This window comes from Mesorhizobium sp. GW821-FHT04C10 (assembly GCF_059420305.1).
Map to the genome: position 1 here is coordinate 4565164 of NZ_JBWKTL010000001.1, position 55289 is coordinate 4620452.

Consider the following 55289-nt stretch of genomic DNA (forward strand, 5'->3'; position numbering starts at 1 on the left):
CTTTCCCGACGCCACCGCCGAGCGGCTATGCGGCCTGGAGATGCTGGTCATCGACGCGCTGCAGTACAAGACCCACCCCAGCCATCTGTCACTCGGCCAGGCGCTCGGCTGGATCGAGAAGCTGGCGCCGAAGAATGCAGTGCTAACCCACATGCACGTGCCGCTCGACTATGCCACTGTGATGGCCGAGACGCCGGCCAACGTGGCACCTGCCTATGACGGGATGATGATAGAAATCCCTTATGAGTCAGAGTGATAGATCGATTTTCTCGCGAGCTGCGAGCCATGAAATCGTTCAAGCTGGGTAGAAACCTCGGAAACCTGCTCTATCGTGACTATCTGGCCCACGGTCACGAGGGATCTGGTGAGCAAATCCCAGGTCGGATGGCGGTGGGCATCTGGGCTGCCTTCATTGTCGATAAGCGCACCGTATGCCGTGCGCCGTGGGGCAACATCGCTGATTGCCGGCGGCAAACCGACCTGGCGTGAGTTGCTGCTTAGGATGACAATGCCAAGGACTGTGATCTTCGGCGAAAAATTATTGCCGGACGAAGATACGCAACGCTTGCCTCAGCAACGCATCGCCATCAGCGTCGTACCGCAGGCCGGGCATTCGATGGCATGCATGGGAGAATCCGGCCGGACTGGCGGGCGCGATGCGGAAAGCGCTGTCCTGATTGCTGCGCCACCTTCATTCGTAAGTTCCATAATCTATCTTATGCGACTTTTTCATGCGCACGCTTCGGGCCCCTGAGCGGCCCGGATAGCGGGTAAGTTTCAGCCGAATGGAGTCTGCGGCGGCGGAGACGAAGCGAGGACATAACGGCCGCCCTACGGCGCGGGCTTCCTTAGTCGCCCCCGAGCCTGTCGTGCACCGACGACGAAGCCTTTTTGCGCGCACAGGCGAACAGCGCTCGCAAGCGCCGCATCCGCTTCTTCCGGGAGGCCGGCGATGTGGAGAACCTCTCCAAGACCGTCGAGGACGAACGACCGGAGGAACAGAAAGTCCGTCGGCTCGGCGATCGCGACAGCCTCCCGGGCCATACGGAGAGCTCCCTCCACATCGCCCACACGGACCGAGATCTTTGACCGGACGCATCGCAGCAGGCCTTGCGAGTATGTGTCGTCACTGCCGGCGATCCCCTCGCCCAACCGAACGAACGTTTCGGCCTCCTCGTACCGGCCTTGGACATAGATGGCTTGGGCGAGGATGCCGGCAATCGTAGGCAACCATGCGAACTCGCCGGTGCGTTGAAGGGTCCTTACACCCCAGCGAAGCTCCCGCTCGGCGGCTGCCGCGTTGCCCGCCCAGAGCTCGGCCAGGGCGCTCATCTCCGTAAGAGGTCCCGCGCTCCACACGGTCAGTGCGACTTCCTCGACCGCTGACCTGGCCTGCGCTATCAACTGCCGCGCCTCGCCAAATCTGCCGCGCATCGCCTCGAGATTCCCCCAGCTGAAGAGCGCTGCCGACATCGCCTTGCGATCACCCTGCGCCCTGGCGAGCACGTCCTTGCACCGGCCGATCGCCGCCTTGACCGGCATACGGCCGGCCCACACGACAAGCGGCACCCATGAGAGCGACTCGAGCCATTCTCTGTCGTTGCCCGCTGCAAACGCATGCGCCGCCGCGCTCTCCCACGCCTCTTCAGAGGCGCCGAAATTGCACTTTGTCAGGTGAAACAGGCCAAGCAAGGACCAACCCTTGGCCAAGCCGTGCTCGTCGTTCTCCTGCTCGAACATCGATATGGCCTGCCGTGCCTCTCGGTACGCCTCGTCCGCCCACCCCTCCGGCTCTGACAGGAAGCGCACCCACAGATCGAGAATGAGCGCATGCGCTTGCAGTCGACGATCGGCGGAGGCGGTCGCGGCCTCACGCATCTGGGCGATCGCGCCACGCGTGCGCTCGAGGTCGCCAGTCTCCAGCAGTGCAAATGCGAGCTCCGGCAACAGTGCCAGCCGCCCAGGATCGTCGCGAGGTCCGAGCGAGATGGCGCGCGACAGCATGTTGACCGCGGCTGGCATGTCGCCCCGCGCGAAGGCGCGCTGCCCGGCAGAAGCCAGCGGCACGCTCGCACGTCGTGCCAGCGACTCGACGCGCTCGTTCGATAGACCGAGCTCCGCGAGAGACCTGTAGGCTCGCTCAAGGTGGTAGCCGACGATCTCTTCGTACTCTCGGGCCCGCTCGCGCATCCTTGCCTCCAGCCATGAGGCGAAGCGCTCATGCATGTGGGCTCGCACGCCCTTTGGAATGCCATTGTAGGCCGCGTCCCCGACGAGACTGTGAGTGAAGCGAAAGGCATCCTCCTCCTCCAGATCCGAGCGATCCGGGCGGATCAGCTGCTTTCTCGCCAGCGACTGAAGCTGGCCGCCGACGCGGGGCCGCTGCTCTTCCGGCGACATCTCCTCGACGGCGCCCCACCAGAAGATGCGTCCGATCACGGATGCCCGCTCGATCACAGAGCGCTCCTCGCCACCGAGCCGGTCCAGGCGCGCGTTGATAAGGGCGTTGATCGTGGGTGGAATCGTCAGCCTCGACAGGTGGTCAGCCGCCGTCCACGTGCCGTCGACGGCAATAAGCAAACCGTCGTCGATCAGCATCCGCAGCGTCTCCTCCACGAAGAGAGGGTTTCCCTCGGCGGCATCGGCGATCCGCGCGCGGGCCTCGTTCGCGAGCTCCGCGCCTCCGAGCAAGTTCCGGATCAAGCCATCCGTATGGGCGTCGCTCAGCGAGCGCAGGGTGATGAGGGACGCGTTCGCCTTCGACGTCATCCAGCCGGCGCGAACCTCGAGCAGCTCAGGGCGAGCGAGGCAGAGGAAGAACGCCGGCACACCGTCAAGCGAATCGGCGAGATATTCGAGGAGATCGAGGAACGTCGGCTCGGCCCAGTGAATGTCGTCGAACACGACGACCAATGGCCGATGCGTTGCCAGCTTGCCGAACAGCTTGCGCACGGCCCAGAACGTCTCTTGAACACCAGGCGTCGCACGGGTGAGGCCCATGAGTGCGGACAGGCGTTCGACGACCAGCGCGGCATCGGGACCTTCCAGCAACTTGCCAATCTTTGCGCGAGCATCGTCGGGCGAGTGACTATCTGTGATGCCCGCCGCGGCCTTGAGCACCTCGATAATGGGCCAAAAGGTAATCCCCTCGCCGTATGGCAGGCACCGCCCCCCCACGACCGTCGTTGTCCTTTCGAGTCGGGGAAGAAATTCACGCGTCAGCCGCGACTTGCCGATTCCCGCCGGGCCCATCACCGTTACGATCTCGCATACTCGAGACTTGACCGTCCTTTCGAACATCTCTCCGATTGCGGCGACTTCCTTGTCGCGACCGATCAGAGGGGATTCGAGACCACGGGCAGCGGGGGCCGCGGGGGCGACATCCATGAGGTTCCACGCGGCGACGGGCTCTGACTTCCCCTTCACGCGAAGCGGCTCGATCGGCGACGTCATCGCGACATCGCGGACAAGCCGATACGTCGCGTCTCCGATCAGAACCTGCCCTGGCTCGGCAGCTTGTTCGAGCCGGGCAGCAATGTTGACCGCGTCTCCGACCGCGAAAGTTTCGCCCTGGCCCGGATCCCCGGCGAGCACCTCACCCGTGGTCATACCTATCCGGATCACGATCCTGGTGCCCCAACGCGCCTCGAACTCATCGTTCAGCCGATGAAGCGCATGAAGCATTGCAACCGCGGCTCGAACCGCACGCACCGCGTCGTCCTCATGGAGGAGCGGGATGCCGAACACCGCCATGATCGCATCCCCGATGAACTTCTCGGTTGTCCCCCCGTGGCCACGAATTACCGCGGCCATCTCCCGAAAGTACTGGGTCATGAGATTGCGAAGCGACTCGGGATCGAGCTCATCTCCCAACGCCGTCGAGCCGACAATATCAGCAAAGAGGACCGTCACCACCTTGCGCGTATCGGCGGCACCGGAAGCTCGTTGGGTCAGCGGCGATTCACAGGACGCACAGAACTGCAATTCGGCTGCATTGGCAGATCCGCATGTCGAACAGATCGAGCTCCCGAGAGCATATCTCATTGTGCTCATGGACTGTACGGCCAGGCCTTGCGGAGGGCAAGTCCGTCCCCCGCAAGGCCGCCCTCTTGACAGGCCCATCTTAGTCTACGATAGTTTAGGATGGTCTAAGATAACTGGAGGATGGGCGATGGCAGTAGAATTGCCAGCACACGTCAAAAAGTATCTCGACGACATGGAGGTCTCGGCGGATGCCCTCCCAGAGGACGCGTGGGAGACATTTGCCAGTCTCTCGGGGGGCGAGATAGCCCTTCTAAGGAAGCTGGGGAAGGACCTGGAGGAAGCAGATGACGGCATCGTCATCAAGGTTCACTAGCCGAGCTTCGTAACCCACGGGATGCTTCTTAACCAGCGGAATGCTTCTTAACCACCGGGATGCCGGCATGGGCGGGATCGAGGTTGGGGCCGCTACTACGCCGAGCGTTCGTCTCCGGCGGAAGATCGATCTTGTGGTCCAACCATACGCAAAGTCATGTCGCACCCTTGTGACGCATCCGAGGCTTGCTGACTTTTGGCCGCAGTTCCTGCTCACTCAGCACCAAATCATTCGTGCGACAGTGCCCTTGACGGAAGTAGCAGCGGAGCGAGCCGAGAAAATGGCGGCTACTGACCCTATCGCGTCCGGTCTGGTCCGATACCTGGAGGAGCACGTCAAGGAGGAGTTGGGGCATGATGACTTGCTGCTCGACGACCTCGAACTGCTGGGTGTGAAGCGGGCGACGGCGCTGAGCCGCATACCATCTCCCTCGGTCGCGAGCCTGGTGGGAGCGCAGTACTACTGGATCCATCACCATCACCCTGTTGCGTTCCTTGGTTTCGTCGCGTTGATGGAGGGACACCCGCCGACACCGACGCTGATCCAGACGCTGATTTCCGCGACGGGGTTTCCGCATGCGGCTTTCCAGACGCTCATCGACCACGGTGAGCTCGATCCCGGACACCGCGACCGGCTCTACCGCACGATCGACGCCCTGCCCCTGACAGCCGAGCACGAAACCGTCATGGGCATCTCCGCCATGCATGGCGCCACGCTTCTTCCATCGACGATCGAGGAGATCCTCGAACAGGGGTAGCGAGGCGGCAATTGGGAAATCAACATGGCCTCCGGCAGCGCGAACGATGGAAATGATCTGCCGCGCCTTGCACGGATTGACCCACGCCTGTTCGATCTTCTCTTCAGCGGCTGCAAGGTCGAACGCTACGCGGCTGGTCAGCATCTCTTCGTTCAGGAAGATCCATCCGATCGTATTTACGGGGTGATGAGCGGGACGGTGGAGATCTCGATCTATTCGCAGGGAGGCCAGAGGCTGGTGGCCAATATCGAGCTTGCGCACAGCCTGGTCGGAGAGGTTGGCGCGCTCGACGGGCGCCCGCGCACCGCAACCGCCATCTGCCTCACCGCTTGCGATCTGGCCTCGCTCGGCCGGACGCAACTCTTCGATCGCATTGAAAGAAACCCATCGCTGGCACGTGCCATGATTGAGCTGTTGTGCGCACGGCTGCGTTGGATCAGCAGCGAACTTGGGGATCATGCCTTCTTCGGCATTGAAGCGAGGCTGGCGAAGCGACTGGTCTTCCTGGCTGGCGTAATGGCGGATGGGTCAGGCTGGATACCGATTTCCCAGTCTGAACTGGCGGAATTCCTGGGCGCCACGCGCGAGTCCGTCAACAAGACGCTCAACAATTGGCGCAACCGCTCGATCATCGCAATCAAGCGTGGTGGCCTGCGAATAACCAATTTCGGCGCCCTTCGTCATCTGGCCGAGACACAGAACGACAACTGAAGTCGCCAATTCACAAGGGTGGAATGAGGGCCACCACATCGGATCCTGACAGTCCGTGGAAATGTCCGCCTGAGGCGGGAGAGCGGTGGCGCTGACCACCGCTCCCCACTTGTATCTCAGTTGCGGCAATTGGGACTGACAGGGTCATACTGGTGCGGGCTGACCCCCATGCAACTGGAGTTCGAAACGCCACCAGCCAACCCGATCGATCCTGTCTGGAACCCATACACCGCTTCTTCCGAAGCCAATGGATGTTGGCCCTTGACCTCTCCCGGGGCCTCGAAGTCGCCATTGTCGGCACGAAGGCTGTGGACGAAGGTCGAGTCGATCGCGAACGAAGGCGCCGTGAGCATAAGCAACGCTGACGCAGCTGTGATGATCTTGTACATTTTGATCTCCTTTGTTTGGTTTCACCACAATTATTGTGAATAGAACGAAAATTCATCCTATCTGCAAAAGACCATCTCTCTCGTTTGATCTGATGTTTTTTTGCTCTAAGATCTATTTGCAAAGGGCAGATAAATTTCTGTTCTGGCATATCTTGTACGCCACACACGAATTTGTATGTGAAGGAGTTCACAAGAGGCCACTAATATGAGGTAGGTCGCCTTTTCGAGAGGTGCCTGGAACAGATCCGTCGCGAGATCGACGACAGGACAATCGACTACAATCGCAAAAGCTCAGGGGGCGATCGAAGGCGTCGAGCTTCCCGATCCACAAAGTCGGCCTACTTTGCGGCAACCGCTGTTACGCGATAACCTCCCAGTCCGTTTCATCAGGACCATCAAGAAAATGTCGCCATCATTCCTCGGCCTTCCCGACCGCCTCGCCGACGGCCGCACGCCCCGTGCGGTGATCTTCGGAGCCGGCCATGGCAGCACCTATCCCGGCCAGGACAGCAGCGGCCATGCCTTGGCCGCCGACGCCATACGCGCGGCCAGCCAGGGTGATGCTCCGCTCGTTGAGCACTGGGATTTCGATCTCGGCGGTCCGTTGTTCGACGGCAAGCCAGTCTGCTGCGTCGACGCCGGCGACATCTCGACCATCCTGCACGACAATACCGAAAACAGGGTCCGGATCGAAGCCAGGACGCGTGAGGTCCTGGCCTTGCCGGCCGTGCCAATCCTGCTTGGCGGTGACGATTCCGTCGTCACGCCGTTCCTTGCCGGCTTTGCCGATCACGGACCGATCTGGATCCTGCAGATCGATGCCCATATCGACTGGCGCGACGAGGTGCATGGCGAACGCTACGGCTATTCGAGCCCGATGCGGCGGGCGAGCGAGATGGCGCATGTCGCGGGCATGGTGCAGGTCGGTCTGCGCAGCGTCGGCAGCGCACGCCTCGCTGAAATCGAAGCGGCGCGGCGCTATGGCAGCCATTTCGTGACCGCCCGCGAAATTCATGCTCAAGGCGTGGAAGCGGCGCTCAGGCATATTCCGGAAGGCGCTCGGGTCGTCGTCACCTTCGACTGCGACAGTCTTGATCCCGGCATCATGCCAGGCGTGGCGGCGCGTACGCCGGGCGGCCTCACCTACACGCAGGCGATCGACCTGATCGCGGGTCTCGGCAAGCGGGCCAGGATCGCGGGATTCGACCTTGTCGAACTCTATCCGCCCGCCGATATCGACGGAATGTCGGCCCTGACCGCAGCGCGTGTTCTCGTGAATGTGATCGGCACAATCGTCCGAACTGCTCATTTCAGAGACAGTGGGGCGCAATAATCACAGCTCATTTATTGTATTCGTGTATTTTCCTCTTCACTGATGAACAGGACGGGAGGTATTCAGTGAAACGACTTCTTGCAATCATTGCGCTGGCCGGACTCAGTGCCACCACGGCATCGGCAACGGATATGGCCGCGCCGGTCGCGGGATCTGCCTATGACTGGAGCGGCTTCTACGTCGGCGCGCATATTGGCGTCGCCAATGGCGACATCACGGCGACAGACTTTTCGCTACCCAACGGTGGTTTCTTTACCGACGACATTGATCCTGGAGCAGAGGGTTTCGACTTTCACAATGCAAATGTCGCGGGCGGCGTGCATGTAGGCGCTCAGTATCAGTGGGAGCAATTCGTCTTTGGTGGCGAGGCCACATGGGATGCCACGGGCGTCGAAAAGACGATCACAAGCCCCTATTTCCCAGACAGTGATACCGAGACCGGCAAGATCAAGCACTATGCGACGGTTGTTGGTCGCGTTGGCTATGCCTTTGACCGTTTCATGATCTATGCCAAGGGCGGCTACGCTGGCGGCGAAGTCGGTTTCAGAGCGCATGATTGTTGCAGCTTGGCCCAGGGCGTCACCTATGAGCAGAGTGACTGGCATAATGGCTACGCCGTGGGTGCTGGCATCGACTATGCCCTCACCCACTCGCTGACTCTGGGCGTGGATTACACACACATAGATCTTGGATCCAAGACGAGCACCGGGAACAACGTGTTTGATGACGGCACGCTGGGAAGCAATCCTGAGACTTACAAGATATCGGCCAAGGCGGATGCCGTAGTGGCCAGGCTGAGCTACAAATTCGGCGGCTAGAGCATTTGACCGTTTCATGGAAACGGCGAGCCGCTCTAACTCTTTGTTTTGACGCAATTCCGGAAGGAAAACCGCTTCGCAAGTTTCCTGGAATGGCCCTAGCAGAGATCGGATCGTGTTTGCCCGGCCTCGCGCCGGACATGGTCGTTGCCCCCGAGAAGAGCTCGGCCGAGTCCCCTGCTCCGGCCGAAATCGGTTAGAGTCGGGAACGCTTCTCGTCTGGCCCGTCAAGTGGCGCCGGCCGCCGAAATGCGCCGATGGACACCGTCCAGGCTTTCCGCCAACGCCTCAAAGACGTTGTGGGCCGTGAGCTCGTTCAGAACCTGCTCATTGATGCCGCCACGGGTCGCATAGTCCTGCGCCAGATGGGCGAAATCCGCATCAGGCGCCGTCTCCGGCGCGTACCCAAGCCCCTTGAACAGCGCCGCGATATAATCGCGCCCCTTCGCGTCTGGAACGCCATGCGCTTTCAACCAGTGATGGATCGTATCGAGGTATTTGAAATAGGCGGCATAGGTCGCGGTCGCCACGCTCAACGCATCGAACTCTTGCGAGTTCTCGACCTCGATCACCTTCCCCAACCCGCCGAGCAACGCCGTCACATCCGGATCAGGCGGGTAAATAATTGTCGCCCCCAACCGGTGAGCGACCATCGGCATGGGAAGCGCTTTTGTCACGCGGGTCGCTGGGGCTGTCAGGCCGATGATTTCCTCGCGTGACAACGTGGCGATCAGGCTGATCAGGTGATGGTCGCGCCGGAACCGCAATTCAGGCAGCACCTGATGGGCAATCTGCGGCCGGACCGCCAGCATGACGGTGTCGCACGCGTCTAGGACCGCCTGATTATCGGCGGCGACATGCACATTCGGATAGCGGGAAGCGAGATTCGAGGCGATCTCTTCGTTGCGCGGCGACAACACGACCGAAACCGGATCGTCGGCTACGGATTTGAGCCCGGTAACGATGGCAGCCGTGAGCGTGCCTGTGCCGATGAAGCCAAGTTTCATTTGATGCCCCACGGCGTTGGTTATGCGGTTGGCCGTCCGGTGATCACCGCCGCCCCAGCTCCAGGCTGATCCGGTAGCCCAGAGAACGCTTCGCTCCCGGCTCGATCAGCATCACGCCAGGTTTCTCGCTGAATTCGCCGTCGAAATCGGCTGGGCTTGCAATGCCGTGCCACGGTTCGATGCACAGGAACGGCGCGCCGCCCGGCTTGGACCAGATGCCGAGTTCCTCTGTTCCCTGCCATGACATTTCGATCGCTGGACCGTGGTCGGCGGCGTAGCGCACGCTCGTGCTGGCGGGCCGATCGAGAATGACGGCGTCGTCATCGAACAGGCGTTCGGATAGTGGAAGCGTCTTGCCTTCGATGGGTGTCGGCCACGCCACCGGGAGTAAAAGGCCATCCTTCAGCCGGCGGATCGGCGCCGGCTCGGCCTCCGCAAAGGTCAGCCGATAGGCCTCCTTGGGCAATTCCGGCAGCAATGGCCAGTTGAATGCCGGATGCGCGCCGACCGAAGCCGGCAATGGCTCGTCGCCGGTGTTGGTGATCGCGAAGGTCACGCCAAGCTGCTGACGGTCGAGCGTGTAGGTCACGGCGAGGCGGAAGGCGAAGGGATAGTGCGCGCGCGTGTCGGCGTCGTCGGTGAGGACCAGCGTGCAGGAGTGGGGTCCCCTCTCCTCCCAGGTGAACGGCTTGTCGCGGGCGAAGCCGTGCTGTGTCATCGGATAGGTGCGGCCACGATGGCGCAGTTGGTCGCCCTTCAGCCGGCCGACGATCGGGAACAGGACCGGCGAATGGCGTCGCCACTCTGGACCGGCCTGCCACAGGAACTCAAACCCTTGCGCATCCTGCAGCGAAACCAGTTCGGCGCCCTGCCCGACTATGACGGCCGAGATGCCGTCGCCACGGAGCGTTTGGCTGTCCTGTGCCATATGTCCTCGCGGGCCGGCGTTGAAGCTGGCGGCAGACTAGCAAAAGCCCCCGGGGACTCAAGCCGGGTCGTGTCGGAACGGATTGGGCCGGAACGAATTGTGGCCGGAGGATCTCTCCTCCGGCCACCTCTCCGCATCAAGGGCGAGAACCCCACCCTTGCCCACAGCGGACAGTCGTTACTCCCGTTCGCCGGTGAAATTCAGCAGCAGCTGGAAGATGTTGATGAAGTTCAGGTAGAGCGAGAAGGCGCCGAAGACGGCGAGCTTCTGGCGCGATTCCGCGTCGAAATTTTCGGCATACTGTTCCTTGATCGTCTGCGTGTCCCAGGCGGTCAGGCCGATGAAGACGGCGATGCCGATCACCGAGATGGCAAACTGCAGCGCGGTCGAGCCAAGGAAGATGTTGACGATGCTGGCGATCACCACGCCGATCAGGCCCATGATCAGGAACGACGAGAACTGCGTCAGGTCGCGCTTGGTCGTGTAGCCATAGAGGCTGGTGGCGCCGAACATGGTTGCGGCGATGAAGAAGGTGCGGGCGATGCTGGTTCCGGTGAAGACCAGGAACACGGAGGCGAGCGACAGGCCCATCACCGCGCAGAAGGCCCAGAACATCATCTGGGCGCTGGCCGCCGACATGGTCTGCATCTTGAACGAAAACAGCATGACGAAGGCGAGCGGCGCCAGCATCACCACCCACTTCAGCGGGCTGGAGAAGATCGGCACGTAGAGCGCCGGCGTCGACGACACCAGGAAGGCGACAAGGCCGGTGACCACGAGGCCAAGGCCCATATAGTTGTAGACGCGCAGCATGTGCTGGCGCAGGCCCTCGTCAAAGACGGCTCCGGTTTGGGCGCCGGTGCCAACGCGATATCCCAGATTGGGCGTATTCATCTGCAGTCTCCTTTGGATCGGTCAGTAAAGTGTTCTGGCGAGCGTCTCGGCGGCGCGGTCCAGGTCATGAACTCCGCTCTTCGCGACCACCGCGTAGGCAACTTCGCCGATCTGGAAATAGGCCGAGGAAATATCGCCCGAGGGCGCGACCGTCGGCTTGACCACGTCGAAGGTTCCCGGCCGGATCGCAAACAGCGACACCAGACCCATATCCTTGGTGTCGACAGCCATCTCGACGCTCGGGCCGAAGCGCGACGGATAGATCTGCACGTCGCGCACCTTCCAGTCCTTGGGCAGCGACGGCATGACGATCGCGGTGGCGGCGCGGATCTCTCCGGCATTGTAATTGGGCGCTTCCGGCTGCGAGGGCATGGCTTCGCGCACCAGCGTCGTCCTGTGTGCCCGCACCGCCTCGTCGACATAAGCGGGCGGCTGCGGCGAAGCGACGACCTTGGTCACGGACATCGGGCCGATGATGCCGTTCGCCAGCCAGCCGGCGGCAACGAAGGCGGCAACGGCGGCGGCACGCTGCAACACGCCGAAGATGCGGCCGCGGGCAAGCCCCCTCTCCAGACGCCGCGCCGCGTCAGCGGTCGCCGGCCGCGCCATGCCCTTGGAGCCGGCGAGCGCCACGCGCAGTTCGTCGCGGGTCCGCAGATCCGACATCACGCGGGCGGCAGCCTCCGGACGCGTGGACAGGAATGCTTCCACCTCGATGCGGCGGGTGACATCCAGTTGCTCATCGACATAGGCGTCGAGGTCGGTGTCCGTAACGGGGTCGACAAGAGCGGTCATTGCTCACCTCCCACGATCCTGAGATGATTCTTGCCGCGCCCCGGGGCGGCGTCTTCCATCTGGCGCAAGGCGGCGCGCGCCCTGCCGATGCGCGACATCAGCGTGCCCAGCGGCACACCCGTGGCATTGGCCGCCTGCTGATAGGAAAGCCCTTCGATGGCGACCAGATGCAGCGCCGAACGCTGCTCTTGCGGCAGGTTGAAAAAGGCTTCCCGCACCTGCGCCAGGCGCACCGAATGCTCCTGCGGCGCCGGCGTGGCGGTGTCGGCGAGATATCCGGCCTGTTCGATGCGCGCCGCTTCCGAGCGGCGCGAGCGCATGCGGTCGACAAAGGCGTTGTGGACGATCGAGAGCAGCCACGCGCGAAGGTTTCCGCCGGAGCGGAAAGTGCCGCGCCGCTCATAGGCGCGCACCAGCGCGTCATGCACGAGATCCTCGGCATCCGCGCTGTCGCGCGTCAGCGACTGCGCGTAGCGCCTTAGCGATCCGAGCTGTCCTATGATGTCAAAGCGTGGCATCGACCGTTTCATGCCCTGTTTACGGAGCATGTGGGGATTTTAATCCCGACCTCGCCATTTTTCTTCGACGGGCTCCGCCGGAGGATCGCATTTGCGCCCGTCGCCCGCCCGGCTCTCAGGGGCGAAGCGGCTTTGCCGGTTTGGGCGTAGTCACGCCGCAGGCGCGCAACACCCATCTGCGGCCGTCGCTGCGAAAATCGGTGATGCTCAGCGGCTCGATGTCGATCTTCCAGCTGGCGGCAAGCGGCGCGCCGAGAACATGCAGGATTGCGGTGCGAATGACGCTGGCATGGGTCAGCGCGATCGTGTGACCGCGCTCGGCGATTAGCCGGTTCATCAAGTTGGAGGCCCGATGGGCAACGTCGGCCAGCGACTCGCCGCCGTCGGGCGCTGCATTGGGGTCTGCGAGCCAGGCGGCGATATCCTCCGGCTGTTTCGCCTGAACCTCCTCAAAGCTCCTGCCGGCCCAGCTTCCATAATCCTGGTCCGCCAGGAGCGGTTCGACAGATGCCTCCAGCCCCTGGGCCTCGGCGGTCTGCCGAGCACGAAGCGAGGGCGCTGTCCATACCCGATCGGCACGGCGCAGCGTGCCGCGCATCGCCTTCGCCAGCGTCAGCGATCGCGGCTCCAACGGCTCGTCACCCTGGAATGCACCCTTCCGGGTCGCGGCCGTGGCGCCGTTGCAGATCATCGTCAGCCGTACGAGCATGAAGCAGTCATCCCTAAGCCGCTTTCGAAGCGGCGCATACGCAGCGATTAGAATAGCGGCTATCGTTTCGATCGAAAGACCACACCCTTGGGTGCCGCCTTCTGTTTCGCACAACTAAAACCGCTGGCGAAGCGCCTTCTATTTGCGTATCACTCCGCCGCGCCAACGGAACCATAGTGATGTTTGAAGACCTGCAGCCAGCTCCCGCCGACAAGATCCTGGCCCTGATCGGCCTTTATCGCGCCGATCCGCGCCCCAACAAGGTCGACCTCGGCGTTGGGGTCTACAAGGATCGCGACGGCAAGACGCCGGTGATGCGCGCCGTGCGTGAGGCCGAAAAGCGGCTGCTGAACAGCCAGGACACCAAGACCTATCTTGGGCTCGCCGGCGATGTCGGCTTCAACGCGGTGATGGCCAAGCTCGCCTTCGGCCCGGGCGCGGACATGACGCGCATCCGGGCGGCACAGGCGCCCGGCGGCTCCGGTGCCTTGCGCCTTGTGGCGGAGTTGCTCAAGCGGACGCGTTCGGACGCAACCGTCTGGCTGTCGGACCCGACCTGGCCGAACCATATGCCGGTGATGCGTGCCGCCGGCCTGCAAATCCGCGAATATCCTTATTTCGACGCGGCCTCGGGTGCGGTTCGTTTCGACGACATGCTGGCGGCGTTGCGGACGGCACAGAGCGGCGACGTGGTGCTGCTGCATGGCTGCTGCCACAACCCGACCGGCGCCAACCTGAATGCGGCGCAGTGGGAGGCCGTCACCGATCTGGTCGTAGAGCGGGGTCTGCTGCCGTTCGTCGACATTGCCTATCAGGGCTTTGGCGACGGCCTCGAGGCCGACGCCCTCGGCCTGCGCCTGCTGGCGGCGAAAGTGCAGGAAATGGTCGTCGCCTCCAGCTGCTCGAAGAATTTCGCCGTCTACCGCGACCGTGTCGGTGCGGCGATGGTCCTAGCCAGGGATGGCGCGCAGGCCGATGTGGCGATGAGCCAGATGCTGTCGGCGGCGCGCGCCATGTATTCGATGCCGCCGGACCATGGTGCGGCGGCCGTGCGCATCGTCCTGGAAGACGCCACCTTGCGTGCCGACTGGGAAGCCGAGCTGGAAGAGATGCGCCTGCGCATGCTTCGGCTTCGCGTCCAGTTCGCCGAGGCACTGCGCCGGCAATCCAACTCCGATCGCTTCGACTTCGTTGCCAGCCATCGCGGCATGTTCTCGCGGCTTGGCCTCACGGAAGCACAGGTTGAGCGGCTGCGCACCGAACATGGCGTCTACATGGTCGGCGACAGCCGCATCAACGTCGCCGGGCTGCCTGAAGACGGCATGGATGACCTCGCCAAGGCCATCGTCTCCGTACTCGACTGAAGCGGCTCACCTGTGGACAAGGCCCCCTCGCCGGCTGACAACATTGGCCGCGCGTCGGGCCGCAGGGTAGCATCCGCCGCATGACGCCATCGAAAGACATTTCGCGCCTGATCGAGATCATGGCGGCGCTGCGCGCGCCGAAGACAGGCTGTCCATGGGACATCGAGCAGGATTTCTCGACCATCGCCCCCTACACGATCGAGGAAGCCTATGAGGTGGCGGATGCCATCGCCCGTGGTGATCTCGATGACCTGCGCGACGAACTCGGCGATCTCCTGCTGCAGGTCGTCTATCATGCGCAAATGGCTGAGGAAGCGGGTGAATTCGCCTTCCCGGACGTGGTCCAGGCCATCACCACCAAGATGATCCGTCGCCATCCGCATGTCTTCGGCGACGAGAAGGCGCGCAGCGCCGGCATGGCCAAGGGCATGTGGGAAAAGATCAAGGCCGAGGAGAAGGCGGAGAAGCGACAAGCCCGCCTCGCGCGCGGCCTCGACCCGGAGGACAATGGCAAGGGGTTCCTGGACAGCGTTCCGGTCGCCCTGCCCGCTTTGACGCGGGCGTTGAAACTTCAGGAGAAGGCTGCCCGTGTCGGCTTCGACTGGAGCGAGGCGGCACCCATCCTCGACAAGATCGAGGAAGAGATCGGTGAGTTGCGCGAGGCGCTGGCCAAGGGCGAGATGGCCGCGATCAAGGACGAATTCGGCGACATGCTGTTCGCCGTCGTCAATCTCGGGCGGCATCTCAAGCTCGATTCGGAAGCGGCGCTGAGCGGTACGAATGAAAAATTCCGCTCACGCTTCCACTATGTCGAGCAGGCCCTGGAAAAGTCAGGCAATACGCTGGAAAAGGCCACCCTGGCCGAGATGGAAGCGCTCTGGCAGGAAGCGAAGGGCGCGAAGTAGGCCTGTCAACCGGCAATTCCGGACGGAAAGCGCTGCACGCTTTCCTGGAATTGCTCCGGGCTACCCGTTGTTTTTACGACGCAATCGGCTCTCGATCTCTTCGCGGGCGCTTTGCGTGGCCTTGAGCGAGATGGTGGCGCTGCCGTCATCATTGTCGGTGCGCGAAACGACATCGCCATTGCGGTAAAGCCAGTCGACAAGACCGAACTGCGCCGGCTCGATCGTCACCGTCAGGTCTTCGAGCTCGCCCGCCATGCGTGTCTCGATGAGCGCTTTCAGCGCGTCGATGCCCTCGCCGGTCACCGCCGACACGGCGATCGGCGGGCCCTTGCTGCCGTCGGCGGCATCGGCGAGCAGCCGGCTCCTGTTGCCTTCGTCCAAAAGATCGATCTTGTTCCAGACCTCGATCACACGCTTGGTATCACTGGCGTCTACGCCGAGGTCGGCCAGGATGCGCTCGACATCCTCTGCCTGTGCGGCCGTGTCGGGATCGGAGATGTCGCGCAGATGGATGACGAGATCGGCCTCGACCACCTCTTCCAGCGTCGCGCGAAAAGCCGCGATCAGATGCGTCGGCAGATCCGAGATGAAACCGACCGTGTCCGACAGGATGATCGGCGTGCCATGCGGCAGGCGCACGCGGCGCAGCGTCGGGTCGAGCGTGGCGAACAGCATGTCCTGCGCCAGCACGTCCGCTCCGGTCAGCCTGTTGAACAGCGTCGACTTGCCGGCATTGGTGTAGCCGACGATAGCCACCACCGGGAACGGCACCTTCTTGCGCTTGGCGCGGTGCAGGTCGCGGGTACGACGAACCGTTTCCAGCTCGTGCTTCAGCTTGATGATCTTTTCCTGCAACTGCCGCCGATCGGATTCGATCTGGGTTTCGCCGGGGCCGCCGAGGAAGCCGGCACCGCCGCGCTGACGTTCAAGGTGGGTCCAGCTGCGGACAAGGCGGCCCTTCTGGTAGTTGAGATGGGCAAGTTCGACCTGCAGCGTGCCTTCCTTGGTACGGGCGCGCTCGCCAAAGATCTCGAGGATCAATCCGGTGCGGTCCAACACCTTGGCATGCAGTTCCTTCTCGAGATTGCGCTGCTGCACCGGGGTCAGAGGATGGTCGACGATGACCAGCTCCGCGTCCTTCTCCTTGACGATCTCGGCAAACTCTTCGACCTTGCCGCTGCCGAGCAACGTCGCCGGGCGTGGGTCGTTGACGGTCACTACAGCCGTATGGACGGGGTCGAGATTGATGGCCCGGGCAAGGCCGACCGCCTCGTCGTGGCGGGCTTCAGCGGACCGCGTCAAGCGAGGACGGTTGGTATCGTCGTCGCCGCGCGGCTGGCGGGTAAGCACAGGTACAATGACGACAGCCCGGGTCGGCCCCTTGGCTTCCGTCCCGGGATGATGTGCTGGTTTTCCGCGAACCGTAGCGTCCGCGTCTTTCTCACGTGCCAATCAGGCGCCCTGGCTTTCCTCGCCATCGAACATCTGAACCGGCTGGCTCGGCATGATCGTGGAAATGGCGTGCTTGTAGACGAGCTGGGAGTGGCCGTCGCGGCGCAGCAGGACACAGAAATTGTCGAACGAAGTGACCACGCCGGTCAGCTTCACGCCGTTGATGAGGAAGATGGTGAGCGGGTTCTTGCTCTTGCGAACTGAATTCAGGAACAGGTCCTGAAGGTTTTGCGATCGTTCCGCCATTGTTCTTGTCTTTCGCCGATCCCCTTCGGTTTGCTAGCCAATGCGCCAAATTGTCGGGCACATGTCAAGCGCGCAAACACCGTCTTGTCGTCAGTAACGACAAGCAGAACGAGATATATTGATGTTCATTCCACCTGTGCGGTTATCAGGCTGGACTTTTTTCCGCAACGTCAAAAAAGGCTTGCCGCAACGAAAGTGTTATTGAGCCGGGGTGACCATTGGCGACCGGATCGCCGTCGATCGATACGACCGGCATGGCAATCGTGGTCGCGGAACTGATGAAAGCCTCGCGCGCCACCTTGGCCTCGGCAACGGAAAAACCGCGCTCCTCGATCTTCAGGCCGAGCTTTGCCGCCACCTCAAACATGGTCGTGCGGGTGATGCCGCGCAGGATGCCATGATCGGCCGGCCTGGTGACCAGGACGCCGTCCTTGGTAACGATCCAGGCGTTCGACGACCCGCCTTCCTTGACGTCGCCGTCGGTGTCGACGAACCATGCCTCCTGGGCGCCCGCTTCCTTGGCTTTCTGCTTGGCCAATACATTGGGCAGCAGTCCGACGCTCTTGATGTCCACCCGGTCCCAGCGGTTCTCGGGCACGGTGATGACCGCGATGCCTGTTTCGGCTCGCTTTGTACCGGCGGCGGGATCGGCCTTCTTGGCTGTCACCACCAGGGATGGCTTGGTGTCAGCCGACGGGAAGACAAAGTCGCGGCTTGCGACACCGCGCGTCACCTGGACATAGACCAGACCGTTGACGACATGGTTGCGGTTGACCACTTCGCGCAGGATGAGCGGCAGCACATTGCGCGCGACCGGCCAGGCGATCGACAGTTCGGTCAGCGAGCGGTTCAGCCGCGCAAGGTGGCGCGGCATGTCGACGATAAAGCCGCGCGCCACTTCGCAGACCTCATAGACACCGTCGGCGAATTGATAGCCGCGATCCTCGATATGCACGGAAGCATCCGCGTGAGCGACGTAGCGCCCGTTGACATAGGCAATGCGCGGCATTGGCGACCCCTGGAAAACTCTCGGGCTTTCTTATGCGATTCCGCCTTGGCCGTAACCGGCAAATGCTTGGCCCAGGCGTGGCTGAACAGACATCGCGCCTGTCAGACGCCCAGCGACTTCAGCTTGCGGTGCAGGGCCGAGCGTTCCATGCCAATGAACTCGGCCGTCTTCGAGATATTGCCGCCGAAGCGGTTGATCTGGGCGATCAGATAGTCCTTCTCGAACTGTTCACGCGCCTCGCGCAGCGGCAGCGCCATGATGTGCTGGTCGGACTGATTCGGCGTGCGCGGCATGACATCGCCGATCTCGGACGGCAGCAGGTCCGCGGTGATCGGCGCATCGACGTCGTCGCCCCGCGCCAGGATCATCAGGCGCTCGACATTGTTGCGCAGCTGGCGGACGTTCCCCGGCCAGTTGTGCGCCTGCAGCACAGCCAGCGCGTCGTCGCCGATGCGACGCGGCTTGATACCGGCCTGGCGGGCGATCTGCTTCATGAAGTTGTCGACGAGATAGGGAATGTCCTCGCGCCGCTCGGCCAGTCCCGGCACCATCACGGGAACCACTGCCAGGCGATGATAGAGATCCTCGCGGAAACGGCCATCGGCGATCATGGCTTCCAGGTTTTGCGAGGTCGAGGAGATGATGCGGACATCGACCTTGACCCGCTTTGTGCCCCCTACCCGCTCGAACTGCTGCTCGACCAGCACGCGCAGGATCTTGTTCTGCGTCTCGCGCGGCATGTCTGCCACTTCATCGATATAGAGGATGCCGCGATGAGCCTCTTCCAGCGCGCCGACCTTGCGCTCGACACCGTTCGATTCGGTGCCGAACAGTTCTATCTCCATGCGCTCCGGCGTGATGTTGGCGGCGCTCAGCGTCACGAACGGCGCGCCCTTGCGCGCCGACAGCGTGTGAATGGCGCGCGCCGCCAGTTCCTTGCCCGAGCCGGACGGACCGATAATCATGACACGGCTGTTGGTCGGCGCGACGCGCTCGATGGTCTGACGCAGCTGGCTCATCGCCGACGACATGCCGATCAGGTCGAAGGTCTCGCCGCTGCGCTGCTTGAGGTCGGACACCTCGCGCCGCAGTTTCGAGGTTTCAAGCGCGCGCTCGGCAATGAGGATCAGCCTGTCGGCCTTGAACGGCTTCTCGATGAAATCATAGGCGCCACGACGGATGGCGGAGACCGCCGTTTCGATGTTTCCGTGGCCGGAGATCATCACCACCGGCAAGGTGGGATGCATGGTCTTGATCTCGTCCAGCAGTGCCAAGCCGTCCAGACGCGAACCCTGCAGCCAGATGTCGAGGAAAATCAACCTCGGCGCACGATCAGCTATGGCAGCCAGCGCGCTGTCGGCGTCGAATGCCGTGCGGGTTTCGTGACCTTCGTCGCTCAGGATGCCTGCGACGAGCTCGCGGATGTCTTCCTCGTCATCGACGATGAGAATATCAGACGCCATTACCGACCTTTTCAGTTTCTCTTTCGTGTTCCGTCTTGGCCTCGCCGCGCGGCGGCGTGGCAGCCGCGGGCGGCAGAATGATGCTGATCATCGCGCCGCGCCCGCCATGGAAATCCGCAGGTGCATCATGAAGTTCCAGCCTGCCGCCATGGTCCTCCACGATCTTCTTGACGATAGCCAGACCAAGCCCGGTGCCCTTCTCTCGTGTGGTCATATAGGGCTCGAGCAGCCGTTGGCGATTCTCCCGCGGCAGGCCTTTGCCATTGTCGATGACGTCGATTCGAATCGCGCCATTCTGACGGCCGGCTTGAATCCGGATTATGCCGTGCGAACCATCCTTCTGTTCCAGTCCATCGATCGCCTCTGCGGCATTCTTGATCACATTGCCGAAAGCCTGCGCCAGAAGGCGGCTGTCGAACGTGCCCTTGAGCGGTTCGTTGCCGAATATCCGCTCGAAGGTGATGTCGGCGCGGCTGACCTCGACGAGGAACGAAGCCTCGCGCAGCGATTCGCGCAGATCGATGGCCTTCATCTCCGGCTTAGGCATGCGCGCGAAAGCGGAGAATTCGTCGACCATGCGGCCGATATCCTCGACCTGCCGGATGATGGTGTCGGTGCATTGGTCGAAAACCTCGCGGTCCTCGGTGATGACCTTGCCGTAACGGCGCTTGATGCGCTCGGCCGAAAGCTGAATCGGCGTCAGCGGGTTCTTGATCTCGTGGGCGATGCGGCGCGCCACGTCGGCCCAGGCGGAAGAACGCTGTGCCTGGACCAGATCGGTAATATCGTCGACGGTCACGACGTAGGATTTCTCCTCCGAGCCGTCGTCACCGGCCTCGATGGTGATCTGCACGTTGAACGTGCGCTCGGTGCCGGCGCGGAAGAACGTCACCTGCTCACGGTAGACAGGCTTGCCTGACTGGCGGCCGATCTCGAAGACGCGGCCGACATGCGGCAGGATGGCGGAAAGGTTCTGCCCGAGCGCAGCACTGGCGGAGATGGCCAGCATCGATTCGGCCGAACGGTTGACGATGGTGATGATGCCGTAGGGATCGACGCCGATGACGCCGGCGGTGACACCGGCAAGCACGGCTTCGGAAAAGCGCCGCCGCTCGTCGATCAGGTCCTTTGCCGACAGGATCTCGTTGCGTTGCGATTTGAGCTCGAGCAGCATCTTGTTGAAAGTGTCGCCAAGCGAGGCGACATCGCCATCGGAAGGCCTGACGGGGACAGCGACGTCGAGATTGCCTGTGGCCACCTCGTCGGCGGCACCGATGAGCTGGCGAATGGGCCGCACAAGACGGTCGGCGACGGCAATGCCGGTCCAGATCGCCGACAGGATGATGATCAGGGTCAGCGACAGATACGGCAGCGCGAAGGCCACTTGCGAGGTGCGCCTGTTGTCTTCGAGATTGCGGTACTCGTCCGTATTGGACCTGACGATCTGCCGCGCCTTGATCACCTCGGGATCGACCAATCGGATGGTGTAGAGGTAGAGGCCCTCGATCTCACGCAGCTTGACGATGGCGCCCATGATGTTGCGGGTGCGCGGCTCTATCAGCACCGGTCTGCCGTCGGTGGCGCTGCTGACTGAGCCTTCCGGCGGCTCCGGCATGGCGAAATCGGCATCGGTCTGGGCGCTCATGACGAACGAGCCGTCGGGCTTGATCAGCGCCGCGTGGGCCAGCGACCGGCCTACCGCCTCCTTGTTGAGGAGGTCGAGAAAGCCCGTCCGGTCAAGGCCGTAGAGCGTGCGCGACGCATCGAGGTCATAGGCCATCGACAGCGTGGTGCCTTGCAGATTGCGGGCGTTTTCCTGGACATAGGCATCGGCGATCGACAGCGAGGAATTGACGATCGTCTTGGTGCGAATCTCGAACCAGCGGTCGAGGCCGATATCGAGCGTGATCGAGGCAATGATCGCCACCATGATCGCGGGAATGGCGGCAACCAGCGCGAACATCGCAACGATGCGCACATGCAGCCGCGAGGCCGCCTTGCCGTGCCGGCGCGCCATCACGATGCGATGCACCTCGCGTCCAACCAGGGCACTGAGGAAGAGCACGAAAGCGGCGTTGAGCGCGATCAGCGCCCAGGTCGTCCTGGCATCAGGCGCGATCGGCGTCGCGCCGACCAGGATGGTGAAGGAGATGGCCGCCATGACCAGCGCGCCGACGACCGCCACCACGCCGGGCAGCGCCAGCAAGCGGCGCCCGTCGCGCGCGCCGGGTTCGCTGAAGAGCGGTTGGTTGATTACAGGTGCCTGCGGAGCCATGTCGCCGTCTTGGAGCCAATGATTGCGTCCGATCTATGCAACGCATTGTGGCGATTATGCAACAAGTGTGACAATGGCGGAAATCTTTCGCCGCTCAGTCCCCTGAAAAGAGCCGGATCGGATCAGCGCTCAGCCTGGCCGCGACGATTTATAGACATTGACGCCGAGTTCGCGAATCTTCTTGCGCAGCGTGTTGCGGTTCAGGCCCAGCAGCTCCGCCGCCTTGATCTGGTTGCCGCGAGTCGCCGTCATCGAGGCCAGTACCAGCGGATATTCGACTTCGGACAGGATGCGCTGATAGAGCCCGGCCGGCGGCAATTCGCCGGCAAACGAGGCGAAATAGCGCTGCAGGAAATGCTCGACAGCCTGGCCGATGGAGAGGTCGTCGGGGATGAGGTTACCGCCGCCGGGGACCACGGGCCGTTCCCCGGTCTTGAGCTCCGCCTCGATGATCTCGGCGGAAATCTCGTCCTGCGAATAGAGGGCGGCCAGCCGGCGAACGAGGTTTTCCAGTTCGCGTACATTGCCCGGCCATGGGTAACGCTTCATCAGCTCAATGCCGCCGGACGAGATGCGCTTGGTCTGCAGCCCCTCCATCTCGCCAAGCTTGAAGAAGTGGCGCACGAGGTCTGGCACGTCCTCGGACCGCTCGCGCAATGCCGGCAGCCTGAGCGGCACGACGTTGAGGCGATAAAACAGATCCTCGCGGAACAGTCCCTGGTTGATCAGGGTGCGCAGATCCTTGTTGGTGGCGGCGACAATGCGCACGTCGGTCTTGATCGGTGTACGGCCGCCGACCGTCGTGTATTCGCCCTGCTGCAGGACGCGCAGCAGGCGCGTCTGCGCCTCCATCGGCATGTCGCCGATCTCGTCGAGAAAAAGGGTGCCGCCCTCGGCTTGTTCGAAACGACCGGTGGAGCGGTTCTGGGCGCCGGTGAAAGCGCCCTTCTCGTGCCCGAACAGCTCTGATTCGATCAGGTCGCGCGGGATCGCCGCCATGTTGATGGCAACGAACGGGCCGCCGCGACGGCGGCCATATTCATGCAGCGCACGCGCCACCAGTTCCTTGCCGGTGCCGGATTCACCCGAGATCATCACCGTCAGGTCGGTCTGCATCATGCGCGCCAGCATGCGGTAGATGTCCTGCATGGCCGCCGAGCGGCCGACCAGCGGCATCGTTTCAGGCTGCTCATCCGGCCGCGCATCGATCTTCGGGCGTCGCGGCTCCGACAGCGCCCGGTTGACTATGTTGAGGAGTTCGGTCAGGTCGAACGGTTTTGGCAGATATTCATAGGCGCCGGTTTCGGATGCGCGAATCGCCGTCATGAACGTGTTCTGGGCGCTCATGACGATAACCGGCAGCTCCGGCCGCGCCTTCTTGATGCGCGGCAGCATGTCGAAGGCGTTTTCGTCCGGCATCACCACGTCGGTAATGACGAGGTCGCCCTCACCCGCCGCCACCCAACGCCACAAGGTCGAGGCATTGGAGGTTACGCGCACCTCATGGCCGACGCGAGAGAGGGCCTGATTGAGCACGGTGCGGATCGCCGCATCGTCATCGGCGACGAGAATATTGCCGCGGGCGGTCATTTGCGGTCTCCTTCGCCGTCTTCATCGGCACCGAATGGCGTTTCCTTCCAGGCCGGCATCAGGATGCGGAAGGTGGTTCCGCGCGGGGTCGAGTCGCATTCGATGATGCCGCCATGCTCGCCGACGATCTTGGCGACGAGTGCCAGCCCCAGCCCCGAGCCGTTCGGCTTGGTGGTGATGAAGGGATCGAACAGGATCGGCAGGATGTCCTCCGAGACGCCGGAGCCATTGTCGCGTACGCAAAACTCCAGCGGCAGCGATACGCGGTCCTGCGTGCCCGGAACCGAAACGCGGATGCCCGGCCGGAAGGCGGTCGACAGCACGATCTCCCCCTGCGGGTCGCTGCCAATCGCCTCAGCGGCGTTCTTGACCAGGTTCAGGAACACCTGGATCAGTTGGTCGCGGTTGGCGAATACCGGAGGCAATGATGGATCATAGTCTTCCAATATCCTGATTTTCTTTGCAAAACCGTTCTTTGCAATCGCCTTGACATGGTCGAGCACGACATGGATGTTGACGGGGTAACGGTCGATCGGCCGCTCGTCGGAAAACACCTCCATGCGATCGACCAGCGACACGATACGGTCCGTCTCGTCGGTGATCAGCCGGGTCAGCGCGCGATCCTCGTCGGAGGCCGACAGTTCGAGCAACTGGGCGGCACCGCGAATGCCCGAGAGCGGGTTCTTGATCTCATGGGCAAGCATCGCCGCCAGGCCGGTCACCGAGCGCGCCGCACCACGATGCGTCATCTGCCGGTCGATCTTGTCGGCCATCGAGCGCTCCTGGAACATGACCACGACGGAGCCCGGGAATTCCGGCACCGGCGCGACATAGAGATCGACGACCTTCTCGATGCCGAGGCGCGGCGACGACACATCGACGCGATACTCGTTGACCGGAGCCCGGCGCTCGCGCACCTGATCGACAAGGGTCAGCAGCGGACTGCCGAAGGGGATCAGCTTGGACAGGGTGTTGCGCGCCAGCATGGTCGCGCTGGAGCGAAAGAAGTCCTCGGCATCGGCGTTGGCAAAGGTGATGAACCCCTCCTCGCTGATCATGATCACCGGACGCCGGATGGTGTTGAGAACGATCTGGGCGGCATCCGCCATTTCAGCGACCTGGCCTGCGGTGGCGTTCATGCGGCGCTCCGCAGGTTCAAGGGTTGCGGATCGTGCGAGAACACATTTCGCAGCAAGGCAATGACGCGGGCCGGCTCGAACGTGGTCAGGATGGCTTTCCGGTCGTCGTCGGTAACGCCAACGGCATGGCGATCGAGATACCAGCCCAGATGCTTGCGCGCCTGCCGCAAACCGCTCTCGACGCCATAAAGCGCCAGCATGTCCTCGTAGTGGGCGACGACATAGTCGGCCAATTCCGCGGGATTTTGTGGTATGTCGACCGCCGTTTCACCTGCCGCCGCGGCCGCGACGCCACCGGCGATCCAGGGCGCGCCATAATGCGCGCGGCCGACCATCACGGCATCGGCGCCGGATTGCTCGAGAATGGTGGCCGCTTCGGCCGGGGAGCAGACATCGCCGTTGGCAACGACGGGAATCGACACCGCTTCCTTGACGCGAGCAATGGCACGCCAGTCGGCCTTGCCCTGATAGAACTGGCAGCGCGTGCGCCCATGCACCGTCACCATCTGGACGCCCGCTTGCTCGGCACGGCGCGCCAGGAGGGGCGCATTGAGCGCACCTTCGTCCCAGCCCAGCCGCATCTTGACCGTCACCGGCACCTTGACCGCGCCGACCACGGCCTCGATCAACGACAGCGCATGGTCGAGGTCCAGCATCAATGCCGAGCCGGCATAGCCGCCGGTAACCTTCTTGGCCGGGCAACCCATGTTGATATCGATGATGTCGGCGCCCTCGCCGGCGGCGATCCGCGCGCCTTCGGCCATATGGGCGGCCTCGCGGCCCGCAAGCTGCACCATATGGACGGGCAGGCCGGAATGACGTATGCGCAGGTCGAAGCCGGCCCTGCCCTTGGCGAGTTCGCCGCTTGCCACCATTTCGGACACGACAAGGCCGGCGCCATGCGCATGGGCGCGCTGCCGGAAAGGCTCGTCGGTAATACCCGACATCGGCGCGAGGAACACGCGATTGCGGATTCCCACGCCGCCGACGTCGAGAGGCGCGGCCAATTTGGTCAGGTTAACCATGCACAAAAACCAAGCACGTCCATTCGTTGCACATTCTCTAGCCAGAACCGCCACAATGTGCAACGCGGAATGACGCCACATTAAGGCGCAATTGGGAAAATGCCGGCCTTGGGTGTTGTCGTGACCCGGACCGCCCTGCGCCCTCGAGGACGCGCCGTGGACACTTTGGAATTCATATTTGACGCACGATCTTTTCGGAAAACCAATTACACTTTTGGGGATCGTGCGCTAAGCCAATCGCCATGACTGACGGAAGTGAAAACTCGAGCGCGACAGGTGGGGTTGCGGTGGTGATCGTCGCCGCCGGCCGCGGCGCTCGTGCCGGACAGGCCAACGGACCCAAGCAATACCAGAACATCGGCGGCCGCGCCGTCATTGCGCATACGCTGGAGATGTTTCTTGCCCATCCGCGAACCGGTAAGATTGTCGTCGCCATCCACGCCGACGACCACGAACTGTTCCGGCAGGCGGCGGGTGCTCACGCCCAGCGTGTCATCGCCGTCATTGGCGGGCCGACCAGACAGGAGTCCGTCCGGCTCGGGCTGCTGGCGCTGAAGGGCCACGCGCCGGACCAGGTTCTGATTCACGATGCGGTCCGCCCTTTCGTCGACGCGGACTTGATCGACCGCACGATCGCGGCCATCAGCGAACACGAGGGGGCGTTGCCTGCCCTGCCCGTCGCCGACACGCTGAAGCGCGAGTCTGCATCCGGCGTCGTCGCGGAAACGGTTTCCCGCAGCGGGCTGCACGCGGCGCAAACCCCGCAAGGTTTTCCCTACGAACCGATCCTTGCCGCGCACGACAAGGCCCATCAGCTGGGCAAGCTCGACTTCACCGACGACGCGGCCATCGCCGAATGGGCGCATATTCCGGTCAAGCTCGTTCCGGGCTCGCCGGACAATGTCAAACTCACCTGGGCACGGGACATCGCCATGGCGCACCAGCGACTTTCCAGCGAACGAACACACTTCCCCGACATCCGCACCGGCAACGGCTACGATGTCCATGCCTTCGAGGCCGGCGATCACGTGACCCTGTGCGGCGTCGCCATCCCTCACGACAAGAAATTGTCGGGCCATTCCGATGCCGATGTCGGCCTGCACGCCTTGACCGATGCGCTGCTGGCGACCTGCGGCGCCGGCGACATCGGCACGCATTTTCCCCCGTCCGATCCGCAGTGGAAGGGTGCTGCGTCGCGGATATTCGTCGAACATGCGGCGAGAGTGGTGCGCGAGCGCGGCGGACGCATCGCCAATGCAGACATCACGCTGATCTGTGAAGCGCCGCGTGTCGGCCCGCACCGCGAGGCGATGACATCGGCCCTTTCGCAGATGCTGGGGATTTCCGCCGACCGCATCTCGATCAAGGCGACAACCAACGAAAAACTCGGCTTCGTCGGCCGCGAGGAAGGTATTGCGGCGATCGCCACCGCCAGCGTGGTCTTCCCCGGCGAGGTGCCGGAATGAGCAACGGCGAGCTGGCAATTGCCCTGTTCCAGGCCTGTCGCGCGCGCGGCATCATGGTGGCGACGGCGGAAAGCTGCACCGGCGGCATGATCATTGCCGCGCTGACCGACATTGCAGGCTCCTCCGCCGTGGTCGATCGCGGCTTCATCACCTATTCCAACGAAGCCAAGATGGACATGCTCGGTGTTTCCGCCGCCACACTCGACGCGCATGGCGCGGTTTCCCGGGAGACAGCGATCGAGATGGCGGCCGGTGCGCTTTCCCGCTCGCGCGCAGGGTTGACCCTGGCGGTCACCGGGATCGCCGGGCCTGGCGGCGGTTCGGCGGAAAAACCTGTCGGCCTGGTCTGGTTTGGCGTCGGCCTGGCTGGCCAAACGGTGACCGCCGAACGCCAGCTGTTCGCCGACAAGGGCCGTGCTTTCATCCGCAGCGAGACGGTCAGGCACGCGCTGGAGTTGGGTCTGCGTGCGCTTGGCCAGCATCAGGCCGACGGCGCAACCCCATAGATGACGTCGGCGCGCTTTTCGAAAGCCTCGGCGAACATGCGAAAGGCGCGGTCGAACATGGTGCCCATCACCGCGCCCAGGATGCGGCTCTTGAACTCATAGTCGATGAAGAAGCGGACGGCACAGCCGGCCCCATCGGGCTCGAAGCGCCAGACATTGCTCAGATATTTGAACGGGCCGTCAATGTACTTCACGTCGATGGCGTTCTCGTCGGGCTTCAGCAGCACCTGCGTCGTGAAGGTTTCGCGGATGGCCTTGTAGCCGATGCTCATGTCGGCGACGAGAACGGTACGCCCATCACGCTCCTTGCGCGAGCGCACCGTCAGCGCTTCGCAAAGCGGCAGGAATTGCGGATAGGCCTCGACATCGGCAACCAGCGCAAACATCTGCTGCGGCGTGTGGGTAACGCGGCGGGTGGCTTCGAATTTCGGCATGAACGGCTCTAAAGCGGGTCGCGTCGAAACGGATTCATGCGACGCGCTTCAGAATCTTCGTTTTTATGCATGTCGTTCTCCCAAACCGAGGCCACTTTGGGCGACATGCATCAGAGCGATTTCTGGAGCTGCGCTTCCCGCGCCGCGCGTAGCCGGGCGAAATCGTCGCCGGCGTGGTGCGATGAACGCGTCAGCGGGCTCGATGCCACCAGCAGAAAACCCTTGGTCCGGCCGATCGTCTCAAAGGATTTGAATTCCTCCGGGGTGACGAAGCGGATCACCGGGTGGTGCTTCTTCGACGGCTGCAGATATTGGCCGATGGTCATGAAGTCGACATTGGCTGAACGCAGATCGTCCATCAGCTGCAGGATTTCATTCCGCTCCTCGCCCAGCCCGACCATGATGCCGGACTTGGTGAAGATCGACGGATCGAGTTCCTTGACCCGCTGCAACAACCGGATCGAGTGGAAATAGCGCGCACCCGGCCGGACCTTAAGATAGTTGGACGGCACGGTTTCGAGATTGTGGTTGAAGACGTCGGGCCTGGCCGCCACGACGATCTCGAGCGCACCGTCCTTGCGCAGGAAATCGGGCGTCAGGATTTCGATCGTGGTCGACGGCGTTGCCGCGCGGATGGCCCGGATCACGTCGGCGAAGTGCTGCGCGCCGCCATCGGCGAGATCGTCGCGGTCGACCGAGGTGATGACGACGTGGCTGAGCCCCATCTGCTTGACGGCATGCGCGACGCGGGCAGGCTCATCAGGATCAAGCGCGGTCGGAATGCCGGTGGCGACATTGCAGAAGGCACAGGCGCGGGTGCAGATCTCGCCCATGATCATGAAGGTGGCGTGCTTCTTTTCCCAGCATTCACCAATGTTGGGACACCCGGCCTCTTCGCAAACCGTCACCAGCTTGTGGGATTTGACGATCTCGCGCGTCTCGGCATAGCCCTTCGAGACCGGCGCCTTGACGCGGATCCAGTCCGGCTTGCGCAAAACTTCCTGGTCGGGCTTGTGCGCCTTCTCCGGATGCCGCAGTCGCGGCGCGTTGGCGATCGTATCGAGGACAGTGACCATCTGAACCCTGGCTTTTCTCGCGATCGCCCGTCGGCGATCGTCACTTTTACGTCATCTAGGACTTTTCGGTACAAAGAAAAAGGCTGCAGCGGCGCATGCCGCTACAACCGTTTTCGCATAGCCGGAACGATATGCCTTTAGCGACGCACCAGGCGTCCAACCCAGATCAGCAGGCAGGCACCGATGAAGCCGGTGATCAGATAGGCGGTCCAGCCGACGCCGAACACGCCGATATTGAGAGCCTGCAGGATTGCGTTCAGCACCACTGCGCCGACGATACCCATGATAATGTTCATGAAAATGCCGGTGTTGCTCTTCATGACCATCTCGGCGAGCCAGCCTGCCAGGCCGCCGATGATGATGGCTGCGATCCAGCCCACGCCGTTCAAGTGCATTTGCCTTCTCCTTGCGCACGTAAAAATGCATCCGGAAACGAACTACGCTGCCGAAGAGATCCTGCGGCTTTCGCGGCTGAGTCTCTTGTGGCGAATCTATCATGCGTTCAATGCGCGGCCATAGGCGTCGAGCACGCTTTCCTTCATCATCTCCGACAGTGTCGGGTGCGGGAAGATGGTGTGCATCAGTTCTTCCTCGGTCGTTTCGAGGTTCATAGCCACGACAAAACCCTGGATCAGTTCGGTCACTTCGGCGCCGACCATGTGCGCGCCGAGCAGTTGACCGGTCTTCTTGTCGAAGATTGTCTTGATGAAGCCCTGGTCCTCGCCCAGCGCGATCGCCTTGCCGTTGGCGGCGAACTGGAAGCGGCCGACGCGGATATCCTTGCCCTCGGCCTTGGCCTTGGCTTCCGTCAGGCCGACAGAGGCGACCTGCGGGTTGCAGTAGGTGCAGCCGGGGATCTTGAGCTTGTCGATGGCATGCACGCCAGGGAAATTGGCGATCTTTTCGACGCACACGACGCCCTCATGCTCGGCCTTGTGGGCGAGCATCGGCGGGCCTGCGACATCGCCGATGGCGTAGATGCCGGGCACGTTGGTCTTGCCATAGCCGTCGACCACGACACAGCCGCGCTCGGTCTTCACCCCAAGCGCTTCAAGGCCGAGATTCTCGATGTTGCCCTGCACGCCGACGGCCGAAATCATGCGGTCGGCGGTGATCTTCTCGACCTTGCCGTCCTTCATCTCGACATGCGCGGTGACCGAATTGGCCCCCTTCTCGACCTTGGTCACCTTGGCCTCGAGGATGATCTTCATGCCTTGCTTCTCGAACTGCCTTTGCGCGAATTTCGAGACTTCGGCATCCTCGACCGGCATCACCGCCGGCAACAATTCGACGACCGTCACGTCGGCACCCATGGTGCGGTAGAAGGAGGCGAATTCGATGCCGATGGCGCCCGAGCCCATCACCAGCAGCGATTTCGGCATCTCCTTCGGCACCATGGCTTCAAAATAGGTCCAGATCAGCTTGCCATCCGGCTCGATGCCAGGCAGCGCGCGCGGCCGCGCACCGGTCGCCAGGATGATGTGCTTGGCGGTGTAGGTGCCCTCGCCCTTGACGCCCTTCGGCACCGGGGGCTGCGGCTCCATCGGCTTCTTGGCGGTCTTGGACACGACAATCTCGCCCGGCTTCGACAGCTTGGCTTCGCCCCAGATGACGTCGACCTTGTTCTTCTTCATCAGGAAGGCAACGCCGCCATTGAGCCGCAGCGAGACTTTGCGCGAGCGGTCGACAACGGCCGATGTGTCGACGCTGACCTTGCCGTCGAGCTTCAGGCCGTAATCCTTGAGATGATCCGAATAGTGCATGATCTCGGCCGAGCGCAGCAGCGCCTTGGTCGGAATGCAGCCCCAGTTGAGGCAAATGCCGCCGAGATGCTCGCGCTCGACGATCGCCGTCTTGAAGCCGAGCTGGGCGGAACGCACCGCCGTGACATAGCCGCCCGGGCCGGAGCCGATGATGATGACGTCGTAGTTCTCAGCCACGATTTTTCTCCTTCAATCACAATTCCAGCATGACGCGCACGACCGGTGTCAGCGCCTTGCCGATGTTTCGCGTGTTTTCGGCGTCGAGATGGACGCCGTCGAGCGGTGTGGTTTGCGCCACGGTGCTGGCATCGAAGAAGCCGCAACCGACTTCGTCGGCGAGCGCCGCATATTGCGGGGCAAGCTGCTTGGATGCCTCATCGCCGCCGGCAAACATTTCCTTGAAGTCGGCATTTTCGGTGCGGCTTACAACGGGTGGCGACACAATGAGTATTTGTGGCGCCGGCCAGTCGAACGGATAGTCATGGCCACGCACGATGTCGATCAGCCGCTGGATGCCTTGCTTGGCCGCGACCGGATTGCCGTGGATCCACGGCTTCATGTCGTTGGCACCGAGCATGATGACGATCAGGTCGACCGGCGCGTGTGTCGTCAGCACCGTCGGCAACAGCCGTGCGCCGTTGCGGTCCGCCCCAGCCAGATGATCGTCGAAGGCCGTGGTGCGGCCATTGAGGCCGTCGGCGATGACCTGGACGCCGCCGCCAAGCCCAGCCTGCAGCACGCTTGGCCAGCGATCCTGCAGCGGATGGCGGCCACCCTCGGCATTGTAACCCCAGGTCAGCGAATCGCCGTAGCAAAGCACCGTCTTCATCCGTTCAACCCGTCCTTGCTTCAATCAAACCGCGCCCTGCTCGCCAGCGCACGAAAAGCCATCGCTCAACGAAAAGACGAGGGTGAAGACAACCGTTACCAATGCTGAGAGCAAGAACACCAGGATGTACTCTTCCTGTGCGTTGGCGATGACAGCCGGTTGCTGTGCCCCCAACGCCGCCGGCGAATCCGGAAAGGATGAAGGCGAAAAGGCTGGTGAAGAATTTCCGCACCGCCTCTCCCCTTGCCTAGACCAGCATGCCCATCGGGTTTTCGATCAACCGCTTGAAGGCGACCAGCAGTTCGGCGCCAAGTGCCCCGTCGACGGCACGATGGTCCGTCGACAGCGTCACCGACATCACGGTGGCTATTCTGATCTCGCCGTTCTTGACCACGGCCCGCTCCTCACCGGCACCGACCGCCAGGATCGTCGCATGCGGCGGGTTGATCACGGCGGCGAAGTCCTTGATGCCGAACATGCCGAGGTTCGACACCGCCGTGGTGCCGCCCTGATACTCTTCAGGCTTCAGCTTGCGGCTGCGCGCACGGCTCGCCAGATCCTTCATCTCGTTGGAGATGGTGGACAGCGACTTCTCATCGGCATGCCGAATGATCGGTGTGATCAGGCCGCCGGGGATCGAGACGGCGACGCCGACATCGGCATGCTTGTGCTTGACCATGGCGGTTTCGGTCCATGACGCATTGGCATCCGGCACCGCCTTCAGCGCCATCGCCATCGCCTTGATGACCATGTCGTTGACCGACAGCTTGTAGGCGGGAGCCTCGCCCTTGTCGGTCTTCTTCATCGGGGCTGCAGCATTGATCTGCGTGCGCAATGCCAGCAGCGCATCGAGCTCGCAGTCGAGCGTCAGGTAGAAATGCGGAATGGTGGTCTTGGCCTCGACCAGGCGGCGCGCGATGGTCTTGCGCATATTGTCGTGCGGGACGAGGTCGTAGGAACCCTCCTCGAACAGCTTCAGCACCTGGTCGTCCGACATCGCCTTCACGGCAGGAGCGGAAGCAGCGGTGGCGGGAGCTTCAGGAGCCGCAGCCGGGGCCGCCTTGGCACCGCCACCGGCAATCGCCGCGTCGACATCGGCCTTCACCACCCGCCCATGCGGGCCGGTGCCGGTCACACCAGACACATCGACGCCGGCTTCCTTGGCGATGCGGCGCGCGAGCGGCGAGGCGAAGGTGCGCTCGCCAGCCGCATGACCATTGGCGACCGGAGCCGCCTCAGCCTTGGGCGCGGGGGCGGCAGGTTCGGCCTTCGGCGCCTCGGCCTTTGGTACTTCAGCCTTGGCATCCGCCTTCGGCGCCTCGGCTTTCGCCGGTGCGGCACCGCCACCGCTTTTCGCGGCGGCGCCTGCGTCCTCGCCTTCGGCAGCAAGGACAGCAATCAGCGCATTGACCTTGACGCCTTCGGTGCCTGCGGGGACGACGAGCTTGGCTACCGTGCCCTCATCGACGGCTTCCACTTCCATCGTCGCCTTGTCGGTCTCGATCTCGGCGATGACATCGCCCGGCGAAACCTTGTCGCCTTCCTTGACCAGCCACTTCGAAAGATTGCCCTCTTCCATCGTGGGCGAGAGCGCCGGCATGGTGATGTTGATTGGCATTTTGACCTCCCGCCCGGTTCAGCGATACGTGACGGCTTTGACCGCCTCGATGACCTCGCCGACATTCGGCAATGCCAGTTTTTCGAGGTTGGCCGCATAAGGCATCGGCACATCCTTGCCGGCAATGGTGATGACCGGCGCGTCGAGGAAATCGAAGGCGCGCTGCGAGACCTGGTTGGCGATGTGGTCGCCGACCGAGTTCTGCGGGAAGCCCTCTTCCACCACGACCAGGCGGTTGGTCTTCTTGACCGAGGCGATGATCGTGTCGAGGTCGAGCGGTCGGATGGTCCTGAGATCGATGATCTCGGCGTCGATTCCCATGCCCCGCAATTCCGCTTCCGCCTTGACCGCATAGGTCATGCCGATGCCGAACGAGACGATAGTGACGTCCTTGCCTTGCTTGTGGATGCGCGCCTTGCCGATCGGCAGCACGAAATCATCGAGCTTGGGCACGTCGAAGGACTGGCCGTAGAGGATTTCGTTCTCAAGGAAGATGATCGGGTTGGGGTCGCGGATCGCGGCTTTCAGCAAGCCCTTGGCATCGGCGGCCGTATAGGGCATCACCACCTTCAGGCCCGGAATGTGGCTGTACCAGGCGGCGTAGCACTGCGAGTGCTGGGCGGCGACACGGGCGGCGGCGCCGTTCGGTCCGCGAAACACGATCGGCGCCCCCATCTGGCCGCCCGACATATAGAGCGTCTTGGCTGCCGAATTGATGATCTGGTCGATCGCCTGCATGGCGAAATTGAAGGTCATGAACTCGACGATCGGCTTCAGCCCGGCCATCGCCGCACCGACGCCGACGCCGGCAAAACCGTGCTCGGTGATCGGCGTGTCGACGACGCGGCGCGGTCCGAATTCCTGCAGCAACCCTTGCGTGATCTTGTAGGCGCCCTGGTATTCGGCGACCTCCTCGCCCATGACGAAGACATCGCCGTCGCGGCGCATCTCCTCGGCCATGGCATCGCGCAGCGCTTCGCGCACCGTGGTCGAGACCATCTCGGTGCCGGCAGGGATATCCGGATCGGCGGCGATCTCGGTCTTCGGCGCCGCCGCGACTGGTGCCGCGGCCTCGCTCTTGGCCGCAACCGGTGCCGGTGCAGCCGTTTCAGCCTTGGCAGGCTCTTCGCCGATGCCTTCGCCGGCCTTGTCGGTGTCTTCGCCTTCAACCGCAAGAACGGCGATCACCGCGTTGACCTTGACCCCTTCGGTACCGGCTGGAACCACGATCTTAGCCAGAGTGCCTTCATCGACGGCTTCGACTTCCATCGTCGCCTTGTCGGTTTCGATCTCGGCGATGACGTCGCCGGCGACGACCTTGTCGCCCTCGTTCTTCAACCACTTGGAAAGATTGCCCTCTTCCATGGTCGGCGAGAGAGCGGGCATGAGAATTTCGATCGGCATGTCCTGGCCCTCCCTTACAATACGATATCGGTCCAGAGCTCGGACGGATCCGGCTCCGCATCGTTCTGGGCAAACTCGGCGGCGTCGGCGACGATGTCGCGAACCTCCTTGTCGATGGTCTTCAATTCGTCCTCGGTCGCCCACTTCTTCTCGATCAGCCGCGCCTTGACCTGCTCGATCGGGTCATGCTCGGAGCGCATCTTCTGTACTTCTTCCTTCGAGCGGTATTTCGCCGGATCCGACATCGAGTGGCCGCGATAGCGATAGGTCTGCATTTCGAGGATCAGCGGGCCATTGCCGGCACGGCACCATTCGGTGGCGAGCTCGCCGGCGGCCTTGACCGCGCGCACATCCATGCCATCGACCTGGATACCTGGAATCTTGAAGGACGCACCCCGGTGCGAGAAATCCGTCTCCGCGGAAGAGCGCGAAACCGATGTACCCATGGCGTAGCGGTTGTTCTCGATGATGTAGATCACCGGCAGCTTCCATAGCGAGGCCATGTTGAAGCTTTCATAGACCTGGCCCTGGTTGGCCGCGCCATCGCCGAAATAGGTCAGCGAGACATTGTTGTTGTCGCGGTAGCGGTTGGCGAAAGCCAGCCCGGTGCCGAGCGACACCTGCGCGCCGACAATGCCGTGGCCACCGTAGAAATGCTTCTCCTTGGAGAACATATGCATGGAGCCGCCCTTGCCCCGTGACAGGCCGCCACGGCGCCCGGTCAGTTCGGCCATGACGCCGCGCGGAGAAAGCTCCATCGCCAGCATGTGGCCGTGGTCGCGATAGGCGGTGATCATCTGATCGCCTTCGATCAGCGCCATCTTCATGCCGGTGACGACCGCTTCCTGGCCGATATAGAGATGGCAGAAGCCGCCGATGAAGCCCATGCCGTAGAGCTGGCCGGCCTTTTCCTCGAAGCGGCGGATGAGCAGCATATGCCGGTAGGCGGCAAGCTCTTCGTCCTTGGTGAATTCAGCGGGCTTGGGCGCGGAAAGACCCGATTTGCCGTCGGATTTCGATTTGGCAGGCGCTTTTCTGGCTGCGGTGGCCATGCATCACTCCCTGTTGGCGTCTCTTTGCGGACATTAGGGCAGGATGAAATCCGCCCTGGGAAGATCAGCTCTCCCCACCGATTTATGCAAGGCTAACACGCGTTACAGCGTTGCGCCATGACGAATTTGCATAGCTGGCATGCGCCTAAGCGATTAAAATCATTGAAAATATTGGTGATTAACTGAAATACAGTTATTTCGACGAAGCCGGCAACATGATGGTGATCTCATCAGCCTGGGACAGATTAAGCGCCCTGCGCGCCTGCTCGTCGAGCATGTCCTTTTCCAGCGTACCGTCATGCATGAGCCGAACGCGCCGCTCGAGCTCCACCCGGCGCGCCTTGACGGCATCGAGCTGCGCCTGCAACGCAACCGTCTGGGCTTCCAGCTGATATTTCGAATTGATGCCGAATTCGCCGTGATAGGCATGGAAGCCGAAATAGGCCAGGAACACGACGCAAAGCGAAGGGATGATCAGCCGGCCGGTATTTCTCTGCTTATGCTGACGCGTCCACATCGCCCGTTCCCTCGCGGCCGCGAACTCATGCGGCTCACGATCTTTTTCACCCGATTGTGCTTAACGGACGGTTACGGAGCCCTGCCCGGCGACAGCGAAATGAAAAAGGGCGGGAATGATCCCGCCCTTCGTTCAACGTCCGAGTTCAATGGTTTCGGATCAGCCCTTGATCACCGACTTGCCGGCGTAGCGCGCCTGCTTGCCGAGCTCTTCCTCGATGCGGATCAACTGGTTGTACTTGGCCATGCGGTCGGAGCGCGACAGCGAACCGGTCTTGATCTGCCCGCAATTGGTGGCGACGGCGAGATCGGCGATGGTCGAATCCTCGGTCTCGCCGGAACGATGCGACATGACAGCCGTGTAGCCAGCCTTGTGGGCGGTCTCGACCGCGTCGAGCGTTTCGGTCAGCGAGCCGATCTGGTTGACCTTGACCAGGATCGAATTGGCAACGCCCATGCGGATGCCGTCGCGCAGGCGCGCCGTGTTGGTGACGAAAAGGTCGTCGCCGACCAGCTGCGTCTTGTTGCCGATCAGGTCGGTCAGGTACTTCCAGCCTTCCCAATCGTCCTCGGCCAAGCCGTCCTCGATCGAGATGATCGGATAGTCAGCGGCAAGCTTGGCAAGGTACTTGGCCTGCGCCTTGGGGTCACGCGTCTTCTTCTCGCCCTCATAGACGTAGTTGCCGTCCTTGAAGAATTCGGTGGCGGCGCAATCGAGGCCGAGCGCGATCTCCTCGCCCGGCTTGAAGCCGGCCTTCTCGATCGATTCCATGATGAAATCGAGCGCCACCGGCGCGCTCTTCAGGTTCGGGGCAAAGCCGCCCTCGTCACCGACATTGGTATTGTGGCCGGCATCCTTCAGCTTCTTGCGCAGCGTGTGGAAGATTTCAGAGCCCCAGCGCACGCCTTCGCGCAGCGTCGGCGCGCCGACCGGCAGGATCATGAATTCCTGGAAATCGATCGGGTTGTCGGCATGCGCGCCGCCATTGATGATGTTCATCATCGGCACAGGCAGGATATGCGCCTTGGTGCCGCCGACATAACGGTAGAGCGGCAGGCCGGCGGCATCGGCCGCGGCCTTGGCCACCGCCAGCGAAACGCCCAGAATGGCGTTGGCACCGAGCCGGCTCTTGTTGGGCGTGCCGTCGAGTTCGATCATCGTCTGGTCGATGTGGATCTGGTTTTCGGCTTCCATGCCGCCGATTGCCTCGAACAGTTCGCCGTTGACCGCCTCCACGGCCTTCAGCACGCCCTTGCCGAGATAGCGGGCACCGCCGTCGCGAAGCTCGACGGCCTCATGGGCGCCGGTCGAGGCGCCTGACGGCACCGCTGCGCGGCCCATCGAACCGTCTTCGAGTACAACATCGACCTCGACGGTCGGGTTTCCACGGCTGTCCAGGATTTCACGTCCGACAATGTCGATGATGGCGGTCATTGCGATGTCCCCGATTGATCTGACGAAAGGTCGCGCCCGTCTTAGCCAAAGCGACGCAAAAGGCAATCCGGCCATGGCCGAATAGTGCCGCCGGCCCGATTCACGAAGCGCAAATTTCTGTCATCATAAGTCATGCGCCCGGACATCGATTTCGGGTTATGGCTATTGTCGCGCGGGGCGAAACAGGAGGAGTTTCGCCATGTCCGAGTTGAGCGGTATTGTCAGTTTGTTTCTGATCGCGGTCGCGTTGCTGACATCATGCGACAATCAGCAGTCGCCGCCAAAGGCCAATGTTACCTTGCCGGCCTTGAGCATCAGTGAATGAGGTTGTGCTGAATCAAAAAGGGCCCCGTCGAAACGGGGCCCTTTTTGCCTGTGGGGTCAATGCCAGTAGGGCGTGACCTTGTAATACTCATAGGACGCATCACGCGCGCTTTCACCGTCCGCGCCGGCCAGTTCATTGATCGAATAGGCGGGCGCCGCCTTCAGCTGTTCCTTCGAGAAGGGCACGACGTAACCGCCCTTGTCTTCATCATAGTCGAGACTCGCCCAGGGAACGGCGTGGTACTTCTCGCCGATGCCGAGAAAACCGCCAAAGCCGATCACCGCGAACATGATGCCGTTCGACGTCTTGTCGAGCATGATGTCCTCGATGCTGCCGATGCTCTTGCCTTCGGTGTTGTAGACGGATGTGCCGATGACTCGCGAAGCGGCGATGGCTTCGGTGTGGCCTGTCTGGGTTGTCATGGTCTGCTCCTCATTGACGTTGAACACTGCTTTGACAATGAGGGGGACGGGCGAAAGTTCCCGACTTTTTAAGCGTCGGACAGTCACTCCGCGAGAATGAAAGTCACCTTCATGTTGACGCGGTAGGCCGAAATCTTGCCGTCCTCGACGACGATCTTCTGATCCTGGATCCAGGCGCCTTCCACGTTCTTCAGGGTTTTCGACGCGCGGGCAATTCCCTTCTCGATGGCGTCCTGAAAACTCTTCTTCGATGACGAGGTAATTTCGGTGACGCGGGCAACAGACATGGCTTTCCTCCTGCCAAGACGCTCATTTGCCGGCCAAGCGTACAACCGGCCCCTGTCCACCACAAGCGCCGGCAGGAAGCGCCCGCTCAGCGGCCCTTGGCTATCCGGTCGAAGGCCATCAGCCTTTCGAGAAGCGCCGGCATGTCCTTCAGCGGCACCATGTTCGGCCCGTCGGAAGAGGTCGAATTGTCGGGATCCTGATGGGTCTCGATGAAGACGCCGGCAACGCCGACGGCGACGGCCGCGCGAGCCAGGGTTTCGACAAAGCGACGCTCGCCGCCTGACGAACCGCCCTGCCCGCCCGGCTGCTGGACCGAGTGCGTGGCATCGAAAATCACCGGAGCGCCGATTTCAGCCATGATCGGCAGGGCACGCATGTCGGATACCAGCGTGTTGTAGCCGAAGGACGCGCCGCGCTCGGTAGTCAGGACATTGGCGTTGCCGGAACCTGTGATCTTGGCGACCACGTTCTTCATGTCCCAGGGCGCAAGGAATTGCCCCTTCTTGACGTTGATGACCTTGCCGGTCCTTGCCGCGGCGACCAGCATGTCGGTCTGACGCGACAGGAAGGCAGGTATCTGCAGCACATCGACATGCGGAGCGACGATCGCGCACTGCTCCTCGGTGTGGACATCGGTCAGCACGGGAAGCGAAAACGCCTTGCGCAGCTCGTCGAAGACGGGAAGCGCGGCATCCATGCCGGCGCCGCGCGTCGCCGACAGCGAGGTGCGGTTGGCCTTGTCGTAACTTGTCTTGTAGACGAGGCCGATGCCGAGCCTGCCGGTCAGTTCCTTCAGCGCGCCAGCCATGTCGAAGGCATGCTGGCGCGATTCGAACTGACACGGGCCCGCGATCAGCGCCAAGGCCGCATTGTTGTCGAAGACGACATTGCCGACCGTTACCGACGAATTGGGCGTCGTCGAACTGGGCTTGCTCATTGGATCTCCCGGAAGATGAAAGCCGCGCCCTGTCCGGATGCGGGCTGCACGACAATGTCAGTGCCCGCTATATCGTGATGGATGGCATTGGCTGCAAGCATGCTCGATGTGGCATCGGCGCTGCGCACCGCGAAGACGATCGCGGCGAAGCGGAGCTTGGTGGGTGAACCGGCCGAAACACCGAGGCGCGCGGCGAAAGACATGGGATCGAGCACGCTCAGCGTTGCATTTGGCAAATGAAACGCTGAGCCCTGCACGCCGGCAGCGGCATTCCCCACCGCCACGGAAATCAGCCGAGACTGTTCGGCTGGGTGGTCGCTGATCGCCACCACTTCCACAATACCTGTCGCGCCATTGGTGTGGGCCTGCAAGGCCGCGCGGTCCACATCAGGCGCATTGATGCGCTGGCAGGCAAAAAGGAACGCATCGGTTGTGTCATTGGCCGAGGCGAAGGCCAGCTTGAATGACGCCACGTCGCTCTTGCCTGATGTATCGGTGAAAGCGCGTGAAAAGCTCAGCGTGCCTCCCGCCGACAGGCCGGCCTCGACATAGCGCACATGGTCGGCATCGGCACTGTCGGTTCCCAGCACCACCGCGGAAAATCCCTCATCGCCGCGGCTTTCGCGGTAGAGACGGTCGCGCGCGACGAAGACATTGCCCTCGGCGGCGGCCTTGATCGCGGCCTGTTCGCTGCCAATCGCGAGCGGCTCCAGATAGGTGCCGTCGGCGAGGAAAACGCAGCAGTTTTCCGTTCCAAAGGGATGGATGCCGGTCGGGGCGGCGACGAAGCCGAGCGAAGTGAGCCGGGCTCGCGCCACATCGAGGTTCTGCGTCGGCAGCACCAGATGATCGAGCGGATGAATGCCGGCTGCTGTTGTTCGGGTCATGCAGGCGCGATGTGCATCATTCCGCAAAACGGTTCAAGGTTCTTCTCATCCGCCGCAGCAGGATTTGACGCCGCGGCATCCCCCGTGCGGGAGATGCTCCGATCCGCGCCTTCGACGATTGTGCCGGCTTCGCGATTCACCTTCGAAGAGCGCGCCTTGGGCTATCTGATGGGGCGTCGACAACGGCACCTGTTGGAACAGGCGCTGGATCAGCTGCCACAGGCGCTTGATCAGCTGCCGGCCACGACATCGGCGGAATAGCGCAGTTCGCGCAAGGGTTTGACCTTGCTGGTGGTCTGCGCATAGAGCGGATGCGCCTTGTAGGCGGCCAGCGCCGCGTCATCGGCGAACTCAGCGTAGACGACGACATCAACTTCATCCGACAGCGGGTCGACCTTGGTGTTCAAAGTGACCTCGAAGAGGCTGGAATGAGGAATATTGCCGAGCGCCAACAGCCCGCTGCGCACTGCCTCCACATCCTCCTTGCGCCTGGCGCTGAAGAAAACGATATGCCGGATCAATTCCGCCTCCTCGATCTGAATGCAGGGGTCTTTAGTGACGGCGGTCCCCTCGCGTCAACCGTTCATGGCGCCACGCGTCCTTGCGACGCGCCCGCACGGTGCCGGGCCTCATCTCGCGGTGACCAACGCCTGAGATCTTCGGAAGGGACGTCCAGGTCGGGAGGGGCTGTTCAGGCCTTGCCGGTGACGTAACGAACGATATGGGAGAGTTCCCTGACCGACATGTCGAGATACCGGCCCTGATTGTACAGGCCATCCCAGATCAGGAAGAAGGCGACGGCGGCAATGACGATTACGTAACGCATGGCTAAAGCTATCGCACAGGCGCGGCGGCGGTCATAGACGTTTTTGGGTTCGGGAAGCCGCAACTCGACGCAAGGGCGCAGACACCAATCGCCACGTGGCACAGCCCAGCCAATGGCCTGCCTCTTGAAGTTCCCCCTCATGACGTGGAAGATTGTGACAGGCATTCGCTGGGAAGCGCTGAAGCTTTGGCCAACAGGCGCGCGCTTTCGTTCGAGCCCGCCTCGTGCCGAACCCATGAGCTACCGGGCCAGGCAAGGGTGTTCGAACCTGGCGAATGATCCAAGAGAATCGTGGCTCGGCAATTTGCGCCGGAACCACGGAAATCCAGGGGCGTGAAATGGCACATGGGGAACATCACGGCGCGGCGCTGAGCGAAGCGGTCAGGCTCGACGAGTTCAACTTCGCCGAGATCGTCAAGGGCCTGCCGGCCAAGGCGCGCATGGTGCTGTCGGCGGCGATGAACCTGCCGCGCGGTTCTCTCAAGGTCAGGATGCCGGACGGCCGCGCCGTTCTGGTTGGCGGCAAGGCGCCCGGCCCCGATGCCGAACTGGTGCTGAAGAACTGGCGCCTGCCAGGCCGCGCCTTTTCCGGCGGCACGATCGGCGTTGCCGAATCCTATATGGACGGCGATTGGGAAAGCCCTGACGTGACCAGTTTCCTGGAACTGTTCGTGGTCAACTCGGTGATCGGCGAACGCGTCGCCGGCGGCGCCAGCTGGCTCATCAACACCGTCCAGCGCATCCGCCACTGGTTCAACGAGAACACGCACACCGGTTCAAAGCGCAATATCTCGGCGCATTACGATCTCGGCAACGCCTTCTACAAGGAGTGGCTCGACCCGAGCATGACCTATTCCTCGGCGCTCTACGCCAATGGAGCCAATGATCTTGAAAGCGCCCAGGCCGCCAAATATCGGGCACTGGCCAGGGATACGGGTATCGGCGGAAGGGATCATGTGCTGGAGATCGGCTGCGGCTGGGGCGGCTTTGCCGAATTCGCGGCACGCGAAATCGGCTGCCGCGTTACGGGACTGACGATCAGCCGCGAACAGCACGACTTCGCCAAGGCACGCATCGCCAAGGCCGGGCTTGCCGACAAGGTCGACATCAAGCTGCAGGACTACCGCGACGAAACAGGAACTTACGACCGCATCGCGTCTATCGAGATGTTCGAGGCGGTCGGCGAAAAATACTGGCCGGTGTTCTTCTCGAAGATGAAAGCTTGCCTGAAACCCGGCGGCACCGCGGGTCTGCAGATCATCACCATCAACGAAGCCGCTTACGACACCTATCGCGCAAGGCCGGATTTCATCCAGCGCTACGTATTTCCCGGCGGCATGCTGCCGACACCGTCAATCCTGAAGGCGCTCGGCAAGGATCATGGCCTTGCGCATCTGCGTGAGCGCGTTTTCCCCGACGACTATGCGCGCACGCTCGCCGAATGGCGGCACCGCTTCTGGGCGTCGTGGGAGAAGATCGTACCACTCGGCTTCGACGATCGTTTCAAGAAGCTGTGGGAGTTCTACCTGCACTATTGCGAAGCCGGCTTCCGCGCCAGCTACATCGACGTGCGCCAGGTGGTCTACAAGGCCTAGGTCGATATGTCGGCAGGCCGCCTTTGGTGAGCATCCCCGCACCGTCGAACTTGTGGCGTTAAGTCAAAGCGCCAATCGCGGCGTCTTGATGCGACGTGATGAAACCGCGATCGCGCGTCGGCCGTTCTCAGCATCCGACGCCCCGCGCCAAGATTACGCCGAGCGCCTCTGACCATAGGAGGCTTCCATGAAGCGAACACTTACCGCCATTGCCATCCTGCTTGCCGCCATATCCGCTGCCGATGCACGGCGCATAACCCCACCGACCGTCATGAACGATCCGCTGGGCGTCAGCATCAGCCCAACCATAAGACCTGGTGCCGGCGACCTAATCGACAACACACCAACCTCGACCATCCACGAGGTTCATGCTCCGGCCGGGATGACGCCCTTGACCGTGCCCAGCGACCCGACTGGCACGTCGCTCGAGCCGACGCAGCCAGTCAGCCCGCAAGCCCCCGCGACGGCACTGCCGCTGACGCCCGAAAACTGAGGGCCGCGCTATGCGCACCAGCCCGGGCAATCCCAGGAAACAAGGCAAATTCCGGAACCGGTGAAAACGATCCGGAATTACCTTCAATCGAGGAGATGGAGCGGTTCGGCTTTTCCGTGAACCGCCGAACCGTTTCAGACCACCGGATCAAAGCAGGATGCGGTATTTCGCAAAACCGGCTTCGCCCTCGCCCGCCGGTTCGATCTTCAGCGACTTCACATCGGCGATGAAGTCCTTTGCCTTGACGCCTGTCTCGAACACGACGCTGGTTCCCGGCAGCGATGCGAACGACCAGTTGCCGTCGGCCGACGGGTTGATCGTGCCCTGGCTCACAATGTAGCGAACGATGACGTCGCGGTTGGTGTCTGGCGCCTCGTAGATGATCTTGGAGGCATTGATGTCAGGAAAATTGCCGCCGCCGCCGGCACGGTAATTGTTGGTCGCGACGACGAATTTCTGATTGGGATCAATTGGTTTTCCGTCGAACATCAAGTCGACGATGCGATTGGCGCCGGCATTCGCCACGCCGCCCTTGGCATCATATTTCGGCGGCTGCGACAGATCGATCTTGTAGGAGACGCCATCGATGACGTCGAAATTGTAGGACGGGAAATCGGTGTTGATGAGCGTCTGGTCGGGCTTCCCTGCCTCGATCCTGTTGAAGATGCCGGCCGACATTTCCAGCCATTCCTTGACCTGGGCGCCGGTGATTTCGACGGCGCGCACGGTGTTGGGGTAGAGGTAGAGGTCGGCGACGTTCTTGATGGCGATGTCGCCGGCCGGCACGTCGGTATAGTAGTCGGCGCCGTTGCGCCCGCCTGCCTTGAAGGGAGCGGCAGCCGACAGCAGCGGCACATCCTTCCACTGCGTGCTCTTGAGAATGTCCTTCAAGTACCAGGTCTGCGCCTGGCTGACGACCTGCACCGAGGGATCGTCGGCGACCAGCGCGAAATAGGAATAGAGCGGCGCGGAGGTCTTGCCGACCGGACGGCGCACATAGGCCAGGGTCGCCTGATGATCCTGCTCGAGGGCGGCGATGATGCGCTTGTCGTTGGGGACAGTCGGCTTGTTCTTGTTGTCGACGCGCTCGAAGATCGACCGCGCCTCGGAGGTCGCGGACACGACCTTCCATTTCGATCCGTCACGCTCCAGCATCAGGTCGATCAGACCCATATGCGAGCCCCAGAAACCGCCCATCACGGCCGGCTTGCCCTGCAAGGTGCCTTTTTGCGTGTCGACGCCTTCGAGCGACTGGAAATCCTTCTTGCCGGGGAACACCAGATGCTGGTGACCGGTAAACACGGCATCGATGCCGGCGACGCCGGCGACGAAGAAGGAGGCGTTCTCCATCATGTCGCCCTGCTTCACATCGATGCCGGAATGCGAGAGCGCGATGACGATGTCGGCGCCCTCTTCCTTCATCCGCGGCACCCAGGCCTTGGCCGCCTCGACGATGTCGCGCGTCTTGACATTGCCTTCGAGATTCTTGAGGTCCCAGACCATGATCTGCGGCGGCACGAAACCGATGATGCCGATCCTGATCGGCTGTTCGGCGCCCGAACCGTCCTTGATCTTCTTGTCGAGGATCACATAGGGCTTGAGGTAGAGCTTGTCGTCACGCGGGTTGGCGGCAAGCTCGGTGCCGCGGATCAGATTGGCGCAGACGAAGGGGAAATTGGCGCCAGCCAGCACCTTGTCCAGGAAGGACAGGCCGTAGTTGAACTCGTGGTTGCCGAGCGTCGAGCATTCGTAGCCGAGCAGGTTCATGCCTTTCATGATCGGATGCAGGTCGCCGTCCTTGAGGCCCTTCTCGTAGGCGATGTAGTCGCCCATCGGGTTGCCCTGCAGCAGGTCGCCATTGTCGATCAGCATCGAGTTGACGGCTTCCTTGCGCACCGCGTCGATCAGGGACGCAGTGCGCGACAGGCCCATCGTGTCGTTGGCTTTGTCGGCGTAATAATCATAGGGCAGCACGTTCACATGGATGTCGGTGGTTTCCATGATCCGAAGATGCGCCTGGTTAGCTTGAGCGCGGGCGGAGAAGGGATGAAGCACGATCAGCGCCCCTGCGGCTGCGGCGCCCGCGAGAAGACCGCGGCGGGAGACGGGATGGAGCAGTTGCGACATGTTTTCTCCTTCGACTAGCTGACGCCCTGCCCCGGAGCGAACTTCGCGCCGAAATAGGCTCGAGTCCACTCAAGAAGTCGCGCGCATGCGGACATCAGTCCATCAGCTGGAGATGACGCGCGGATGAATGGAACAGTGAAGGAAAGTCAGGTCTTGTCGTCGTCGCCCTGGGTGATCAGCCGGGCGCTGCGCTGGCCTGTGACGTAGATCCATAGCCAGCTCAGGGAAACCGCAAGCCGGTTGCGAAAACCGATCAGGAAATAGATGTGCGCAATGCCCCACAGCCACCAAGCGAGCCAGCCCGTGAGCTTTATCCAGCCGAAATCGATCGCGGCCGCGCGTTTGCCGATCGTCGCCAGATCGCCGGCGTGCTTGTAGTGGAAAGGACGTGCCGTCGTATCGCCGCCAAGCCTGGCCCTGATGGTAGCCGCGACATGTCGGCCCTCCTGCTTGGCGGAGGGCGCCACGCCAGGTACCGGCCGTCCATCTGGCTTCAGCACAAGGGCGGCATCGCCAATGACAAAAATTTCCGGGCTGCCGGGCACGCTGAGGTCAGGCTCGACGAGCACCCTGCCCGCGCGGTCCGCCTTCGCGCCCAACCATTCGGCGGCGGGTGAAGCGGCAACGCCGGCCGCCCACAGGATCGTCCGGGCTGCCAATTGCTTGTCGCCAAACACAACACCCTCGGCGTCGCAGCGCGTAACGGCACGGCCGAGCTCAACCGTCACGCCGAGACGTTCCAGCGCCTTGCTGGCGTAACCGGAGAGTTTCGGCGCGAAATTGGCAAGGATGCGGTCGCCGGCCTCGATCAGCACCACGCGCGTTTGCCGCGTATCGATATTGCGGAATTCGCCGCGCAGCGTCTCGTGCGCCAGTTCGGCGATGGTCCCGGCCAGTTCCACGCCGGTCGGTCCCCCACCGACGATGGCAATCGTCAGCAGCGCCTGGAGCTTGGCGGGATCGGTTTCGCGCTCGGCCTGCTCGAAGGCCAGGAGAATGCGCCGCCGAATGGTGGTGGCGTCCTCCAGCGTCTTCAAACCCGGCGCAAAAGGCTCCCATTCGTCATGGCCGAAATAGGCATGTCGCGCGCCGGTGGCCAGCACCAGCGTGTCGTAGGCGACCGCGCTGCCGTCATCAAGCAGCACGCGTTTGCCGGCACGGTCGACGCCGGTGACATTGGCCAGCAGCGTCGTCACGTCCTTGCGCTTGCGCAGAAGATGGCGGATCGGCCACGCAACCTCGGAGGTTGCCAGCGCGGTCGTGGCAACCTGGTAGAGCAGCGGTTGAAAAAGATGATGGTTGCGTTTGTCGATCATGGTGATGCGCACCGGTGCGCCGGCGAGCGCACGGGTGAATTCGAGGCCGCCGAAACCCGCGCCGACAACGACGACATGGTGGCTGGGTCCGGTCATCTCGTTCACCCCTGACGGCAAGATCGCCTGCGCTAGATGTAGGTATTTTTGTGCGTTGCAGCAACAGAAGGGCGGTGCCCGGGACTCGTCGTCCCATGTCGTGAATACACAAGATGTATCGTGTCGCGAGGTATAGCGTCATCGAACACGCGATGAGGTGACGCATGGCTAACGATCATGACGACCAGGGTCCGGCGCAATATGCCTCGCCGCCCTGCTTCATGCATGAACTCGATCCGGCATTCCAAGCGCCGCTATCCGACTGGACCGATGTGAGACGCTGGCGCAAGGCCGAGCGCGAACGCCTGATTGCAGCGCGGCTCGCAGTTTCGGCCGACGCGCGAACGGCAATGTCTCAGCGCATCGCCGAAGGGCTCGACGCGATCATCGGCGATATCGCCGGCCGTATGGTCAGCCTCTATTGGCCGTTTCGCGGCGAACCGGACCTGCGGCCGTGGATGGCGGCGATCAATGAACAAGGCGGCCGCGCAGCGCTGCCCATCGTCGTGGAGAAAGCGCAACCGCTGATCTTCCGCGCCTACAAACCAGGCGACCGGCTGGAAAAAGGCATCTGGAACATCCCGATCCCGGCCGAGGGCGATCCGGTTCTGCCGGACATCGTCATCTCGCCGATCGTCGGCATCGATCCGGCAAACTATCGACTGGGCTATGGCGGCGGCTTCTTCGACCGCACGCTCGCCGCCATGCCGTTCAAGCCGCTGGTCATCGGCGTCGGCTACGAACTGCAGCGCATCGCGACCATCTATCCGCAGCCGCACGACATTCCGATGGATCGGATTGTCACGGAAGCAAGGAACTAGGCCGAGGCTCCCGATTTCGTCATCCCCGGGCGAAGCAGCCGCGTAGCGGCGTCGCGGAGACCCTGGGATCCATTCCGTGACCTCCATCGAGGGTGCAGCAGAGCAGAATTCTGCACCGTAGTAACGCTCCCGAATCCCGGCATGGATCCCTTGGGCTGCGGAGCAGTTCCAGGGGTCTGCGCCGCGTCGCTTCGCTCCTTGCTCCGCCCGCGGATGACGAAGCGGCCAGCCGTTTCGAGTTCAAGCCATTTCCGGCTTCATGCCCATGGCGGTGCGGTCGACGATTTCACGCAAGGCAAAGGACGAGTTGATCTTGGTGACATGCGGCATGGCCGACAGCCATTCCTTGTGGATGCGCTCATAGTCGACAAGGTCCTTTGCCGCGATGCGCAGGATGTAATCGTATTCGCCCGACATCAGGTGGCAGGACAGCACGTTGGGGCAACGCTTGATCGCCGCCTCGAAATCCGACAGCGTCTTCTCGAACTGGCCCGATAGCGATATATGCACGATCGCCGTCATCTGATGACCGAGTGCCGCATTGGAAAGCCGGGCGTGGTAGCCGCGAATGGTGCCGGATTTTTCCAGATTGTCTAGCCGGCGCGAACAGGCCGACTGCGACAGGCCAACCTTCTCGGCGAGCGCCGCATTGGGTATCCTGCCATCCTTCTGCAATGTCTCGAGAATGGCGATATCGATCCTGTCGAGCGGCATTTTTCGTGAATCCTGCGAATATCCTGCCATTTAGCGCAACAATTATCGAAACCTGCCTGTCCGCGCAAGCGCATTCGCAAACACTTGCGCGCCGATTCGTGGTTCACTCAGACGATACAGGGAGTGAGCCCAAAAGGGCCCGGATCAGGAGAAGACAATGCGCGTCGGCTGCCCCAAGGAAATCAAGAACCACGAATACCGTGTCGGCCTCACGCCCGGCTCGGTCCGCGAATATGTGGCGCACGGCCACGAAGTGCTGGTCGAGACCGGCGCCGGTGCCGGCATTGGCGCCGATGACAACGCCTATCGCGCCGCCGGCGCCACCATCGCCAAGACCGCCGCCGACGTGTTCGCCAAGTCGGACATGATCGTCAAGGTCAAGGAGCCGCAGCCTAACGAGTGGGCGCAGCTGCGCGACGGCCAGATCCTGTACACCTATCTGCACCTGGCTCCGGATCCGGAGCAGACCAAGGGCCTGCTCGCTTCCGGCGTGACCGCGATCGCCTACGAAACCGTGACCGACGACCGTGGCGGCTTGCCGCTGCTCGCTCCGATGTCGGAAGTCGCCGGCCGCCTGTCGATCCAGGCCGGCGCCACGGCGCTGCAGAAGGCCAATGGCGGTCGTGGCGTGCTGCTCGGCGGCGTGCCCGGCGTGCTTCCCGGCAAGGTCACCGTGCTCGGCGGCGGCGTCGTCGGCCTGCATGCCGCCCGCATGGCTGCCGGTCTTGGCGCCGACGTCACCATCATCGACCGCTCGATCCCGCGCCTGCGCCAGCTCGACGACCTTTTCGCTGGCCGTGTGCACACCCGCTACTCCACCGTCGAGGCGCTCGAGGAAGAATGCTTCTCGGCCGACATCGTCGTCGGCGCCGTGCTGATCCCGGGCGCCGCGGCACCCAAGCTGGTCACCCGCGAAATGCTGTCCGGCATGAAGAAGGGCTCCGTGCTGGTCGACGTCGCCATCGACCAGGGTGGCTGCTTCGAAACCTCGCATGCGACGACTCACGCCGAGCCGACCTACGAGGTCGATGGCGTTATCCACTATTGCGTCGCCAACATGCCAGGTGCCGTGCCGGTCACCTCGGCCCATGCCCTCAACAACGCGACTCTGCACTACGGCCTGCAACTCGCCGACAAGGGCCTGAAGGCGCTGGTCGACGACCATCATCTGCGCAACGGCCTCAATGTCCACAAGGGCAAGATCACCAACCGGGCGGTCGCTGAGGCGCTCGGCTACGAACTGGCTGAGCCGAAAGCCGTTCTGGCCGCGTAATACACCCAGAAAAAGTCAACTTACGATTGTTGCCCGCCGGTTCTCTCCGGCGGGCTTTTTGCTGCCTATCTTGGCCGACAGCCTGGTTACCCGGCAGATCGGTGTCAGCTGCAGAGGCAGGTTGCCTGAAACTGTTGCATTTTTGTCATACCCAAATTGACCGACTCCCTGTTAGGAACAGCTCGGGTTTATTATTAGGGGTACGGGCTATGCTTACTCGCGTTTCCGCGAAATCTTTTCTCCTCGGTGCTGTTTCTGTCGTGGCTTTGATGTCCGCGGCCCATGCGGCAGACGTCGTACAGCCGGTCGAGGCAAGCGGTTTCAACTGGAGCGGTGCTTATATCGGCATCGGCGGCGGCTTTGGCGCGACCGTGCACAAGGTCAGCGCTCCGGATACAAGCTTCAACGGCATCGGTGGGAACGGCGTGTTCGGCGAACTGACCGCCGGCTATGATTACATGGTCAACGAGCGTTTCCTGCTCGGCGGTTTCATCGATGCCAACTACGGCAATATCGGCCCTTCGCTGAGCGTTCCGGGTGCCGATATCGACCTCACGAATTCCTACGGCTTCGACGTCGGCCTGCGCGCCGGCTATCTCCTCAATCCGAGCACGCTCGGCTATGTGCTCGGCGGCTATAGCTGGCAGCATTTCAAGCTGGACGGGTCTGGAGACGCCGATGGGCTCGAATTCACCGAGAACCGCGGCGGCTATGTTCTTGGCGTCGGTATGGAAACCGTGCTGCGCGGCAACTGGACGCTCAAGACCGAATATCGTTATGCCGACTACGGCGACAAGTCGGTTCTTGATGTCGGCGGCGACTCGCTGAACGTCGAGCCGTCAACGCACACGTTCCATATCGCTGCCAACTATCGCTTTGGCGCTCAGAATGGCAGCGGCGCTTCTTTCGCAGCTCCGGCCTACAACTGGACCGGCTTCTATGTTGGTGGCGCACTTGGCGCCGGCACAATGGTGCATGATCTGACGCTCGGCGGCGCACTTGAGCTGAACGGCATTGGGGGCGAAGGTGTCTTCGGTGAAGGCAGCGTTGGCTACGACCATGATTTCGGCACCTGGGTCGCCGGTGTCCAGCTTGACGGTCGCTACTCAGGCATCCGGACCAAGCTCGATATTTTCGGCGGATCGATCAAGGGTGACGCCGACTATGGATTCGATGCGCTCGCCCGAGTCGGCGCCAAGGTCAACGAGTCGACGCTTGCCTATGTGATCGGCGGCTATAGCTGGCAGCACTTCAATCTGCATGCATCCGCACCTGGCGGCCCCAGCGGCGATATCTACGACTGGGGTTCCAGTGGCTTCTCGGTTGGCGGTGGTCTTGAAACGGCCGTTTCCAACAATATGACCGTTGGCCTCGAATACCGCTATTCGCAGTATGCGAAGGAAGATTTCGGCTCCGACGGCATCTTGGAAGATACCCCTTCGTTCCAGACCGTGCGTCTGGGCTTGAAGTACAAGTTCAACTAAAAGGCCCTCCAGGCAATAGTTGCAGCCCGTCGGCCCAGCCGGCGGGCTTTTTTCTTTGCGTTGAAGACTTTCGTGCTGAACGGCAACAAAAAAGCGGAGCCAAAGCCCCGCTTCCTCGATATCGAGATTGCCGCCGGTTCATCCGCGGTCGGCCAATCGATCGACAATCGCTTTTTATCGTATCTATGCGACGGGAGTACGACAGAATTCCTGGCGACAATTCCCGCGGCTCAGGCCCGTTCGATGCGACACTGATAGCAATTGTTGCGCGCCGAACGAACGTGGACATAGGCGATATCATCGCGCTCGAACAAGGCTTTGGCCCGGGCGGCTATCGCGTTGGTTGGGATGACGCCGCCGCTGCCGTAGACGATACGGTCGTCCCTGCCATAGCCGCGCACGATATAGTGCGGACTTTCGAGGATTTCAGGTAGCGCATCTGTCTCGGCCGCGCTCTCGCATTCTTCGGCATGCAGGAAGATCGGGCCGGTCTCGGCATAGGGTTGAAGATCCGGGAATGGACGGAAAGCCAGGACAAGATAGGCGTCGCCGGCTGCGATATTCTTGAGACAGTGCCGGCAAGGCATGCCATCGCCGTCGGAGATGTTCCGCTCTGGCGTGTGGCCGTAAGAATCGGGTCCACCGCGCTGCAGGGCTCTGACATGTTCGGTGGGTAGCGCCTTGAACTGAATGGTCATCATGGAGATCTCCGGCTCGTCGACCGGAAACTACCGGCTCTGGCCGATGCGTCCCACCCGATTCTTGCCGAGGATCGAGGGGACCGATCCGATGTCGGCGATCGATCCCCTCATACCAAGCAGCGTGATCGCACCAGATCTATGAAATAAGCCGGCCAGATAAAGCAGCGAAACCCCGAATCAGCGGATGAAATCGTCGAAGCGCCGCAGAGTCACCCTGCGATTCTGCCAGTTTTCGTTCTGCGTTGGCACGAGCAGGAACTCCTCGCCGTAGCCGACGGTTTCCAGGGCATAGCCCGGTACGCCGAATTCACGCACCAGCGTGCGCTTCAGCGAGGCGGCGCGCTGCTCGGACAGGATCTGGTTCGACTGAAAGGATCCGACCGCATCGGTATGCCCCTCGATCAGCACGCGCGCACCGGGATCGCGGCGCAGGATGCGCCGAAGCGCATTGGCGATGGTCTCGATCTTGTCGTATTGCGAACTGGAAATGGCCGCCGAGCCGAAGGCGAAATTGATCGACTGGATGTCGATCGAGCGCGCCATGCGGCGCAGATCCGGCCGGCGCTTGAATTCGCGAATGGTGACGCGCTCGTTCGGCCGCAGCTTCACCCGGGGCGCCGCCTCGAGCTTGCGCTCGATCGTCGCGGCGGAAGGCGTCGTCGCTTGCGCGGCGGCAAGGCTCGGCATGGCAATCGCAGCGATCAGCGCAGCGGCCAGTGTACGGCGTGTCAGCATATCTTTTCTCCTTCGGCCTCTGCCGCATTGATGATGCGGGCAACATGCCAAAGGCAGGCTGAAGCGCCGATGAACGAAAGGTTCAGATTCCCGCTGGTGTCACGGCCGCATGACGCTGGCCGAACGCTCGGCGAAAGGCAGCGGGTGCACGACCTCCTTCTTCTGCGCGACCGGCCTGAAACCGAGCTTCTGGTAAAGTGGGAGTGCCGCCGGATGGTCAAGCGTACAGGTTTGTACCGTCACCCGTTTCGGCCCATATGACCACGCGGCCGCAATCGCCGAACCCAGGAACCAGCGGCCGAGGCCCTGCCCGGTGGCATGTTCCATCATGCCGAAATAGGCAAGTTCGACTTCCTCCGGCAGATGCGGCTTGATGTCGAAGAAACCTGCCGGCGCGCCGTCGAGATAAAGCACCCTGATGTCGCGATCCTCACGGTGGATGCCGGCCGAAAGTTCATCGTCATTCAGCCTGAGAACATTCACCCAGTGCCATTTGCGCCCCACCCGGTCCATCAGGTAGCGATAAAAATGCAAGGGAATGTCCCTGGTCTTCAAGAGCGCGACCTGGCGGTTGTAGGGCACTGGCGGCGAGACGGCAGGAGGGGCATGCATTTCCAGAAAAGTCACCGTGACTTCAATGTCCTGCAGCACGCCGTTTTCCATCGCGTTCATTCCTTGCCAGTTTTCGCTGGGCCGGTCGTCGCGGGGCCAGTTGCGACAGGCGTGTCGGAGAGCCCGCCCCACTCGGTCCATGAACCGTCATAGAGCCTGTTGTCGGTGTGGCCAAGCGTCTCCAGGGCAAGCGTAATCACCGCCGCGGTGACGCCGGAGCCGCAAGATGTGACGATGGGCTTCGACAGGTCAATGCCGGCGTCCTCGATCACCTTGCGCAAACGGTCCTTCGACAGCAGCGAACCACTCTCCGACAGTGCGGAATACGGCACATTGCGCGCGCCCGGCATATGGCCTGAACGGATGCCGGCACGGGGTTCGGGCTCGGCACCGGTGAAGCGGCCTGGTCCACGGGCATCGGCAATCTGGCTGGCGCCGGTCTCGACGATCCGGCGCATGTCGGCGAGGCTGGCGACGCGACCTGCGTCGAAATCGGCGTGGAACACACTCGGCGCGATCCTAGTCGGCTCGGCCGTGACCGGCCGCCCGGCCGCTTTCCAACCGTCGAAGCCGCCGTCGAGAACGTAGACCTGGAAAACACCCATGACGCGGAACATCCACCATGCCCGGGGTGCCGAGAAGAACCCCGGACCGTCATAAATGACGATGGTGTCGTCGGCCGAGACGCCCATCGCTCCGACATATTGCGCGAAATGCCGAGGCGACGGCAGCGTATGCGGCAAGGTGGCATCAGGATCCGAAACCGCATCCTGGTCCAGGAAGCGGGCGCCGGGGATGTGGGCTGATTGATACTCGGCACGCGCGTCGCGCTTCTGCGCCGGCAAATACCAAGATGCGTCCACGATTGTCAGGCCGGGCTCGCCCAGGCGCCCCTGCAGCCAGTCCGCGTCGACGATAAAAGGACTGTCTTCGGCCATTTTGGTTCTCTCTATCCCGGGTAAGGTAAAGGGTTGTGTGTCAGGCGGCCGGCATCGGGCCGAAGCGGATGCGGAAGCGCCTGTTCTCACGGCCTTTCTTCTCGATCTTGCCTATGTGGATTTCGCCGATTTCGCCGGTGCTTTTCACATGCGTGCCGCCGCAGGGCTGGCTGTCGACCGTGCCATTCTCACCGATGCAGACCAGGCGGATCCTGCCGGTACCGACCGGCGGCCGGACGTTCTTGGACTTCACCAGGCCGGGGTTCGCGGCGAGTTCCTCGTCGCTGATCAGCCTGGTGAAAATCGGATGATCGGCCCGCACCAGATCCATCAGGCTCGCGGTCACCTCTTCCTTGCTGAAACTGGCGTCCGGAATGTCGAAATCGACACGGCTGTCGTCCTCGGAAACCGCGGCACCCGTGATCGGGAACGGGCAAACAACTGTGAGCAGGTGACAGGCCGCGTGCATGCGCATCAACAGGTGCCGGCGTTCCCAGTCGATGGCGAGTTTGACCTTCTCGCCAGCCGCCAGGGCCGCTTGCTCGGGCGCCGGCACATGGATGATCTCGTCCTTGGTCTCACCCGTGATGGTGGCGGCAATGGCGATGCGGCTGCCGTCGGCGCGTTCGAGATAACCGGTGTCTCCCGGCTGTCCACCCGAGGTGGCGTAGAAGATCGTCCGATCGAGAATGATGCCACCACGATCATTGACGGCAACAACCGTCGCATCCGCCGTGCGCAGGTAGGCATCGTCGCGAAACAGCGCTTCCGTTTTGTGCGCCATCACGAGACCTTTTCGAACGGCACCGAAATCTTGCTCTGCAGTTCCATCCAGCCTGGCACGGGAAGGTTCTTCTCGCGCAGGAATTCCGGGTTGAACAGCTTCGACTGATAGCGTGTGCCGTAGTCGCAAAGA

59 protein-coding genes (2 of these 59 only partly in view) are annotated in these 55289 nt (G+C 62.4%); 18 read left to right on the top strand and 41 right to left on the bottom strand.

Annotation, left to right across the window (positions count from 1 at the left end; genetic code table 11):
- Together AC07UC_RS22135 and AC07UC_RS22140 are read left to right on the top strand one after the other, a co-directional pair.
- A protein-coding gene (locus AC07UC_RS22135; protein WP_494907421.1) for an MBL fold metallo-hydrolase crosses the window boundary here: on the top strand, positions 1–256 show its 3' portion. Its footprint begins 563 nt before the window's first position; 256 of the gene's 819 nt are visible here — the last part of the coding sequence; its start codon lies beyond the left edge, outside the window; the stop codon is at positions 254–256.
- Between the two features lie 29 nt (positions 257–285).
- Positions 286–489, top strand: coding sequence for a hypothetical protein (locus AC07UC_RS22140; RefSeq protein WP_494907422.1), 204 nt, complete (start codon positions 286–288; stop codon positions 487–489).
- A 342-nt stretch (positions 490–831) separates the two neighbouring features.
- Here the strand turns inward: AC07UC_RS22140 and AC07UC_RS22145 are convergent, their stop codons facing one another.
- Positions 832–3984, bottom strand: coding sequence for an ATP-binding protein (locus tag AC07UC_RS22145; RefSeq protein WP_494907423.1), 3153 nt, complete (start codon positions 3982–3984; stop codon positions 832–834).
- 187 nt (positions 3985–4171) lie between these two features.
- Here AC07UC_RS22145 and AC07UC_RS22150 point away from each other — a divergent pair, with 187 nt between their 5' ends.
- The 3 genes from AC07UC_RS22150 to AC07UC_RS22160 all read left to right on the top strand — a co-directional run bounded on the left by AC07UC_RS22150 (position 4172) and on the right by AC07UC_RS22160 (position 5825).
- Positions 4172–4357, top strand: a complete 186-nt coding sequence (locus AC07UC_RS22150) for a hypothetical protein (RefSeq protein ID WP_140773854.1) — start codon at positions 4172–4174, stop codon at positions 4355–4357.
- Between the two features lie 280 nt (positions 4358–4637).
- A complete protein-coding gene (locus AC07UC_RS22155; RefSeq protein ID WP_281406828.1) occupies positions 4638–5114 on the top strand; it encodes an iron-containing redox enzyme family protein in 477 nt (158 codons plus the stop codon).
- Positions 5115–5138: 24 nt separating this feature from the next.
- A complete protein-coding gene (locus tag AC07UC_RS22160; protein WP_494907424.1) occupies positions 5139–5825 on the top strand; it encodes a Crp/Fnr family transcriptional regulator in 687 nt (228 codons plus the stop codon).
- A gap of 116 nt (positions 5826–5941) precedes the next feature.
- Here the strand turns inward: AC07UC_RS22160 and AC07UC_RS22165 are convergent, their stop codons facing one another.
- Positions 5942–6214, bottom strand: coding sequence for a hypothetical protein (locus AC07UC_RS22165; RefSeq protein WP_140773857.1), 273 nt, complete (start codon positions 6212–6214; stop codon positions 5942–5944).
- Positions 6215–6617: 403 nt separating this feature from the next.
- Between AC07UC_RS22165 and AC07UC_RS22170 the strand changes: the two genes are divergently transcribed.
- Both AC07UC_RS22170 and AC07UC_RS22175 read left to right on the top strand, forming a co-directional pair.
- Complete coding sequence (locus tag AC07UC_RS22170; protein ID WP_494907425.1) at positions 6618–7547, top strand: agmatinase; 930 nt, start codon at positions 6618–6620, stop codon at positions 7545–7547.
- A 65-nt stretch (positions 7548–7612) separates the two neighbouring features.
- Complete coding sequence (locus AC07UC_RS22175; protein WP_494907426.1) at positions 7613–8365, top strand: outer membrane protein; 753 nt, start codon at positions 7613–7615, stop codon at positions 8363–8365.
- A 227-nt stretch (positions 8366–8592) separates the two neighbouring features.
- Here the strand turns inward: AC07UC_RS22175 and AC07UC_RS22180 are convergent, their stop codons facing one another.
- The 6 genes from AC07UC_RS22180 to AC07UC_RS22205 form a co-directional block, all read right to left on the bottom strand.
- Positions 8593–9372, bottom strand: a complete 780-nt coding sequence (locus AC07UC_RS22180; protein ID WP_494907427.1) for a pyrroline-5-carboxylate reductase — start codon at positions 9370–9372, stop codon at positions 8593–8595.
- Positions 9373–9415: 43 nt separating this feature from the next.
- The gene (locus AC07UC_RS22185) at positions 9416–10300 is read right to left on the bottom strand and encodes an aldose 1-epimerase family protein (RefSeq protein ID WP_494907428.1); all 885 of its coding nucleotides are present in this window, start codon (positions 10298–10300) and stop codon (positions 9416–9418) included.
- Between the two features lie 177 nt (positions 10301–10477).
- On the bottom strand, positions 10478–11194 hold the full coding sequence (locus tag AC07UC_RS22190; RefSeq protein WP_494907429.1) for a Bax inhibitor-1/YccA family protein: 717 nt from the start codon (positions 11192–11194) through the stop codon (positions 10478–10480).
- 21 nt (positions 11195–11215) lie between these two features.
- Positions 11216–11989, bottom strand: coding sequence for an anti-sigma factor family protein (locus tag AC07UC_RS22195; protein ID WP_140773861.1), 774 nt, complete (start codon positions 11987–11989; stop codon positions 11216–11218).
- Complete coding sequence (locus tag AC07UC_RS22200; RefSeq protein WP_494907430.1) at positions 11986–12537, bottom strand: sigma-70 family RNA polymerase sigma factor; 552 nt, start codon at positions 12535–12537, stop codon at positions 11986–11988. Before AC07UC_RS22200 ends, AC07UC_RS22195 begins: the two co-directional genes overlap by 4 nt.
- Positions 12538–12622: 85 nt before the next feature.
- Positions 12623–13216 (bottom strand): histidine phosphatase family protein, encoded by a 594-nt coding sequence (locus tag AC07UC_RS22205; RefSeq protein ID WP_494907431.1) that lies wholly within the window; start codon positions 13214–13216, stop codon positions 12623–12625.
- Positions 13217–13395: 179 nt separating this feature from the next.
- Here AC07UC_RS22205 and AC07UC_RS22210 point away from each other — a divergent pair, with 179 nt between their 5' ends.
- Together AC07UC_RS22210 and mazG are read left to right on the top strand one after the other, a co-directional pair.
- Positions 13396–14580, top strand: coding sequence for an amino acid aminotransferase (locus AC07UC_RS22210; protein WP_494907432.1), 1185 nt, complete (start codon positions 13396–13398; stop codon positions 14578–14580).
- Positions 14581–14660: 80 nt separating this feature from the next.
- Positions 14661–15485, top strand: coding sequence for a nucleoside triphosphate pyrophosphohydrolase (gene mazG, locus AC07UC_RS22215; protein ID WP_494907433.1), 825 nt, complete (start codon positions 14661–14663; stop codon positions 15483–15485).
- 60 nt (positions 15486–15545) lie between these two features.
- On the opposite strand, the gene hflX is transcribed toward mazG, so the two are convergent.
- From hflX to dusB, 8 genes are all read right to left on the bottom strand, one after another.
- Entirely contained in the window at positions 15546–16937 is a 1392-nt protein-coding gene (gene hflX / locus AC07UC_RS22220) for a GTPase HflX (protein WP_140773866.1), read from the bottom strand.
- Positions 16938–17183, bottom strand: a complete 246-nt coding sequence (gene hfq / locus AC07UC_RS22225; RefSeq protein WP_006202172.1) for an RNA chaperone Hfq — start codon at positions 17181–17183, stop codon at positions 16938–16940.
- A 145-nt stretch (positions 17184–17328) separates the two neighbouring features.
- Entirely contained in the window at positions 17329–18192 is an 864-nt protein-coding gene (locus AC07UC_RS22230) for a D-amino-acid transaminase (protein ID WP_494907434.1), read from the bottom strand.
- Positions 18193–18293: 101 nt separating this feature from the next.
- Positions 18294–19655: a nitrogen assimilation response regulator NtrX gene (gene ntrX / locus AC07UC_RS22235; RefSeq protein WP_010909346.1), complete on the bottom strand. Its 1362-nt coding sequence runs from the start codon at positions 19653–19655 to the stop codon at positions 18294–18296.
- The gene (locus tag AC07UC_RS22240) at positions 19645–21930 is read right to left on the bottom strand and encodes a sensor histidine kinase NtrY-like (RefSeq protein ID WP_494907435.1); all 2286 of its coding nucleotides are present in this window, start codon (positions 21928–21930) and stop codon (positions 19645–19647) included. Before AC07UC_RS22240 ends, ntrX begins: the two co-directional genes overlap by 11 nt.
- A 129-nt stretch (positions 21931–22059) precedes the next feature.
- Entirely contained in the window at positions 22060–23520 is a 1461-nt protein-coding gene (gene ntrC, locus AC07UC_RS22245) for a nitrogen regulation protein NR(I) (RefSeq protein ID WP_010909344.1), read from the bottom strand.
- Positions 23517–24659: a two-component system sensor histidine kinase NtrB gene (locus AC07UC_RS22250; RefSeq protein ID WP_140773869.1), complete on the bottom strand. Its 1143-nt coding sequence runs from the start codon at positions 24657–24659 to the stop codon at positions 23517–23519. Before AC07UC_RS22250 ends, ntrC begins: the two co-directional genes overlap by 4 nt.
- Positions 24656–25684 (bottom strand): tRNA dihydrouridine synthase DusB, encoded by a 1029-nt coding sequence (gene dusB, locus AC07UC_RS22255; RefSeq protein ID WP_494907436.1) that lies wholly within the window; start codon positions 25682–25684, stop codon positions 24656–24658. The genes AC07UC_RS22250 and dusB overlap by 4 nt, the downstream gene beginning before the upstream one ends.
- Before the next feature lie 242 nt (positions 25685–25926).
- Here dusB and AC07UC_RS22260 point away from each other — a divergent pair, with 242 nt between their 5' ends.
- Positions 25927–27150 (top strand): bifunctional 2-C-methyl-D-erythritol 4-phosphate cytidylyltransferase/2-C-methyl-D-erythritol 2,4-cyclodiphosphate synthase, encoded by a 1224-nt coding sequence (locus tag AC07UC_RS22260; RefSeq protein ID WP_494907437.1) that lies wholly within the window; start codon positions 25927–25929, stop codon positions 27148–27150.
- Positions 27147–27656, top strand: a complete 510-nt coding sequence (locus tag AC07UC_RS22265; RefSeq protein WP_494907438.1) for a CinA family protein — start codon at positions 27147–27149, stop codon at positions 27654–27656. The genes AC07UC_RS22260 and AC07UC_RS22265 overlap by 4 nt, the downstream gene beginning before the upstream one ends.
- Here the strand turns inward: AC07UC_RS22265 and AC07UC_RS22270 are convergent.
- The 10 genes from AC07UC_RS22270 to eno all read right to left on the bottom strand — a co-directional run bounded on the left by AC07UC_RS22270 (position 27632) and on the right by eno (position 37783).
- Positions 27632–28090: a type II toxin-antitoxin system RatA family toxin gene (locus AC07UC_RS22270; protein WP_140773873.1), complete on the bottom strand. Its 459-nt coding sequence runs from the start codon at positions 28088–28090 to the stop codon at positions 27632–27634. The two genes, AC07UC_RS22265 and AC07UC_RS22270, sit on opposite strands and share 25 nt — an antisense overlap.
- A 110-nt stretch (positions 28091–28200) precedes the next feature.
- Complete coding sequence (gene lipA / locus AC07UC_RS22275) at positions 28201–29166, bottom strand: lipoyl synthase (RefSeq protein ID WP_056577389.1); 966 nt, start codon at positions 29164–29166, stop codon at positions 28201–28203.
- A 137-nt stretch (positions 29167–29303) separates the two neighbouring features.
- The gene (locus tag AC07UC_RS22280; protein WP_027142753.1) at positions 29304–29561 is read right to left on the bottom strand and encodes a GlsB/YeaQ/YmgE family stress response membrane protein; all 258 of its coding nucleotides are present in this window, start codon (positions 29559–29561) and stop codon (positions 29304–29306) included.
- Positions 29562–29660: 99 nt separating this feature from the next.
- Positions 29661–31106: a dihydrolipoyl dehydrogenase gene (gene lpdA, locus AC07UC_RS22285; protein ID WP_494907439.1), complete on the bottom strand. Its 1446-nt coding sequence runs from the start codon at positions 31104–31106 to the stop codon at positions 29661–29663.
- Positions 31107–31122: 16 nt separating this feature from the next.
- Positions 31123–31758 (bottom strand): SGNH/GDSL hydrolase family protein, encoded by a 636-nt coding sequence (locus AC07UC_RS22290; protein ID WP_494907440.1) that lies wholly within the window; start codon positions 31756–31758, stop codon positions 31123–31125.
- A gap of 247 nt (positions 31759–32005) precedes the next feature.
- The gene (locus tag AC07UC_RS22295) at positions 32006–33376 is read right to left on the bottom strand and encodes a pyruvate dehydrogenase complex dihydrolipoamide acetyltransferase (RefSeq protein ID WP_494907441.1); all 1371 of its coding nucleotides are present in this window, start codon (positions 33374–33376) and stop codon (positions 32006–32008) included.
- Between the two features lie 18 nt (positions 33377–33394).
- Positions 33395–34780 (bottom strand): pyruvate dehydrogenase complex E1 component subunit beta, encoded by a 1386-nt coding sequence (locus AC07UC_RS22300; protein ID WP_494907442.1) that lies wholly within the window; start codon positions 34778–34780, stop codon positions 33395–33397.
- Between the two features lie 14 nt (positions 34781–34794).
- Complete coding sequence (gene pdhA, locus AC07UC_RS22305) at positions 34795–35832, bottom strand: pyruvate dehydrogenase (acetyl-transferring) E1 component subunit alpha (RefSeq protein WP_056567938.1); 1038 nt, start codon at positions 35830–35832, stop codon at positions 34795–34797.
- A gap of 193 nt (positions 35833–36025) precedes the next feature.
- Positions 36026–36349, bottom strand: a complete 324-nt coding sequence (locus AC07UC_RS22310; protein ID WP_140773879.1) for an FtsB family cell division protein — start codon at positions 36347–36349, stop codon at positions 36026–36028.
- 159 nt (positions 36350–36508) lie between these two features.
- Positions 36509–37783 (bottom strand): phosphopyruvate hydratase, encoded by a 1275-nt coding sequence (eno, locus tag AC07UC_RS22315; protein WP_494907443.1) that lies wholly within the window; start codon positions 37781–37783, stop codon positions 36509–36511.
- Between the two features lie 199 nt (positions 37784–37982).
- On the opposite strand from eno, the gene AC07UC_RS22320 reads away from it, so the two are divergent.
- Positions 37983–38108 carry a hypothetical protein gene (locus AC07UC_RS22320; protein WP_274609132.1) on the top strand — a complete coding sequence of 42 codons (126 nt, stop codon included), beginning with the start codon at positions 37983–37985 and terminating at the stop codon, positions 38106–38108.
- 56 nt (positions 38109–38164) lie between these two features.
- On the opposite strand, the gene AC07UC_RS22325 is transcribed toward AC07UC_RS22320, so the two are convergent.
- From AC07UC_RS22325 to AC07UC_RS22350, 6 genes are all read right to left on the bottom strand, one after another.
- Positions 38165–38530, bottom strand: coding sequence for a PRC-barrel domain-containing protein (locus tag AC07UC_RS22325; protein ID WP_140773880.1), 366 nt, complete (start codon positions 38528–38530; stop codon positions 38165–38167).
- Positions 38531–38613: 83 nt separating this feature from the next.
- Complete coding sequence (locus AC07UC_RS22330) at positions 38614–38817, bottom strand: dodecin family protein (protein WP_056567944.1); 204 nt, start codon at positions 38815–38817, stop codon at positions 38614–38616.
- A gap of 86 nt (positions 38818–38903) precedes the next feature.
- Entirely contained in the window at positions 38904–39755 is an 852-nt protein-coding gene (gene kdsA, locus AC07UC_RS22335; RefSeq protein WP_494907444.1) for a 3-deoxy-8-phosphooctulonate synthase, read from the bottom strand.
- Complete coding sequence (locus AC07UC_RS22340; RefSeq protein ID WP_494907445.1) at positions 39752–40642, bottom strand: VOC family protein; 891 nt, start codon at positions 40640–40642, stop codon at positions 39752–39754. Before AC07UC_RS22340 ends, kdsA begins: the two co-directional genes overlap by 4 nt.
- Positions 40643–40872: 230 nt before the next feature.
- On the bottom strand, positions 40873–41163 hold the full coding sequence (locus AC07UC_RS22345; RefSeq protein WP_140773883.1) for a Dabb family protein: 291 nt from the start codon (positions 41161–41163) through the stop codon (positions 40873–40875).
- A gap of 170 nt (positions 41164–41333) precedes the next feature.
- Complete coding sequence (locus AC07UC_RS22350; protein WP_274534552.1) at positions 41334–41468, bottom strand: hypothetical protein; 135 nt, start codon at positions 41466–41468, stop codon at positions 41334–41336.
- Positions 41469–41607: 139 nt separating this feature from the next.
- Here AC07UC_RS22350 and AC07UC_RS22355 point away from each other — a divergent pair, with 139 nt between their 5' ends.
- The 3 genes from AC07UC_RS22355 (at position 41608) to AC07UC_RS22365 (ending at position 43556) form a co-directional block, all read left to right on the top strand.
- Positions 41608–41805: a DUF1365 domain-containing protein gene (locus AC07UC_RS22355; RefSeq protein ID WP_244735563.1), complete on the top strand. Its 198-nt coding sequence runs from the start codon at positions 41608–41610 to the stop codon at positions 41803–41805.
- A gap of 1 nt (position 41806) precedes the next feature.
- A complete protein-coding gene (locus AC07UC_RS22360; protein ID WP_494907446.1) occupies positions 41807–43063 on the top strand; it encodes a class I SAM-dependent methyltransferase in 1257 nt (418 codons plus the stop codon).
- A gap of 187 nt (positions 43064–43250) precedes the next feature.
- Positions 43251–43556 carry a hypothetical protein gene (locus AC07UC_RS22365; RefSeq protein WP_494907447.1) on the top strand — a complete coding sequence of 102 codons (306 nt, stop codon included), beginning with the start codon at positions 43251–43253 and terminating at the stop codon, positions 43554–43556.
- A gap of 147 nt (positions 43557–43703) precedes the next feature.
- On the opposite strand, the gene AC07UC_RS22370 is transcribed toward AC07UC_RS22365, so the two are convergent.
- A complete protein-coding gene (locus AC07UC_RS22370) occupies positions 43704–45683 on the bottom strand; it encodes a bifunctional 2',3'-cyclic-nucleotide 2'-phosphodiesterase/3'-nucleotidase (RefSeq protein WP_494907448.1) in 1980 nt (659 codons plus the stop codon).
- Positions 45684–45829: 146 nt separating this feature from the next.
- On the bottom strand, positions 45830–47095 hold the full coding sequence (locus AC07UC_RS22375; protein ID WP_494907449.1) for an NAD(P)/FAD-dependent oxidoreductase: 1266 nt from the start codon (positions 47093–47095) through the stop codon (positions 45830–45832).
- 164 nt (positions 47096–47259) lie between these two features.
- Here AC07UC_RS22375 and AC07UC_RS22380 point away from each other — a divergent pair, with 164 nt between their 5' ends.
- Positions 47260–47916: a 5-formyltetrahydrofolate cyclo-ligase gene (locus tag AC07UC_RS22380; protein WP_494907450.1), complete on the top strand. Its 657-nt coding sequence runs from the start codon at positions 47260–47262 to the stop codon at positions 47914–47916.
- Positions 47917–48156: 240 nt separating this feature from the next.
- Here AC07UC_RS22380 and AC07UC_RS22385 read toward each other — a convergent pair whose 3' ends face one another.
- A complete protein-coding gene (locus tag AC07UC_RS22385) occupies positions 48157–48630 on the bottom strand; it encodes an Lrp/AsnC family transcriptional regulator (protein ID WP_010909317.1) in 474 nt (157 codons plus the stop codon).
- A 157-nt stretch (positions 48631–48787) separates the two neighbouring features.
- On the opposite strand from AC07UC_RS22385, the gene ald reads away from it, so the two are divergent.
- Together ald and AC07UC_RS22395 are read left to right on the top strand one after the other, a co-directional pair.
- Positions 48788–49903: an alanine dehydrogenase gene (gene ald / locus AC07UC_RS22390; protein ID WP_494907451.1), complete on the top strand. Its 1116-nt coding sequence runs from the start codon at positions 48788–48790 to the stop codon at positions 49901–49903.
- Between the two features lie 209 nt (positions 49904–50112).
- On the top strand, positions 50113–51387 hold the full coding sequence (locus AC07UC_RS22395) for an outer membrane protein (RefSeq protein WP_202327437.1): 1275 nt from the start codon (positions 50113–50115) through the stop codon (positions 51385–51387).
- Positions 51388–51617: 230 nt separating this feature from the next.
- Here AC07UC_RS22395 and AC07UC_RS22400 read toward each other — a convergent pair whose 3' ends face one another.
- From AC07UC_RS22400 to AC07UC_RS22425, 6 genes are all read right to left on the bottom strand, one after another.
- Complete coding sequence (locus AC07UC_RS22400) at positions 51618–52085, bottom strand: DUF1203 domain-containing protein (protein WP_494908973.1); 468 nt, start codon at positions 52083–52085, stop codon at positions 51618–51620.
- Positions 52086–52265: 180 nt separating this feature from the next.
- Positions 52266–52823 (bottom strand): OmpA family protein, encoded by a 558-nt coding sequence (locus tag AC07UC_RS22405; protein WP_140773890.1) that lies wholly within the window; start codon positions 52821–52823, stop codon positions 52266–52268.
- Between the two features lie 99 nt (positions 52824–52922).
- Positions 52923–53486 carry a GNAT family N-acetyltransferase gene (locus AC07UC_RS22410; RefSeq protein ID WP_140773977.1) on the bottom strand — a complete coding sequence of 188 codons (564 nt, stop codon included), beginning with the start codon at positions 53484–53486 and terminating at the stop codon, positions 52923–52925.
- 5 nt (positions 53487–53491) lie between these two features.
- Positions 53492–54373, bottom strand: a complete 882-nt coding sequence (gene sseA / locus AC07UC_RS22415; RefSeq protein WP_494907452.1) for a 3-mercaptopyruvate sulfurtransferase — start codon at positions 54371–54373, stop codon at positions 53492–53494.
- A 40-nt stretch (positions 54374–54413) separates the two neighbouring features.
- Positions 54414–55157: an alanyl-tRNA editing protein gene (locus AC07UC_RS22420; protein WP_494907453.1), complete on the bottom strand. Its 744-nt coding sequence runs from the start codon at positions 55155–55157 to the stop codon at positions 54414–54416.
- On the bottom strand, positions 55157–55289 hold the 3' portion of the coding sequence (locus tag AC07UC_RS22425; protein ID WP_202322776.1) for a cysteine synthase A. The gene runs 902 nt beyond the window's last position; only the last 133 of its 1035 coding nucleotides appear in the window; its start codon lies off the right edge, out of view — the gene reads right to left on this strand; its stop codon occupies positions 55157–55159. The genes AC07UC_RS22420 and AC07UC_RS22425 overlap by 1 nt, the downstream gene beginning before the upstream one ends.

Bases quoted from the DNA above. Each gene is read 5' to 3' on its own strand.
- AC07UC_RS22155 (WP_281406828.1), top strand. From the start codon at position 4,638: ATGGCGGCTACTGACCCTATCGCGTCCGGTCTGGTCCGATACCTGGAG.
- AC07UC_RS22385 (WP_010909317.1), bottom strand. From the start codon at position 48,630: ATGCCGCTCGACAGGATCGATATCGCCATTCTCGAGACATTGCAGAAG.
- mazG (WP_494907433.1), top strand. From the start codon at position 14,661: ATGACGCCATCGAAAGACATTTCGCGCCTGATCGAGATCATGGCGGCG.
- AC07UC_RS22260 (WP_494907437.1), top strand. From the start codon at position 25,927: ATGACTGACGGAAGTGAAAACTCGAGCGCGACAGGTGGGGTTGCGGTG.
- AC07UC_RS22370 (WP_494907448.1), bottom strand. From the start codon at position 45,683: ATGTCGCAACTGCTCCATCCCGTCTCCCGCCGCGGTCTTCTCGCGGGC.
- AC07UC_RS22160 (WP_494907424.1), top strand. From the start codon at position 5,139: ATGGCCTCCGGCAGCGCGAACGATGGAAATGATCTGCCGCGCCTTGCA.
- AC07UC_RS22355 (WP_244735563.1), top strand. From the start codon at position 41,608: ATGACGTGGAAGATTGTGACAGGCATTCGCTGGGAAGCGCTGAAGCTT.
- AC07UC_RS22310 (WP_140773879.1), bottom strand. From the start codon at position 36,349: ATGTGGACGCGTCAGCATAAGCAGAGAAATACCGGCCGGCTGATCATC.
- AC07UC_RS22185 (WP_494907428.1), bottom strand. From the start codon at position 10,300: ATGGCACAGGACAGCCAAACGCTCCGTGGCGACGGCATCTCGGCCGTC.
- AC07UC_RS22300 (WP_494907442.1), bottom strand. From the start codon at position 34,780: ATGCCGATCGAAATTCTCATGCCCGCTCTCTCGCCGACCATGGAAGAG.
- sseA (WP_494907452.1), bottom strand. From the start codon at position 54,373: ATGGCCGAAGACAGTCCTTTTATCGTCGACGCGGACTGGCTGCAGGGG.
- AC07UC_RS22330 (WP_056567944.1), bottom strand. From the start codon at position 38,817: ATGTCTGTTGCCCGCGTCACCGAAATTACCTCGTCATCGAAGAAGAGT.
- AC07UC_RS22320 (WP_274609132.1), top strand. From the start codon at position 37,983: ATGTCCGAGTTGAGCGGTATTGTCAGTTTGTTTCTGATCGCGGTCGCG.
- AC07UC_RS22400 (WP_494908973.1), bottom strand. From the start codon at position 52,085: ATGACCATTCAGTTCAAGGCGCTACCCACCGAACATGTCAGAGCCCTG.
- AC07UC_RS22210 (WP_494907432.1), top strand. From the start codon at position 13,396: ATGTTTGAAGACCTGCAGCCAGCTCCCGCCGACAAGATCCTGGCCCTG.
- hfq (WP_006202172.1), bottom strand. From the start codon at position 17,183: ATGGCGGAACGATCGCAAAACCTTCAGGACCTGTTCCTGAATTCAGTT.
- AC07UC_RS22350 (WP_274534552.1), bottom strand. From the start codon at position 41,468: ATGCGTTACGTAATCGTCATTGCCGCCGTCGCCTTCTTCCTGATCTGG.
- eno (WP_494907443.1), bottom strand. From the start codon at position 37,783: ATGACCGCCATCATCGACATTGTCGGACGTGAAATCCTGGACAGCCGT.
- AC07UC_RS22375 (WP_494907449.1), bottom strand. From the start codon at position 47,095: ATGACCGGACCCAGCCACCATGTCGTCGTTGTCGGCGCGGGTTTCGGC.
- AC07UC_RS22340 (WP_494907445.1), bottom strand. From the start codon at position 40,642: ATGACCCGAACAACAGCAGCCGGCATTCATCCGCTCGATCATCTGGTG.
- ald (WP_494907451.1), top strand. From the start codon at position 48,788: ATGCGCGTCGGCTGCCCCAAGGAAATCAAGAACCACGAATACCGTGTC.
- AC07UC_RS22420 (WP_494907453.1), bottom strand. From the start codon at position 55,157: ATGGCGCACAAAACGGAAGCGCTGTTTCGCGACGATGCCTACCTGCGC.
- AC07UC_RS22170 (WP_494907425.1), top strand. From the start codon at position 6,618: ATGTCGCCATCATTCCTCGGCCTTCCCGACCGCCTCGCCGACGGCCGC.
- AC07UC_RS22195 (WP_140773861.1), bottom strand. From the start codon at position 11,989: ATGACCGCTCTTGTCGACCCCGTTACGGACACCGACCTCGACGCCTAT.
- AC07UC_RS22325 (WP_140773880.1), bottom strand. From the start codon at position 38,530: ATGACAACCCAGACAGGCCACACCGAAGCCATCGCCGCTTCGCGAGTC.
- AC07UC_RS22410 (WP_140773977.1), bottom strand. From the start codon at position 53,486: ATGGAAAACGGCGTGCTGCAGGACATTGAAGTCACGGTGACTTTTCTG.
- AC07UC_RS22270 (WP_140773873.1), bottom strand. From the start codon at position 28,090: ATGCCGAAATTCGAAGCCACCCGCCGCGTTACCCACACGCCGCAGCAG.
- ntrC (WP_010909344.1), bottom strand. From the start codon at position 23,520: ATGACCGCCCGCGGCAATATTCTCGTCGCCGATGACGATGCGGCGATC.
- AC07UC_RS22380 (WP_494907450.1), top strand. From the start codon at position 47,260: ATGGCTAACGATCATGACGACCAGGGTCCGGCGCAATATGCCTCGCCG.
- AC07UC_RS22165 (WP_140773857.1), bottom strand. From the start codon at position 6,214: ATGTACAAGATCATCACAGCTGCGTCAGCGTTGCTTATGCTCACGGCG.
- ntrX (WP_010909346.1), bottom strand. From the start codon at position 19,655: ATGGCGTCTGATATTCTCATCGTCGATGACGAGGAAGACATCCGCGAG.
- AC07UC_RS22360 (WP_494907446.1), top strand. From the start codon at position 41,807: ATGGCACATGGGGAACATCACGGCGCGGCGCTGAGCGAAGCGGTCAGG.
- AC07UC_RS22180 (WP_494907427.1), bottom strand. From the start codon at position 9,372: ATGAAACTTGGCTTCATCGGCACAGGCACGCTCACGGCTGCCATCGTT.
- AC07UC_RS22405 (WP_140773890.1), bottom strand. From the start codon at position 52,823: ATGCTGACACGCCGTACACTGGCCGCTGCGCTGATCGCTGCGATTGCC.
- lipA (WP_056577389.1), bottom strand. From the start codon at position 29,166: ATGGTCACTGTCCTCGATACGATCGCCAACGCGCCGCGACTGCGGCAT.
- AC07UC_RS22250 (WP_140773869.1), bottom strand. From the start codon at position 24,659: ATGAACGCCACCGCAGGCCAGGTCGCTGAAATGGCGGATGCCGCCCAG.
- AC07UC_RS22365 (WP_494907447.1), top strand. From the start codon at position 43,251: ATGAAGCGAACACTTACCGCCATTGCCATCCTGCTTGCCGCCATATCC.
- AC07UC_RS22265 (WP_494907438.1), top strand. From the start codon at position 27,147: ATGAGCAACGGCGAGCTGGCAATTGCCCTGTTCCAGGCCTGTCGCGCG.
- AC07UC_RS22290 (WP_494907440.1), bottom strand. From the start codon at position 31,758: ATGAAGACGGTGCTTTGCTACGGCGATTCGCTGACCTGGGGTTACAAT.
- AC07UC_RS22190 (WP_494907429.1), bottom strand. From the start codon at position 11,194: ATGAATACGCCCAATCTGGGATATCGCGTTGGCACCGGCGCCCAAACC.
- AC07UC_RS22150 (WP_140773854.1), top strand. From the start codon at position 4,172: ATGGCAGTAGAATTGCCAGCACACGTCAAAAAGTATCTCGACGACATG.
- AC07UC_RS22295 (WP_494907441.1), bottom strand. From the start codon at position 33,376: ATGCCAATCAACATCACCATGCCGGCGCTCTCGCCCACGATGGAAGAG.
- AC07UC_RS22280 (WP_027142753.1), bottom strand. From the start codon at position 29,561: ATGCACTTGAACGGCGTGGGCTGGATCGCAGCCATCATCATCGGCGGC.
- kdsA (WP_494907444.1), bottom strand. From the start codon at position 39,755: ATGAGCAAGCCCAGTTCGACGACGCCCAATTCGTCGGTAACGGTCGGC.
- AC07UC_RS22140 (WP_494907422.1), top strand. From the start codon at position 286: ATGAAATCGTTCAAGCTGGGTAGAAACCTCGGAAACCTGCTCTATCGT.
- AC07UC_RS22240 (WP_494907435.1), bottom strand. From the start codon at position 21,930: ATGGCTCCGCAGGCACCTGTAATCAACCAACCGCTCTTCAGCGAACCC.
- dusB (WP_494907436.1), bottom strand. From the start codon at position 25,684: ATGGTTAACCTGACCAAATTGGCCGCGCCTCTCGACGTCGGCGGCGTG.
- pdhA (WP_056567938.1), bottom strand. From the start codon at position 35,832: ATGGCCACCGCAGCCAGAAAAGCGCCTGCCAAATCGAAATCCGACGGC.
- AC07UC_RS22230 (WP_494907434.1), bottom strand. From the start codon at position 18,192: ATGCCGCGCATTGCCTATGTCAACGGGCGCTACGTCGCTCACGCGGAT.
- AC07UC_RS22205 (WP_494907431.1), bottom strand. From the start codon at position 13,216: ATGCTCGTACGGCTGACGATGATCTGCAACGGCGCCACGGCCGCGACC.
- AC07UC_RS22200 (WP_494907430.1), bottom strand. From the start codon at position 12,537: ATGCTCCGTAAACAGGGCATGAAACGGTCGATGCCACGCTTTGACATC.
- AC07UC_RS22395 (WP_202327437.1), top strand. From the start codon at position 50,113: ATGCTTACTCGCGTTTCCGCGAAATCTTTTCTCCTCGGTGCTGTTTCT.